We start from the raw sequence: 54766 nt of genomic DNA on the forward strand, positions 1-54766 counted from the left end.
AAATCACAAACAAGCCCTCACCGCCTGCGCACGGAAACTCCTCATCTACGCCAACACCGTCCTCGCCAGACAAGCCGAATGGATGCCCGCATCATAATGGTTGCTGAGCCTGTCGAAGGGCAGCGTTCCACACGGGCCGGGGCTTCGACAGGCTCAGCCCGAACGGACGAGACGATATTATTGCGAGTCGGTTTCGCTTTTCGCAACAAGCCACCTGCACTACATAGGGGTCCATGCCCCGCAAGATCGACCTCGAAGCCCTTTGCAACCAGAAGGGCCTGCGCATCACCGAACAGCGCCGCGTCATCGCGCGCGTGCTGTCCGAAGCCGAAGACCATCCCGACGTCGAGAAGGTCTACGAGCGCGCCTCGGCGATCGATCCGGGCATCTCGATCGCGACCGTCTATCGCACGGTGCGCCTGTTCGAGGAGGCGGGCATCCTCGACCGCCACGATTTCGGCGACGGCCGCGCGCGCTACGAACCCTCGCCCGAGGCGCATCACGACCATCTGATCGACGTCGAGACCGGCAAGGTCATCGAGTTCGTCGATCCCGAGCTGGAGCAGCTGCAGAAGGCGATCGCCGAGAAGCTCGGCTTCCGCCTCGTCGACCATCGCATGGAGCTGTACGGCGTCAGCCTCGACCGCAAGGGGTGAGCGGGCTGACCTTCATACTGCTGGGGACCGAGGTCTCGTGATCGGCGCGACGGCCTTCCTACCCACTCCGTCATCCCGGACGTGTTCCGGGGTCCACTCCGCGGCGAGGCAAACGGCTTGAGGAGAGACGTCGCGCCTGCGGCCCGGTGGACCCCGGAACAAGTCCGGGGTGACGAAGGGGTGGTGGCACCGACGATGCGTACATCGCGATGATCGCCAACCTCCGCCTATCGCTGCGTCTGTTGGCTTTGGTCGCCACCCTGCTCGCCGCGCTCGCGATCCACGGCCTGTGGCGGTTGTTTCGCCTGCCCTCGCCCTGGCCGCGGCTGTTCCTCGGTTCGGTCGCGCGGATCGTCGGGGCGCGGGTGCGGGTGGTCGGCACGCCGCTGAGGCGCGACGTGATGTTCCTTGCCAACCATTTGAGCTGGATCGACATTCTCGCCATCGCCGGCGCAACGGGGAGCGCGTTCGTTGCCAAGGGCGAGCTGGCGCGGGTGCCGCTGGTCGGCTGGTTGTGCACGCTCAACCGCACGATCTTCGTCGCGCGCGAGGACCGGTTGCAGGTGGCGGCGCAGATCGCCCGGCTGCGCGATGCGATCGGCGCGGGCTGGGGCGTCACCATCTTTCCCGAAGGGACGACAGGCGACGGCACCGCGTTGCTGCCGTTCAAGGCGTCATTGCTCGCCGCGCTCGATCCGCCGCCGCCGGGGCTGATGGTGCAGCCGATCCGCGTCGATTACGGCGCGGCGACCGGCGAGCTCGCCTGGGTCGGCGACGAACCGGGCCAGGCGCACGCGCTGCGTGTGCTGCGCCGGCGCAGGACGTTCCGGGTGACGCTGCACCTGCTCGAACCCTTCGATCCCGCCGTCATCGGCAACCGCAAGGCGATCGCCGCAGAGGCGCGCGCACGGATCGCCGCCGCCTGAGCGTCAATCGCGCCGTCGCGCGATCGGGTACCGCAACGGGCCGGTGATCGGATCGAGCGAGTCGACCCGCGCCTTGAAACAGGCCAGCGCGCTCGCGGTCGTGTCGTTCCCCTGCTTCACGCAGGCGCGCACGAGCACGTCCTGAACCGCTGGCTGTCGAACCCCGCCTGCTCGCCGATCAGCTGGTGCAGGATGCCGGGCGTGTCGCCGGCGCGGATGCAGCGGCGCCATTCCTCTCCGCGCCGCGGCGGCGGCATCGACCGGCCGGGCACCGTATCGACCAGACTATTCCGCGCCCGATCGCGGGCGACCATAGAGTTTTCCGCCATCCGACGCATGACGGAACAGCGGTGGCGACGCTTCGTTAGGGGCCCACGTCATTGGAGATTATCATGCGTAAATTCTTGATTTGCATCAGTTCTATTGCCCTCGCCGGCGTATCTGCCGGTGCGATGGCGCAGGATGGCGGCGCCATGGCGTCGTCTGGCATGACCATGCCGCCGATGATGGGCACGTCGTCGCAGAACTATGTCGCGATGGCCGCGGACAGCGACATGTACGAGGTCCAGTCGAGCAAGCTCGCGCTGACCAAGGCGAAGGCCAAGGCGACCAAGGACTTCGCGCGCGAGATGATCGCCGATCACATGAAGACCACCGCATCGCTGATGGCCGCGCTGCCCAAGACGCAGCCCAAGGTGATGAAGCCCGGCAAGATGCTGACCCCGGCCAACGCCGCCAAGATCGCCGCGCTGCGCAGCGCGTCCGCCGCCGATTTCGACGCGCTGTACATGCAGCAGCAGGCGGAGGCGCATCAGGCCGCCTGGGCGCTGCACAAGGGCTATGCCACCGACGGCCAGGACCCGGCGCTGCGCCAGGTCGCGATGGGCGCGGTGCCGATCATCGAGAAGCATATCGCGCACGCCAAAAGCGGCGCGATGAGCGGGATGTGATCCGGCCGACCGTCTTCCCCGGTGTGGGGGAGGACGGCCGCCTTCTTACCGTCGTCACCCCGGACTCGTTCCGGGGTCCACTCCGCGGCGAGGCGCACGGCTTGACGTGAAGACGTACGCTCGCGGCACGGTGGACCCCGGAACAAGTTCGGGGTGACGGCGGGTTTGGTACATGGGCATGTTTCATACCAAAGGGTTTGGCTGGCGACCGTCACCCACATCCTGTATGCGCGCGGCCATGACTCCCGCGGACAAACCCAAGACCTTCCACGTCAAATCGTTCGGTTGCCAGATGAACGTCTACGACGGCGAGCGCATGGCCGAACTGATGGCGGCGGACGGGATGACCGCGACCGCCGATCCCGATACCGCCGATCTGGTCGTGCTCAACACCTGCCACATCCGCGATCGCGCAACGGAAAAGGTCTATTCGGACATCGGGCGCTTACGCAAGAACGCGCGCGTCAACGAACGCGCCGCGCCGATGATCGCGGTTGCCGGCTGCGTCGCGCAGGCGGAGGGCGAGGAGATCGTTCGTCGCGCGAAGGTCGACGTGGTCGTCGGGCCGCAGGCGTATCACAACCTCCCCGCGTTGGTGGCGAGCGCCGCCGCCGGCACGCCCAGCCTCGACACCGACATGCCGTTGCTGTCGAAATTCGGCGCCCTCCCCGCGCGCCGCCGCGTCGGCCCTTCGGCGTTCCTGACCGTGCAGGAAGGGTGCGACAAATTCTGCACCTATTGCGTCGTGCCCTATACGCGCGGCGCCGAGGTCAGCCGGCCGTTCGCGGCGATCGTCGACGAGGCCAAGGCGCTGGTCGACGCCGGTGCGCGCGAGATCACGCTGCTCGGCCAGAACGTCAACGCGTGGGTCGATGGGACGCGCGGCCTGCACGACCTCATCCGCGTGCTCGACCGTATCCCCGGCCTCGCGCGCATCCGCTATACCACCAGCCATCCCAACGACATGGCGCAGGGCCTGATCGACGCACATGGCGACGTCGAGAGCCTGATGCCCTTCCTCCACCTGCCGGTGCAGGCGGGCAGCGACCGCGTGCTCAAGGCGATGAACCGCAGCCACGACACCGCCTCGTACCTGCGCCTGCTCGACCGCGTGCGCGCGGTGCGGCCCGATATCGCGCTGTCGGGCGACTTCATCGTCGGCTTTCCCGGCGAGACCGAGGCGGAATTCGCCGAGACGCTGCGCTTGGTCGAGGCAGTCGGCTACGCGCAGGCCTATTCGTTCAAATACAGCCCCCGCCCCGGCACCCCCGCCGCCGACATGGCGGGTGCGATCCCCGACGCGGTGATGGACGAGCGTCTGCAACGCCTGCAGGCGGCACTGGGCCGCGACCAGCAGGCGTTCAACCAGGCGAGCGTCGGCCGCAGCTGCGACGTGCTGATCGAGCGTCGCGGCAAATTGCCCGGCCAGATGCTCGGCAAGTCGCCGTGGCTGCAATCGGTGCATCTGATGACCGACGCGGCGATCGGCGACATGGTGTCGGTCGACCTGCTCTCCGCGGGGCCGGTGTCGCTGGCCGGTGCGGAGCGAGTGCGCGTCGCAGCCTGACGGCTACACGAAAGAAGGATGATTCACGCGGAGACGCGGAGGCGCGGAGAAGCAGAAGTGCTTGCGGTAACCGTCCGCGTAGCGGCTTTAGACGGCGCTGCCGGCAATTGGGATGGAAGGCGCTTCGCGCTGGGCAGGACACCTCCGCGTCTCCGCGCCTCCGCGTGAACCACCTTCTTCTTTCGGTCCTTGCGCGCCGCTTTTGCCGCTTCCCTTTCGCCCGCCCGCATCCCACATTCCCGTCATGCCATCACGGCATGAAAGGACCGCATGAGTCGCAAGCTCGTCCCCGCCCGCTCCGGTGAACGCAGCCGGGCGGAGGTTTTGTTCGACAAACCGCAATTGCTCGCCACGTTGTTCGGTCAGTACGACCAGAATCTGGTGGCCCTCGAAAACCGGTTGGGCGTCTATATCACCGCGCGCGGCAACCGCGTCGGGCTGGAGGGGAGCGCCGAGCATGTCGCGCTCGCCCGCGACGTGCTGCAGGACCTCTATCACCGGATGCAGCGCGGCGAGGAGATCGACACCGGCCTCGTCGACGCCTCGATCGCGATGGCGTCGGAGCCGACGCTGGACGGCATCGTCAGCACCGAGCGCGGCGCCATCCCCTCGGTGATGATCCGCACGCGCAAGAAGACGATCGTGCCGCGCACGCCGGCGCAGGCGCATTACATGCGCGAACTGACCAGCAACGACATGATCTTCGCACTGGGGCCGGCGGGCACCGGCAAGACCTATATCGCGGTCGCGCAGGCGGTGTCGCAGCTCATCACCGGCAGCGTCCAGCGCCTGATCCTGTCGCGCCCCGCGGTCGAGGCGGGCGAGAAGCTGGGCTTCCTGCCCGGCGACATGAAGGAGAAGGTCGATCCGTACCTGCGCCCGCTCTACGACGCGCTGCACGACTGCCTGCCCGCCGAGCAGGTCGAACGCCGCATCGCGAGCGGCGAGATCGAGATCGCACCGATCGCCTTCATGCGCGGACGCACGCTGGCGGATGCCTTCGTCATCCTCGACGAGGCGCAGAACACGACGCCGGCGCAGATGAAGATGTTCCTCACCCGCTTCGGCCAGAACAGCCGGATGGTGATCTGCGGCGATCCCAACCAGACCGACCTGCCCGGCGGCGTCGGCGCGTCGGGGCTGGCGGATGCGACGATGCGGCTGGACGGTGTCGAGGGCATCTCGATGACCCGCTTCACCGCCGCCGACGTGGTGCGGCATCCGATCGTCGGGCGGATCGTCGAGGCGTATGAGGGGCCGAATGCTTGACGGTCCCGTATATCCTTATTACCTGACGAGGATATACGGGAGGACGCATGGCATCCCTTTATATCAAGAACAGCGATACCGCCGATCTGGCAAGCGAGGTCGCGTCCCTGCTGGGCACCAGCAAGACCGCAGCGGTGCACGACGCCTTGCTGCACCGCAAGCGTGAACTCGAGCGGGCAGGCGCATTGACCATTCACGAGCGGATGGAGGCCTGGCGGCAGGCACATCCGCTGGGTGAACCGACCGGAATGGTGGCGGACAAGGCGTTCTACGATTCGCTGAACGACGAGGATGAGGATTGACCCTCTTCGTCGACGCGTCGGCCATGGTCGCGATGCTGGTCAAGGAACCGGAGCATTTCGAGCTGGAGGCACGGTTCGGGGCAGTCGATCGTCATCTCTACTCGGCCGTGTCGGCTTGGGAGGCGAGCCGCGCTCTCGCGAAGATCCGCTTCGTCACGATTATCGAGGCCTACGTGGAGGTCGAGGCGTTCGCGGCCGATTTTCGCATGGAGCTTGTATCGATTGGCGCGGCCGAGGCCGCCATAGCCGCCTCGGCCTATGATCGCTACGGCAAGGGCCGTCACCCCGCCCGCCTCAACATGGGCGACTGCTTCGCCTATGCCTGTGCCAAGACCCACGACGCACGCCTGCTCTACAAGGGCGACGATTTCTCGAAGACGGACCTCGCATGATCCACATCGAACTCGCCCGCGAAGAGCACTGGCCCCCCGACACCGACTGGGACGCGCTCGCGACCCGCGCGGTGCGCGCGGCGATCGAGGGGACGCCGCACGGCGACCTCCTCACCACCGCTGCCACGGTGGAGATCAGCGTGCGGCTGACCTCCGACGAGGAGGTGCGCACGCTCAACGCGCAATACCGGCACAAGGACAAGGCCACCAATGTCCTGTCCTTCCCGATGGTGCAGCCCGACCTGATCGACACGGTCAGCCAGAACAGCGACGATGGCGAGCTGCTGCTCGGCGACATCGTGCTGGCCTATGGTGTCTGCGCCGCGGAGGCGCTGGAAAAGGGCGTCACGGTGGAGGAACACGCCACGCACCTGCTGGTGCACGGCACGCTCCATCTGCTAGGCTACGACCATATGGGGGACGACGACGCCGAGGCGATGGAGGAGATCGAGCGCCAGGCGCTCGGCCGGCTCGGCATCGCGGACCCCTATCTGATACGCGAGGACTGACACCGCCGCCATGGCAGACGACCGAAGTAGCGCCGGCAACGGCGACTCCCACGATTCGAACATCTGGCGCGGGCTGCGCTCGCTGATCTTCGGCGGCGGTGCGGAGGAATCGCTCCGCGACCAGCTCGAGGAAGCGATCGACCGGCACGAGGACGATCCCGCCCCCGACGCCAAGGGCGACCTCACCCCGCTCGAGCGGCAGATGGTGCGCAACCTGCTCCATTTCGGCGAGCGCGACGCGGGCGACGTCGGCGTACCGCGTGCCGACATCGTCGCGGTCGAGGAGGCGACGACCTTCGCGCATCTGGTGCAGATCTTCGCCGAGGCGGGGCATAGCCGCCTGCCCGTCTATCGCGGCCAGCTCGATACGATCATCGGCATGGTCCATATCAAGGACGTCTTCAACATCCTGGCGACCGGCGCGGAGCATCCCGCCAGCATCGCCGGGCTGATCCGCGAGCCGCTGTACGTGCCGATGAGCCGCGGCGCGCTCGACCTGCTCGCCGACATGCGCCAGCGTCATGTCCATCTCGCGGTGGTGCTCGACGAATATTCGGGCACCGAAGGGCTGGTGACGATCGAGGATTTGATCGAAGAGATCGTCGGCGAGATCGAGGACGAGCATGACGAGGCGCCCGAGGCATTGCTGGTGCCGATCGACGGCGGCGCGTGGGAGGCCGACGCGCGCGCCGAGCTGGAGGATGCCGCCGAGCTGATCGACCCGCGGCTGGGCGAGGCGGACAGCGATGTCGATACGCTGGGTGGGCTCGCCGCGGTGCTCGCCGGCCATGTGCCGAAGGTCGGCGATTGCGTCGATCATCCCAGCGGCTGGAAGCTCGAGGTGCTCGACGCGGACGAACGCCGCATCCACCGGTTGCGGCTGCATCCGCCGGTCGCGCGCGAGGTCGAGGACGCCTGATCGGGAGCGTCATCCTCCGTTCGGCGAGCACGCCCATGCTGCGGGAAAACGGGAGGTGACGATGCGATCGGTGACGGGCCGAACCTCGGGGACGTTCCTGCTTGCCCTCACCCTTTCGGCGCTGCGCGCCGTTTTCCCTCTCCCATCGGGAGAGGGAAGAGACGGCGCAGCCGGCGATAGGGTGAGGGTGACACGGAATGCGCTGTTGTGCCTCGCCGCGTTGCTCCCCGCCCCGCGTCCGCGCAGGCATGGAGCACGATCCGGGCGACGCCTGCCTCGCCGGTCGATTATCAAGTCGCCAAGACGCGCGACGATATCCGCGATGGTCGCCGGGCCGGGCAGCTGAGCAAGGCCGAAGCGCGCGAGCTGCACCGCGAGAATGCGCGGGTCGGGGCGCTCGCCGGACGCTATGCCGAGGGCGGCACGACCGAGCCCGAACGTGCCTTCACGCAGGGCGCCGCGGAGGCGGTGCATGGGATCGTCGTAGCTAAGCGGTCGCGGTCGAAGCCCTGAAAATCCCTTCGTCACCCCGGACTTGTTCCGGGGTCCACCGGGCCGCAAACATACGGCAAGAGGCTCTGGCCGACCACTTCGCCGCGGAGTGGACCCCGGAACAAGTCCGGGGTGACGGAGGACGTGGAGACATGCAAAGCTCCCACCCCACTGATCGCCCCTGTCGATCACCGCCTTCGCGAATTCGCGTTTTCCCACTCTGTCCCGCTGCGGTAGCAATGGCGTCATACCAGCAGGGCGCGAGCCGTTGCGCACGCCCGCGATGATCGACCGAGGAGAGAAGCCATGGACGCCATTACCGAAGGCAGCCCGATCAACGATCCGCGCAAGCAGCCCGCCGCCAAGCGCCGCCTGCTCGGCCGCACCGCCAAAGACTGGTGGCCCGAATCGCTGTCGATCGACATCCTTCATCAGAAGGGCGTCAGCGGCAATCCGATGGGCGACGACTTCGACTATCGCAGCGAATTCCTCAGCCTCGACTACGACCAGCTGAAGGCCGATATCACCGCGCTGATGACCGACAGCCAGCCGTGGTGGCCGGCCGATTACGGGCATTACGGCCCCTTCTTCATCCGCATGGCGTGGCATAGCGCTGGCACCTATCGCACCGGCGACGGCCGCGGCGGCTCGTCCGCGGGCCAGCAACGGTTCGCGCCGCTCAACAGCTGGCCCGACAACGGCAACCTCGACAAGGCACGCCGCCTGCTCTGGCCGATCAAGCAGAAATACGGCCGCCAGCTGTCGTGGGCGGACCTGTTCATCCTCGCCGGCAACGTCGCGATCGAATCGATGGGCGGCCCGACCTTTGGCTTCTCCGGCGGCCGCGAGGACGTGTTCGAACCCGAGAAGGACGTCTATTGGGGCACCGAGGAGGAATGGCTCGGCCAGACCCGCATCGACGAGGAAGCCGGCCTCGCGCTCGAAAGCCCGCTCGCCGCGATCCAGCACGGCCTCATCTACGTGAACCCCGAAGGTCCGGGCGGCTGTCCGCATCCGCAGGGCTCGGCGCGCGACATGAAGGAGACCTTCGCGCGAATGGGAATGAACGACGAGGAAACGGTCGCGCTGACCGCCGGCGGCCATACTTTCGGCAAGGCGCATGGCGCGGGCGATCCCAAGCTCGTGGGTGTCGAGCCGGAGGGTTCGGACATCGCGTCGCAGGGCCTCGGCTGGACCTCCACCCACGAGAGCGGCATGGGCGATCACACGATCACCAGCGGCATCGAAGGCGCGTGGACGCCGACGCCGACGACGTGGGACATGAGCTATTTCGACATGCTCTTCGACCATGAATACGAACTGGTGAAGAGCCCGGCGGGCGCACACCAGTGGCAGCCGGTCGGCAATCCCGACGACACGCTCGCCCCCGCGGCGCACACCGCGGGCAAGCGCGTGCCGACGATGATGACGACCGCCGACATGGCGCTCAAGGTCGACCCGGCCTACAACGCGATCTGCCAGAAATTCCGCGCCGACCCGGCATACTTCGCCGATGCCTGGGCGCGCGCCTGGTACAAGCTGACGCACCGCGACATGGGGCCGAAGATCCGCCTGATCGGCCCGGAAGTGCCGGAGGAAGAGCTGATCTGGCAGGATCCGATCCCGGTCGCCGACTATCCGCAGATCGACGCCGGCGACGTCACCGACCTGAAGGCGGCGATCGCCAACGCCGACCTGTCGATCGAGGACCTCGTCACCACCGCGTGGGCCTCGGCCTCGACGTGGCGCGGATCGGACCATCGCGGCGGCGCCAATGGCGCGCGCATCCGCCTTGCCCCGCAAAAGGACTGGGAGGTCAACCAGCCCGAACAGCTCGCCCGCGTGCTCGGCGTCTATGAAGGCATCAAGGCGGACTTCGACGGTGCGCAGGAGAAAAACGGGGGCGTCAAGAAGGTGTCGATCGCCGACCTGATCGTGCTCGGCGGTTCGGTGGGGATCGAGGCGGCGGCGAAGGCGGCCGGTCATGCGATCGAGGTGCCCTTCACTCCCGGTCGCACCGACGCCTCGGCCGAACAGACCGATGCCGAGGGCTTCGACGTGCTCGAACCGCGCGTCGACGGCTTCCGCAACTATCTGCAGGTCCAGTTCAACGTGCCGACCGAGGAGCTGCTGGTCGATCGCGCCCAGCTGCTCGGCCTGTCGGCGCCGGAGATGACGGTGCTGGTCGGCGGCCTGCGCGTGCTGGGCGCCAACCATGCCAAGGCCAAGCAGCATGGCGTGTTCACCGACCGCCCGGGGCAGTTGACCAACGACTTCTTCGTCAACCTGCTCGACATGGGCACCGCATGGAAGCAGGTCAGCGACGAAAGCGACGAGGAATTCGTCGGCACCGACCGCGCGACGCACGAGCACCGCTGGACCGCGTCGCGCACCGATCTGGTGTTCGGCTCCAATTCGCAGCTGCGCGCGCTGGCAGAGGTCTATGCGACGAACGATGCGGGCGAGATGTTCGTCAGGCATTTCGTCCAGGCGTGGACGAAGGTGATGAACGCCGACCGCTACGACCTGCTGGCGGGGTAACCTGAGCGTGCTGTCGTTCAAGCGGCAGCACGCCATGTTGTCGAGTGAGGGAGGAGCGAAACCTCCCTCCACCCACCCGTCAGCCCGGACTTGTTCTGGGGTCTACTCTGCGGCCGGGCATAAAGCTGGAGCCGCTTGCCTCGCGCTTGCGGTTCGGTGGACCCCGGAACAAGTCCGGGGTGACGAGGTATTGCGAGAATAGGCCGCGACCCGGCGATCCGACACCGCCGATACCGGGAGCAGACCTTTTCCCTTCCGCGCGGGCCCCCGCCCTCCTATTGTCGTGCCATGCTGAAGCACGTCCTGCGCGTCGCCGCGCTCCTCGTCGTTATCGCCATCGGCGTCGTCGTCTATCTGGCGTGGCCCGACACCGCGCAGGTGCCGTTCGACCGGGTCACCGGCAAGCGCCCGTCGATCACCCAGCCGCGCATCCAGACGCTGCCGACCGTCAAGGTCGCCGACGTCGTCGGCTGGCAGGGCAACCAGACCCCCGTCCCCGCCGCCGGTTTAAGCGTGAAGGCGTTCGCCAAGGGTCTCGATCATCCGCGCTGGCTCTACCGCCTGCCCAACGGCGACGTGCTGGTCGCCGAGACCAACTCGCCCCCGCGCGAAGGCGGCGGCATCCAGGGCTGGGTGATGGGGCTGCTGATGGGCAAGGCGGGCGCGGGCGTGCCGTCGGCCAACCGCATCACGCTGCTGCGCGATGCGGACGGCGACGGCGTCGCCGAACAGCGCCACGTCTTCATGACGGGGCTCAACTCGCCGACCGGCATGGCGCTGCTCGGCGGCCAGCTCTACGTCGCCAACACCGATTCGGTGGTGCGCGTGCCCTATACCGAAGGCACGACGCGGATCGCGGCGAAGCCCGAACTGGTGGTCAAGCTCAATGGCGGCGGCAATCACTGGGCGCGCACGTTGGTCGCGGCGCCCGATGGCCGCACGCTGTTCGTCGGCGTCGGTTCGGCCTCGAACATCGCCGAAAACGGCCTTCCCGCCGAGAAATTCCGCGCCAACATCCTGCAGGTCTATCCCGAACAGAAGACGTTCCGCATCTACGCATCCGGCCTGCGCAATCCGCAGGGAATGGCGATCAGCCCGTTCAACCAGCAGCTGTGGACCGTCGTCAACGAACGCGACATGCTGGGGTCGGACCTCGCGCCCGATTATCTGACGCAGGTCGAACTGGGCGACCAGTTCGGCTGGCCGTGGTTCTACTGGGGCGGCTATCCCGACACGCGCGTCGATCCGCAGCGCCCGGAATTGCAGCAATATTCGAAGCGTCCCGATTACGCGCTCGGGCCGCACGTCGCGGCGCTTGGCCTGACCTTCGCCGGCGACGTGAAGCTGGGAGAACGGTTCGCGCAGGGAGCGTTCATCGGCGAACACGGCTCGTGGAACCGCAAGCCGGTGTCGGGCTACAAGGTGGTGTTCGTGCCGTTCGCTGCCCGCGGCTTCCCGGTCGAGGGCGCCAAGCCGGTCGACGTGCTGTCGGGCTTCCTCGACAAGGACGGCAAGGCGCAGGGCCGCCCGGTCGGCGTCATCGGCGACCGCACCGGCGCGTTGCTGGTGGCGGACGACGTCGGCAATACGATCTGGCGGGTGACGGCGGCGAAATAAGGAGCATCGCCCGCGTCGCCCCTGAAAACCGATGACGTCGCAAGCAACCGTTCGTGCTGAGCCTGTCGAAGCACAGGCGAGTCCCAATGCCCTTCGACAGGCTCAGGGCGAACGGTGAGGAATGTATCGGCCTGAAAGCATCATGCCTTAGGCATCACGCCCCCCAGACCGGGGTGGACGGGTTCGAAGGCTCCACTTTCGGCGGTGACCAGCGTTCCTACTTCGCCGCCCCGTCGGTGAATTTCACCGCGGTGCCAGTGGCGTTGGTCTTTCCCCAGCTGATCGCGGTGACGTGCGACCTGCCGTAGCTGGCGTGGATCACCGCATCCGCACCCATTTTGCGGGCACGCTCCCACAATTCGCGATAGACCTTCTGTTCGGATGCGGATTTGCTGAAGATCGTTGCCTTGCGCACGCCCGCCGACACGTCGCCGATCACGCGATAGGGCCGGTCGGTGATGTCGCCGGCGAAGACGGGGACGCCATCATAGGCATCGACGCTCACAGCTGGAGGCTTCGCCTCTTGCGCATATGCGCCAAAGGGCACTGCCGCTGCGAACAGCACGGCCAATCCGATCCGTTTCATACGCCCCTCCCCCCATGCATCCGCGCCATGCGGATATCGGGCAAAGGATGCATACCGACCGACGGCATGTCCAGCGATGTAAGGGATGGCGGTGGCCGCTATCGGCGGCCGCACAAGGGAACGAATGGTGGAGCCGAGGGGGATCGAACCCCTGACCTCTGCAATGCCATTGCAGCGCTCTCCCAGCTGAGCTACGGCCCCATCCGTTCCGGGAGGCGCCCCACTAGCGGGGGCGCCGGGGCATGGCAAGCGGTGATTTTCCGCCCGCCATGCCTTTTTATCGGATCAATGTTCGTCGTCTTCGGTGGGCGCTTCCACGCCCAGATCGTCGTCGCCGCCCAGATCGACCTCGTCGTCCGCCGAGGGCTCTTCCTCTTCGCCCAGCGCTTCCAGATCCTCGTCCTCACCTTCCAGGTCGCGATCGGCTTCCTTGGTGTCGGGCTTGGCCTGCTCGAAGGGGAGCGGCTGCTTGGATTTCAGGATCGGTTCGGGATTCCAGTGCGCCCCGCAATTGATGCAGGTGACGGGATCGTCCTTTTCGAGGTCGTAGAAGCGCGTCGCGCATTTCGGGCACGTACGCTTCGTGCCCCATTCCGGCTTAATCATGCCGTGTAATGCCTTTCGGAATTGGGTGTCGCAGGCTAAAGTCGCCCTTAGCCCGAGAGGTGGGCGGCGCCTTGCCATAGCGCAAGGTGGCTGTCAAAGCCCCCGCCCATGGCGCATCCCCTTCCCCAGACGCTGAGCATCGCCCCGCGCGGTGCGTTGACCGGCACGATCGCCGTGCCCGGCGACAAGTCGATCAGCCACCGCGCGCTGATGTTCGCCGCGCTCGCGGTCGGTACCAGCCGCATCGCCGGCCTGCTGGAGGGCGAGGACGTGCTCGCCACCGCCGCGGCGCTGCGCGCGATGGGCGCGACGATCGAGCGTACCGGCGAGGGGACATGGCAGGTGGACGGTGTCGGCGTCGGCGGGCTGCTCCAGCCCACCACCGCGCTGGAGATGGGCAACAGCGGCACCTCGACGCGGCTTCTGATGGGCCTCGTCGCCAGCCATCCGATCACCGCGACCTTCACCGGCGACGCCTCGCTGTCAGGACGCCCGATGGGCCGCGTTATCGATCCGCTGGCGCAGATGGGCGCGGACATCACCGCCAGCCCCGGCGGCAAGCTTCCGCTGATGGTTCGCGGCCTCTGCCCCGCGGTGCCGATCAGCTACACGCTCCCCGTCGCGTCGGCGCAGGTCAAGTCGGCGATCCTGCTCGCCGGGCTCAACACACCGGGGATCACCCGCGTCATCGAGCCGGTCGCGACGCGCGACCATAGCGAACGGATGTTGCGCGGCTTCGGCGCCGAGCTGACGATCGAGCGCACCAACGAAGGCCGCATCATCGCGATCCGCGGCGAAGCCGAGCTCAAGCCGCAGACGATCACCGTCCCCGGCGATCCGTCGTCCGCCGCCTTCTGGCTGGTCGCGGCGTCGATCGTCCCCGGCTCCGATATCGTCGTGCGCAACGTCGGGCTCAACGCCACGCGCACCGGCCTGATCGCCGCGCTGCGGCTGATGGGCGCCGACATCACCGAGCTCGACCCGCGTGACGTCGGCGGCGAGCCGGTCGCCGACCTGCGCGTCCGCCACACCCCCCTCACCGCGATCGACGTGCCGGAGACCCTCGCGCCGAGCATGATCGACGAATATCCGGTGCTGTTCGTCGCCGCCGCCTTTGCGCACGGCCGCACGCTCGCCCGCGGCGCACACGAACTGCGCGTCAAGGAATCGGATCGCATCGCCGCGATGAAGGCGGCGCTCGAAGCCTGCGGCGTCGCCATCGAGGAATTTGACGACGGCCTTGCCATCACCGGCACCGGCGGCGACCCCATCCCCGGCGGCGCGACCGTCGCCTCGCTGCTCGACCACCGCATCGCGATGAGCATGACCGTCGCCGGCCTCCACGCCGCACGCCCGATCACGATCGACGATGTGGCGCCCGTCGCGACCAGCTATCCCGCCTTCTATACATCGCTCGATGCGCTGACGGGGCGCGCATGATTATCGCGGTCGACGGTCCGGCGGCATCCGGCAAGGGCACGATCGCCAAGGCGCTCGCGCGCCATTACGGCCTGCCGCATCTCGATACCGGCCTGCTGTATCGCGCGGTGGCGCTGACCGTGCGGCGGCTGGAGCTGGACCCGGCGGTCGAGGCGGATGCGGTCGCCGCCTGCGACTTCGCCGAGGACCTGCTCGCCGACCCCGAACTGCGCGACGACGCGATCGGCCAGCTCGCCTCGATCGTCTCGGCGCATCCGCTGGTGCGCGCCGCGTTGCTCCAGCGCCAGAAGCGCTTCGCCCGCCAGCCCGGCGGCGCGGTGCTCGACGGCCGCGATATCGGCACGGTGATCGCGCCGGACGCCGATGCCAAATTGTTCGTCAAGGCGACGCCGCAGGTCCGCGCCCAGCGCCGCCACAAGGAGTTGCGGGGCCACGGCTCTGGCCTGAGCTTCGACAAGGTCCTCGCCGACATCCGCGCCCGCGACGCCCGCGACAGCAGCCGCTCCGCCGCTCCGCTGGTGATGGCGCAGGATGCCGCGTTGCTCGACACCAGCTTCCTGTCGATCGAGGCGAGCGTGCAGAAGGCGATCGCCCTGGTCGAAGCGCGCCGCGGCGCGACGCCCGCGACCTGAGCGACTGTCGTCAGGCGGGCAGCGCCGCGGCGATGCTGGCGGACAGCGGCGTGGTCGGCCGGCCGATCAGCGCGGACAAGGCACGCCCGTCGTCGAACAGCGCGCCACCGGCGGCGGCACGATCGTAGCTGGCGAGCGCCCCGGCGAACGGTTCAGGCAAACCGGCACCGACCAGCGCGGCGGCATAATCGGCCTCAGGCAGGTCGACATAGGGAATGGCTCGCCCCGCCTGCCGCGACAGTTCCGCGGCGAGATCGGCCAGCGTGAAGGCGGTGTCGCCGGCCAGTTCATAGGTGCGGCCGGCGTGGCCGCCATCGGCGAGGACCACCGCCGCCGCCTCGGCATAATCGGCGCGTGCCGCCGCTGCGATCCGCCCCTCGCCTGCGCTGCCGATGGACGCGCCGTGTGCCAGTGCCGGCGGCACCGACTGTGTGTAATTTTCGGTGTACCAGCCGTTGCGCAGGATGGTGTGGGCGACGCCCGACTTCGCCAGCATCGCCTCGGTCTTGCGATGTTCGCCGGCGAGCGACAGCGTCGACGTGTCGGCATGGAGCAGGCTGGTATAGACGATATGGCCGACGCCCGCCGCCTGCGCCGCGGTGACGACGTTGCGATGCTGCCGCTCGCGCTGGCCGACCGCGCTGCCCGACACGAACATCAGCGTGGTCACCCCCGCCAGCGCCGGCGCCAGCGTGGCGGGATCGTCATAGTCGAACCGCCGCACCTCGATGCGGAGGTCCGCCGCCTTCTCGGGCGAGCGGGCGAGGCCGATGATGGGGATGTGCGGCGCACGGGTGCGTAGCGCCTGCACGATGAGGCGGCCGAGCTGGCCCGGCAGACCGGTGATGGCGATCGTCATAGCATGCTCCATGTCGTTGCGGATGAGGCATCGCGCTGTAGACGCAGCACTTACGATCGGTAAGTACGCACATGTTTGTTAGTGCGGAACGACAGCCATGACCCAGCCCCCTTCCCTGTCCGACCGGTTGCGGCGTGGCGACGTGCTCGCCGCCGCCTGTCCCTCGCGCGAGGTGCTGCGCCATGTCACCGGCCGCTGGGCGGTGCTGATCCTGATCGTGCTGGAGGAGGGAACGCAGCGGTTCAGCGCGCTGCGCCGCCGCGTCGACGGGGTCAGCGAGCGCATGCTGGCGCAGACGCTCAAGCATCTGGAACACGACGGCCTCGTCGCGCGCGTATCACATGCGGTGGTGCCGCCGCACGTCGACTATACGCTGACGCCGCTGGGCGAGGAGGCGGCGGCGCACGTCCGGCGGCTGGCCGATTGGGTCGAGGCGAACGTGCCGCAGATCGTCGCCGCGCGCGGCTGAGCCCGCGGCTCCCGCTCACCTTGCCAAAACGCAGGTTTTCTCCTATGGCCCGCCCGTCCGGCGAGCAGGCGCTCGCGGAGGTAGGCGTGATCGGCTGGACCGGTCGCGCCCTTTTCGCATGACGCGCATCGCTTGCCTCCGTGTGTTCCCGCCCGATGGATGCCGCGATCGGCATGGGGTCGCCGCGGCGTTTTCAGCCAAGACCAGCGGAACCAACCGCTTGGCCGGAAACAGATAAACCCGAGGACACTCTAACCCTATGGCTACCCAGCCCACTCCTACGCGCGACGATTTCGCCGCGATGCTCGACGACATGTTCGGCGGTGCCGACAGCTTCGAGGGCCGTGTCGTTCACGGCACCGTCACCGCCATCGAAAACGACCTTGCCGTCATCGACGTCGGCCTGAAGTCCGAAGGCCGCGTGCCGCTGCGCGAATTCGCCGCACCGGGCCAGAAGGCCGACCTGAAGGTCGGCGACGAAGTCGAAGTGTACGTCGACCGCGTCGAGAACATGCATGGCGAAGCGATGCTCAGCCGCGACCGCGCCCGCCGCGAAGCCGCCTGGGACAAGCTGGAGCTGGAATTCAGCAAGACCGCGCGCGTCGAGGGCGTGATCTTCGGCCGCGTCAAAGGCGGCTTCACCGTCGATCTGTCGGGCGCCGTCGCGTTCCTGCCGGGCAGCCAGGTCGATATCCGCCCCGTCCGCGACGTCACGCCGCTGATGGACATTCCCCAGCCGTTCCAGATCCTGAAGATGGACCGCAAGCGCGGCAATATCGTCGTGTCGCGTCGCGCGGTGCTGGAAGAGACCCGCGCCGAGCAGCGTTCGGGCCTGATCCAGAGCCTGGCCGAGGGTCAGATCATCGACGGCGTCGTCAAGAACATCACCGATTACGGTGCGTTCGTCGACCTCGGCGGTATCGACGGCCTGCTGCACGTCACCGACCTCAGCTACAAGCGCGTCAATCATCCGTCCGAGATGATCGCGATCGGCGACACCGTGAAGGTGCAGATCATCCGCATCAACAAGGACACGCAGCGCATCAGCCTCGGCATGAAGCAGCTCGAGTCGGATCCGTGGGACGGCGCGAGCGCCAAGTATCCGATCGGCGCCAAGCTGTCGGGCCGCGTCACGAACATCACCGAATACGGTGCGTTCGTCGAGCTGGAAGCGGGCATCGAAGGCCTGGTCCACGTGTCGGAAATGTCTTGGACCAAGAAGAACGTCCATCCGGGCAAGATCGTCAGCACGTCGCAGGAAGTCGACGTGGTGGTGCTCGAGGTCGACGAGGACAAGCGTCGCATCAGCCTCGGCCTCAAGCAGGCGCAGAACAATCCTTGGGAGGCGTTCGCCGCCGCCCATCCGATCGGTTCGACCGTCGAGGGCGAAGTCAAGAACGCGACCGAATTCGGTCTGTTCATCGGCCTGGACAACGACGTCGACGGCATGGTCCACATGTCGGACATCGCCTGGGGCGTGTCGGGTGAGGATGCCCTCAACCTGCACCGCAAGGGCGAGACGGTTCAGGCGATCGTGCTCGACATCGACGCCGAGAAGGAGCGCATCAGCCTCGGCATGAAGCAGCTCGAGCGCGGCGGGCCTTCGGCCGGCGGCATCGCGGCGGCTGGCGACAAGCTGAACAAGAATGCGGTCGTCACCGTGACGGTGCTCGAAGTCCGCGACGCGGGTCTCGAAGTCCAGCAGGGCGACGATGGCGCGACCGGCTTCATCAAGCGCACCGACCTCGGTCGCGATCGCGACGAGCAGCGTCCGGAGCGTTTCCAGGTCGGCCAGAAGTTCGACGCGATGGTCACCGGTTTCGACCGGTCCAAGAAGCCGACCTTCTCGGTCAAGGCGATGCAGATCGCCGAAGAGAAGCAGGCGGTCGCCCAGTACGGTTCGTCCGATTCGGGCGCGACGCTCGGCAACATCCTGGGCGAGGCGCTGAAGGCCCGCTCGGACGCCGAAAAGAAGTAACTACGCTAGGGGCCGGCGCACGGATGCGTCGGCCCCATAGTTTTTATTGGATCGTATTCGAAACGGTTCTATAGGCGAGCGGACTTGATCTCTATCAACCTCGAAGCGATTCCGAGGGGGGCTTTGCGATGATCCGTTCTGAATTGGTCCAGAAGTTGTGCGACCATAATCCCGGCCTCGCCAGCCACGACGTCGAGACGATCGTGACGACGTTCTTCGACGAGATTTCCCACCGCCTTGCCGCCAACGGTCGCGTCGAACTGCGCGGGTTCGGGGCCTTTTCGACCCGCGCGCGCGATGCCCGCGTCGGTCGCAATCCGCGCACCGGCGAAACCGTCGACGTCGATGCCAAGCGCGTCCCCTATTTCAAGCCCGGCAAGGAAATGCGCGCGCGCCTCAACGTCTGACGCGCCGGTCGCTGCCCGTCTTCGGTCGGCGCACGCCGCATAGCGACTTGACGCCCGCGCCCGGCTGGGCTTGTCGTCACCCGGTGCGCGGACGTGGCGAAATCGGTAGACGCAGCCGACTTAAAATCGGCTTCCCCTGGAGTGCGGGTTCGAGTCCCGCCGTCCGCACCATCCTTCTCGCGCTGACGCTCGGCCTCGCCGGTTGCGGCCAGCGGCCCGATTCGGGGCCCGTCGTGGTCAGCGCGATCGGCGGGCCGCCGCGCCTCGCCGATCCCGCCCGCGGTCGCCCCGATACGCCCGCCCGCCTGCTGCTCGACGCGACTGCCGAGGGGCTGGTCCGCTTCGACGCGAGCGGGCAGATCGAACCCGGGCTCGCCGAACGCTGGATCGTGATCGACGCGGGGATGAGCTACATCTTCCGCCTGCGCGATGCACAATGGCGCGACGGCAGCCGCGTCACCGCCGATCAGGTCGTCGATCATCTGCGCCGCCAGATCGCGCCGGGATCGCGCAACCCGCTCGCCCCCTTCCTGACCGCGGTCGACGAGATCGTCACGATGACCCCGCAGGTGATCGAGGTGCGGCTGCGCCGGCCGCGCCCCGACCTGCTCAAGCTGTTCGCGCAGCCCGAACTCGCGCTGTGGCGCAGCGACGCGATCGGCGGCGCCGGCCCGATGCGCGTCGTCCATGCCGGCGGCAGCCTGTTGCTGCGCCCCGCCTTCGATCCCGGCCGCGCCGATCCCGAGGACCGGCGCGAGACCCGCCCGGAAGAAGACGTCCGCCTGATCGGCGAACGCGCCGCCCGCGCGATCGTCCGCTTCGCCGCGCACGATTCGGATCATGTCGCAGGGGGCACGTTCGGCGACTGGCCGCTCGTCGCACTGGGTGCGGTCGCCCCCGCCAACATCCGTATCGATCCCGCCGCCGGCCTGTTCGGCTTCGCGATCGTCAACCGCGACGGTTTCCTGGCCGAGGCGCCCAATCGCGCGGCGATCAGCGGCGCGATCGATCGCGCCGCGGTGACCAATGCGGTGATGCAGGGGTGGGAACCGGCCGAGCGCATCCTGCCCGACACGCTCGATTCGGCGGCGCCGCCGGCTCTGCCCGGCTGGACGCTGCTGTCCCCCGACGAGCGGCGCGAAAGCGCGCGCGCGCGGGTCGCCGGCTGGGGCGATCCGGTGCGGTTGCGGATCGCGCTGCCCGCGGGGCCGGGCGCGACGTTGCTCTATGCGCAGGTCGCTGCCTCGCTACTCGCGATCGGGGTGACGCCGGAGCGGGTCGCCCTTCAGGATCCCGCCGATCTGCGGCTGGTCGATCAGGTCGCGCCCTATGACAGCGCGCGCTGGTATCTCGCCAACGCCTGCTCATTGTGTGGCGACGAGGCGCGGACGGCGTTGATCGCGGCGCGCGATGCGCCGACGCTGGCCGAGCGGGCGCGGCTGATCGCCGCCGCCGATGCCGCGCTGGCGGTCGACACCGCGTTCGTCCCGATCGCACGGCCGCTGCGCTGGTCGCTGGTCGCGCTGCGGTTGCGCCAGTGGCGGCCCAATCCGCGGGCGTGGCACCCGTTGAACCAACTGCGCGGCGATACCAATTAGGAACGCATGACCATGCGTCCCCAATCCGCCCAGACCCGATCGGATCGCCCCCGCCCGATGCAGGTTCGCCCGTTGCTCGATTCGCTGCCGATCGGCCGCGATGCGGCGTCGGTGCGCATCCGGCTGGAGGCGATGGAGCGGGTGATGGAGGGGCTGTTCACCATCCCCGGCACCAGCCGCAAGGTCGGCATGGACGTGGTGCTCGACCTCGTCCCCGTCATCGGCACGACGGTCGCCGCGCTGATCGGGTCGTGGCTGGTCTGGGAAGCGCGCAACCTCGGCATGTCGAAGGTGCAGATGGCGCGGATGTTCGGCAACGTCGGGATCGACTGGGCGCTGGGCCTGATCCCCTTCGTCGGCGCGGTGCCCGATTTCTTCTTCCGCTCGAACACGCGCAACCTGAAGATCATCCGCAAGCACCTCGACCGGCATCACCCGGCGACGGCGACGATCATCGGTTAAGGGAATCTCGCGCTCTACCGTTCGCCCCGAGCCTGTCGAAGGGCCTCTATCCGCGAGTACGGGTGTTGCGGAAAGAGTGCTTCGACAGGCTCAGCACGAACGGGGTTAGGTTTAGGCGCAGATCTTCAGCGCACGCCGCGCCAAATCTTGACCGTCGCGGTCGGCGACAGCCCGCCCTGATGCGCCGGGCAGCGCTGGTAGCGGAAGCTCTTGTCGAGACACAGCCAGATTTCGTCGAGCCAGCCCTGCCGGTTGGCGGTGACGCGCATCATGTCGGCGGTCATCCCCGGATTGGCCTGCGCCACCGCTTCGGCCAGTCTACCCGTGGTCAGGGCCCCGCGCGACAATGCGTCCATGTCGGGGTAGCGCAGCTTCGCATAGAGGCCGGTCGACTGCGCGAAATAGCGGTCGGGGCGATAGCCCGCCATGCAGGTGCCGTGCTTCGCCCATTCGTGCTGCAATAGCTGCGCCGAGGGCGTGGCGCACAGGTTGCGCGCGATCACCTGGCGCGACAGCAACGGCGTCGCCTGGCAATATTGCGGCCAGTCCTTGCCGATCCCGTCGGGCCACAGCCCGTGGAGCGTGAAGCCGAAACGATTGCCGCTGCCGCACTGGAATCGCGCAGCGGCGTCACGGGCATGCTCGTGGCAATATTGCGGGGCCCAGGTGATCGCGAGCGTATAGCCACCGATCGGCAGCAATCGCTGCGGCTGGCGATCGTTGGGCAGATCGGGCCGCGGCCGCTCGATCGTCGCCGGCACCGAACAGCGATAGCTTTGCGCCTGCGCGATGGCCGGCACGGCCAGTGCCGCAACCGCGGCGATCAGCCGGACGATCATGGCCGCGGCGCGTCCAGATCGTCGTCCTCGCCCAGCCCCTCGCCGAACCACAGCCTAGCGTCCGGCCGGAACAGCATCACCGCGGCGGCGATGTACAGGATGTTGGCGAACAGCCCCAGGATCAGCTGCGTGCCGGTCGGCGCGCGGCCCGTCGCTAGCAGGAACAGCGCGGACAGCAGCCCGAACGCGCCGAACGCGGCGAACACGACCTGCACCCATTTCGCCACCACGCTGGGCCGGCGGACGATGAAGAACCACAGCAGCACGGCGATGGCAAGGCCGATCACCTGCGTCAGCGGCAGGAACCAGCCGGCGTTGGCGAACAGCGGGTTGGCCGCCAGCGTCGCCTGCGTCGTCCCCCAGTTGAGCGCGGCATTGATGAGCCCGATGATGACGGACGCCCAATAGAGTTGCTCGAAACGCGCGATCGACGGCGGCTTGGCCATGATGGTCCCCCGGATTGATACCGTCCGCCAACCTAGCTGCCCCGCCGCGCCGCGCAAGCCGTCCGCCGTCACACCAAAGCGAAATCCAGCCCGATATCGGCGGCCGGCGCGGACTGGGTCAGCCGCCCGACCGAGACATAGGTGACGCCAGTGTCGGCGATTCCGCGGATCGTGTCGAGCCGGACGCCGCCCGACGCCTCGGTCGGCACGCGGCCGTCGACCAGCGCCACCGCCTCGCGCAGCAGCGGCGGCGCCATATTGTCGAGCAGCAGATGCGTCGCGCCTGCGTCGAGCGCGGGTACGATCTGGTCGATCCGGTCGACCTCGACGATGATCCGCGCGATCCCCGCATCCACCGCGCGCTGGACGGCCGCGGCGACGCCGCCCGCCACCGCGACGTGGTTGTCCTTTATCATCGCCGCATCCCACAGGCCCATGCGATGGTTCTGCGCGCCGCCGGTGCGGGTCGCATATTTTTCCAGCACGCGCAGGCCGGGGATCGTCTTGCGCGTGTCGAGCAGGATCGCGCCGGTGCCGGCGATCGCATCGACATAGGCGCGGGTCAGCGTCGCGATCCCCGACAGATGCTGGATGGTGTTGAGCGCCGACCGTTCGGCGGTCAGCATCGCACGCGCATTCCCCTCGATGCGCAGCAATTCGGTGCCGGCGGGCACCGCATCGCCATCGGCGACCAGCCCGGTCACCACCGCCTGCGGATCGAGCGCATGGAAGAAGGCCTCGGCGAGGCCAAGCCCGGCGACGACGATCGCCTCGCGCGTGTCCATCACGCCCGCGAAACGCGCCTCCGCAGGGATCACCGCCGCGGAGGTGATATCGCCGCCGTCGCCCATATCCTCGGCCAGCGTCGCGCGTATGAAGCCGGCGGTATCGAAGCGGTCCAGAACGAAGCTCATTTCGTGTATACGATCCTGCTGCACTGCGGAACCAAATATGCTATCGGTGGTTTCGCGTCGGTACGGGGTGGGAATGGCACATGGATGATACGACGGCCACGACGGAGCTGCACGCGCTCCTGCAGACCGCGCTGGAACTGGCTGATCGGCTGGGCCTGACGATGGTCGGCATCCATATCGACGAAGCCAAGAACCTGCTCGTCGAACAGGGCACCACCACCGCACATTGACCGGCCCCACCGACCGCGCGCGCTGGCCAGTCAGTCGCCGGTGACGGGCACCGCCATCGCCGGCGCGGGGCCGAGATCCCCCTGCCCCAGCGTCGCCGACGCCATGGTCAGCATCGCATCCAGGCTCTTCTTGGCGCGGACCCGCAGGCCTTCCTCGATTTCGATCCGCGGCTCGAGGTCGCGCAACGCGACGTAGAGCTTTTCCATCGTGTTGAGCGCCATGTACGGGCAGATGTTGCAGTTGCAATTGCCGTCCGCGCCCGGCGCGCCGATGAACACCTTGTTCGGCATCGCCTTTTCCATCTGGTGGATGATGTGCGGCTCGGTCGCGACGATCAGCGTGGCGCCCGGCATCGCATTGGCGAACTCCAGAATACCACGCGTCGACCCGACGTAATCGGCATGGTCGAGGATCACCGCCGGGCATTCGGGATGCGCCGCCACCGGCGCGCCGGGGTATTGCGCCTTCAGCTTCAGCAGCTCGGTCTCGCTGAACGCCTCGTGCACGATGCACACGCCCGGCCATAGCAGCAGCTCGCGCCCGGTCTTGCGCTGGAGATAGCCGCCGAGGTTGCGGTCGGGGCCGAAGATGATCTTCTGGTCGCGCGGCAGTTGCGCGAGGATCGTCTCGGCGGACGAGGAGGTGACGATGACGTCGCTGAGCGCCTTCACCTCGGTCGAACAGTTGATGTAGGTCAGCGCGATATGATCGGGGTGCGCGGCGCGGAACGCGGCGAACTGGTCGGGCGGGCAGCTGTCTTCCAATGAACAACCGGCGTCCATGTCGGGCAGCACGACGATCTTGTCGGGGCTGAGGATCTTCGCCGTTTCCGCCATGAAGCGCACGCCGCAGAAGGCGATGACGTCGGCGTCGGTCGCCTGCGCCTTGCGACTGAGGTCGAGGCTGTCGCCAACGAAATCGGCAAGGTCCTGCAACTCGGGCTTCTGGTAGTAATGCGCCAGGATCACGGCGTTGCGCTCCTTGCGGAGGCGCTCGATCTCGGCGCGCAGGTCGATGCCGGCGAGGTTGGTGGGCTGTTTCATGCGACGCAGATGGCCCGGTCGCGGCATTCGATCAAGAGAGAGGCGGAAACGGAGGATAGGATAACGGCGCGACCGCCTCGCCCGGGGTCCCGGCGACCGCCGCGCGGTACAGCGCCAGCCCCGGCGCGCTCGTCGCCGCGACGTCCATCGCGACCTGTGTAACGGTGAGCGCGGCGATCCCCCACCACCAGCCGGGATGCACCCGCCCGCGAGTCCGCAGGTCCGCGACGACGCCGGCGATCGGGAACAGCATCACCGCAGCGAACACGCCCCAGCCGACCCAGGGGATCATGAACGGCGCGGGCAGCAACCGCCCCCAGGCCGGCCCGGTCAGCCCCGCCATCGCGCATGCCATCAGCCGGTTGTGCCACGCGGTCTGCCGCCGCAACCGGATCGCGGCCGCGACCAGCCCCCCGAAGCAGAGCACCGACAGCGAGTTCATGAACAGGAAATAGGACGGTACGAAGAAGAACGGCGCGCCGCCGCGCCGCACCATCATCACCGTCATGTAGATGCCGAGCACCACCACCGCGACCGCCCAGCCCGCGCCCAGCCAGCCGATTCGCCGGTGCAGCGCCACCGATCCGCTCGCCACCAGCCAGTTCTGCATCAGGTAGAGCGCGGTCCAGCCGAAGAAAACCGCGGCGTGGATGTGCAGCCTTACCGGCACGGCGAAGCTCGACCGCCCCATCGCCAGCTGCATCGAAAACCCCGCGACGATGACGACAGTCATCGCGACGGCGAGCCAGAAGAAGAACCGGTGATCGCGCAGGCGTACCTGCGTGGAGGTCGCCGTCATCGTTGTCGCCATGTCGATATCCCCCCGGATGTGACGACGAGGAACCTATCGCAACCGGCGGCGGCGATCAACGCGCGTTGCCGAGCACCTCCTGCAGCGATCGGCTGGAGTCCCAGCGCTCGGTCGATGCTACGGGATCGTCGGCGAAGCGGACCTTGACCTGCGCGTCGATCCCGGCGGCGCGCAGCGGCATCGCGAAGCTGCTTTCCACCGCACGCCGCGTCGCGTCCTTGGCGAGCTTCATCGGTGTCGCGTCGCGCGCCTGGCGGACCAGTTCGGCCTGCCCGGCGCGGCGGTTGGCCGAATCGAGCTGCGTCTCCGCATCGGTCAGCCGCGACAGGATGCCGCCGCTGCCATATTCGCGGATCGCGGTCAGATCGACCTGCGGCCCGTCGAGCTCGATTCCCGGCAGGCGCACCGACAGCGTGTTGGTGTCCGCATCCCAAGCGACGTCGGCCTGGGTCAGCTTGCCGAGATCGACCTCGTAGCGGACGAGGCCGGGCATGATGAGGGTCTTTTCGGTCGACAGGCCGAGCTGCGACTGGCGCGAGGTGCTGACCGCGACGAAGCGCGCCGCGAAGGCGGACAGGCGGTTCTGTTCGCGCAGCCCTTCCAGACTGGCGTTGGCGACGGTGGTGGGGTCGGGCGACAGGCGGCGCTCGACGTAGCGCTGCACGCCCCACAGGCCGACCAGCACGGCAAGCCCGAGCAGGATGATGATCCCCGCCGCCTTGCCCAGGAACGATCCGGTGGTCGAGGCCACGCGCACCGGTGCGGGATCGTTCACGTCGCGCTCCGCCATGCCGGGCCCTCCTCGCTTGCCAGTCCCCGCCGACGCAGGTCGTAGAGGTGCGCCAGCACCGATCGCTCCGCCGCGCCGAGCAACCGCGGGTCGAGGCCGACGTACATCCGCGCGGTCATCGCCGCGAGCGGCTGCGCGCCCTCGCCGAGCAGCCGCAGGATCTGCCCCTCGCGCTGCTTGCGGTGGCCGAGCATGCCGCGCACCAGCCGCCGCGGCGTCTCGACCGCCTCGCCGTGGCCGGGATAATAGATGCGGTCGTCGCGGGCGAGCAGCTTGTCGAGGCTCGCCATGTAATCGCCCATGTCGCCGTCGGGCGGCGACACGACGCTGGTCGCCCAGCCCATGACGTGATCGCCGGAGAACAAGGCGCCGCTCTCGCACAGCGCATAAGCGAGATGGTTCGAGGTATGGCCGGGCGTCGCGACCGCCTCCAGCGTCCAGCCGTCGCCGGCGACCGTATCGCCTTCGGCCAGTACGCGATCGGGTGCGTAATCCGCGTCGAAGGCGGCGTCGGCACGCGGGCCGTCATCGCCGACATGGAACGCGACCGGGCCGACGATCGGCGCACCGGTTGCGGCGGCGAGCGGGCGGCTGGCCGGGCTGTGGTCGCGATGATGATGCGTGATGACGATCGCGGCGACCGGTCGCCCGGCGATCGTAGCGAGCAGCGCGGCGAGATGCACAGGGTCGTCCGGGCCCGGGTCGATCACCGCCAGATCGGTCGTGCCGACGACGTGCGTCTGCGTCCCGCTGTAGGTGTAGGGCGAGGGATTGGGCGCGAGCACGCGGGTGACGAGCGGCTCGAGCTGGATCGGGATACCGGTCGGATGCGCGGCCATTGGGTCCGATGTGGCGTGCTGCGGCCGCGAACGCAAGGGGCGACCTCCCGCAAAGGGAGGCCGCCACCCCATCGTCAGTCCTTGTCGGGCGACGCCATTTCGGCGCGCAATTCGGCCAGCGCCTCGTCCATTTCGGCCAATGCCTTGCTGCGATCGGCCGCCGGCATGTCGCGGTTCGCGGCGATGTCGGCGCGCGAGGCGGTGACACTGGCGAGCGCGGTGGCCATCGCATCGCGGCGGATCTTCACGGTGTCGATCGACGTGACGGAGCGGTTGGCGACCGCCTCGATGCGGTTGGTGCAGATCACCATGATGCGCTTGCCGTCCTTGTCCGGCTTGTCGCCGCCGACGACGATCTGGCGCGGTCCGCCGTCCTTGCCATCGGCGCAGCGCCGCTCGCGGACCTCGGGCGCCGCGGCGAGCGAGCGGTCGACGAGCAACTGGATGTCGCGATCGTCGAACTGGCCGTCGGCGGACGAGGTATAGGTGCTGATCTTGCCGTCCTTGTCGACGCGCTTGATGACGACGCGATGGACCTTGTCGCCATGGACGCCCGGTGCGGCGGGGGCTGCCGGCGCCGCGGGGGGCTGCGGCGTGCCGACGGGCGTCACCGGCACGGGCGGCACCGGCGGAACGGGCGGCGCGGCCTGCAGGTCGATGCCGACGGTCTTGCCGACCGTATCGCTCAGCGCGGCGGCGGCGCTGGTGCCCGAGGCGGTGAGGCCGAGGCCGGCGAGGACCAGCGTCGAGACGAGCGCACCACCCGCGGCGAGGCGGCGGCGCGAGTGCGGCGAGGTGGACAGCATGCGGATTCTCCCTTTCAGATCGTCGATGGTGTGCAAGTGGCAGGCGGCCGACACCGCGCCGCCGTGCGCCGCCTTGACGATGGCGCAGGCATAAGCGTGGCGGTCGATCACCGATCGGCCGGCGAGGACGCGGGCGTCGTTGGCCAGCTCCTGATCGGCGCGGAAGGCGCGGAACGCGCGCCAGGCGACGGGATTGAACCAATGGACCGCCAGCACGGCGAGCGCGATCCAGTTGGCGATCAGGTCGCCGCGCTGGTGGTGGCCGATCTCGTGCGCCAGCGCGAGTTCGCGCTCGTCGGCGTCGTAGCGATCGGCGAAGTCGAGCGGAAAGGCGACGTAGCGGCGCAGCACGCCGAAGGCGAGCGGCCCGGGCGCCGCATCGCTGGCGATGACGCGCACGCCGCGCAGGTCCTCGATCCGCGCCGCGGTGCCGAGCAGGCGGCGACAGAAGCGCGTGTGGCTGGTCAGATGCCAGATCAGGAAACCGAGCGCGCCCGCGGCCCACAATGCGCCGACGATCAGCCCGATCGACGGCGCCGCCGCGACCGGCGCGGCGGCGTCGGCGACGCCAGCGTCGGACACGAAGATGGTGATCGTCTCGCTCGCCCTGGAGATCGGCGTCACCGCCACCTGCCGCCACGCATCGGGCAGCGGTGGCAGCAACAGGCGCAGCAGCGGCAGCGCCCACAGCAGATAGCCGACCTGCGCCCCGAACGCGTTGCGCACCGGCCGGCGGACGAGCAGCACCAGCGCCATCAGCAGCGTCGAGGCGATCAGCGCCTCGACCAGCCACCCGGCGGTGGCGCCCGACAGCGCCGCGCTCACTGTTTGAGGTCCTTCAGCAGCGCCTCGATCTCGGCGATGTCCTGCGCGGTCAGTTCGTCGCGCTCGGCGAGGTGCGCGACCAGCGGCGTCAGCTTGCCGCCGAACAGCCGGTCGATCAGCCGCTTCGATTCGCCCGACACGTAATCGTCGCGCGCGACGAGCGGGCGATAGAGGTAGCGCCGGCCGTCCTCTTCGTGCGCGATCGCCGTCTTGGCGAGCAGCCGCCCGAGCAGCGTCTTGACCGTGTTGGCGCTCCAGCCGCGGGTCGGGTCGACCCGCTCCGCCACGTCCTGCGCGGTGAGCGGCGCCTCGTCCCACAGCACCTCCATCACCGCATGTTCGGCATCGCTGATCCGTTCGGCCACGCTCGTGCTCCCTCTTCAACTACGCATGTAATCGCTCCGATTACGCGTGTAGTCAAGAGGTGGTTTTCCCGCCCCCGTCACCCCGGACTTGTTCCGTGGAGCGGGCCATAGAGATTGGCAGCAGCGCCGGTTCCCCAAACGCCTAGCCGGCACTCTCGAAACGGCATTTTTCCGCCGTTATGCCCTCATTTCGGTGCCTATCTGTGTCGCAAGCGGTTCCCCAATCAGGCGCACTCGTGAGCGCCACCTTTCAGCAAGTTGGAGAACCGATTGGGGAACTCGTTGGAGAACCCACCGCTATCGCACCAGCGCATACCTAAGCTGGTCCGCTTGCCGAAACTGACTCATTAGGGGAAGCATCAACGCCACCAGCCGCTCGCTTTCCCAACCAGCCCCCAAATCAACCAAGAACTGGGCCAAGGCGAGCAGTCCTCCAAGACCTAAGCCCGCAGCGATAGCGGCTGACGATCCTGCTCGAACGGGATCGCCTCGCGTCTCCGCAATAAGCAATACAACAGCCGCACGAGCTTCTAAGCTAACATCCGGCAAGGTGGTATTATAGGTCCCGATCTTCTCTACGAGAGTCGATCGGAACCATCCGCAATAGCTTTCAGGAACTGCCTTGCGCCGTCGCCAATTGGCAATGATGTGAGGGCGAACACCCATTGTCCTAGCAAGACCCGCATCAGAGGGAGCCCCGAGCGCACGAGCAGCAGCGTCAAGATAGGCGGGTACGCCTTCGGGATCGAACGGCGGCTGAATAAGCGACATTGATGATTGCAAATTGCTGTTTTTCATGTCATCTGCGGTCATCATTCGTGGACCGTAAATGAGATGCTGAAAATGGCCAACCACCCTTTGCCTATCCGGCCTGTCTCACCCCAGGACCATTCCGCAATCACGGCATCTGAATGCGGCGACGCGATCGTTCAGATGAAACGGCTCGCCCGCTGCGAAACCGATGCCGAGCTGGCTGCTTTCCTTGGCAAAGGAAAGACGGCCGTTGCGCAATGGCGTCGGCGCCGATTGGTCCCGGAAGGCGCCATATTGCGGCTCCTCAACCTCGTTGAGGGGAAGAACTTCGCGTGACGAACGGTCGTTGGCTGACGATGCCCGAGATGGCGCTGGCGGCAGGCATATCTCGCCGGGCCGCGTTGAAGGCGGCGGTGTCCTCTACGCGCGGCGTCGCATGGCGCGGCGCGGCACTGCATGTCCGTGTTATCGACGGGCGTGGAGGCAATGCCGGCAGACGATATGAAGTCCTTCTAAGCAGCCTTCCAGAGGCCATTCAGAAGACGCTTAGCAACACAAACGTCAGCCTAGCGGCGGGCGTGCCGGCGTGCATCGACATCACCCCTCGCCCCATGCCGCGCGCATCGCAAGGCGATCGGATCGAACTGCTGCTCGCCGCGATCACGCCGGCGCTGAAACATCCGCGCGGATCGGCGGCACGAGCGGTGGCGATAAAAGCCGCCGTGCGTCCTGGGCTGGCACTGCGCACGTTGCAGCGCTTCGTTTCAGAATACGAGGCGGCGGACTACGACCTGACCCGCCTAGGACGAAAGCGCCCGTCAGACGCCGGTGAGCGTCGCGTGTGGGTCAGTCGTGAATTCGATCGCGCCTACCTCGATGGCGGTCACGATCCGCGCCAGTTGCCCCACTGGGGCGAGCGCCGCGATCAACTGCTGATGGGATGGTGGGCGTCGGCGGCGCAACGCGCTGGGTGGAAGCGCGTGCGACTGGAGGTCCAGACGGCGCTTCGCATTGAACTCGCCGATGCCGGCATCCAGTTGCCCAAGTCCGCTGTCGTGCTCTCGCAACGCGCCGTGATGGCCGTGCAGCACTATCGCGAGGTCGACGAATATGCCCACAACCGCAAGGCCTGGGACGACGGCAAGACGCGCATCCGTCGCGACAACAGCCAGTGGCGACCGATGCAGGAAGTCGTCCTGGACGTGAAGCATCTCGACGTACTCGTCACCCGCCCTGACGGTAGTCAGGTTCATCCCAAGATGATTGCCTTCATGGACAGCGGAACGAAGCGCATGTTCGTCTACTTCGTGTTTCCGACGAAGGATGAACGCGGCGTCCGTCAGGAACACGTCATCCAAGCATTCATCGCGATGGTAGCGGACCCCGAATGGGGCCTGCCCGAGCGCATCTACATGGACAACGGATCGGAGAACTTCAAACTCGAAACCGTCAAGCCCCTGCTCGACATGATTACTTCATCGGGCCTCAAGACGGTCGTGAAGGCCAAGCCCTATTCAGGCGCGTCCAAGCCTATCGAAAGCCGATTCTCCGAATTGGACCGCGCGGTCTTTTCCCAGATGCTCGGCTATGTCGGCGGCGACCGGATGAAGGCGCGCCGCCCCGACCTCGGCAAGAAGACGAAACCCTACCCGCACGGCCACGACGAATTCGAAGCCGAGGTGCGCTTTCGTATCGCCGACTTCGAGGATCAGGCGATCGCATCCGGCCCTTTCGCCGGCCGTGCGCCACGGGAAATCTTCGCCGCCAGTGGCCATCGCGCCACGACGATCGACCTCCTGTCCCTGGACGCGCACTTCGCGGAATTCATGGAGCGCACCGTCGATCGCGGCGCGATCTCGATCAACGGCGTCCGCTACCGCCACCCGGAATTACCGAACGGTCGCCGCGTGTCCATCGCAGTGTCCTATCGGCGCGATGCGGACCCGTTGGTCAAGATTCCCGGCGGCGACTGGGCCTACCTCCAAGCGGAGCAATTCTACGCCCCCGGCATGCACGACGGCGCCATCTCGGCTGCCCGATCGCAGTCCCAGGACCGCCGCCGCGTCCGCGACATGCGTCAGGCGCTGCCCGCGATCGATCCTGCCCGCAACATGCGCGCGAGGGCCGGCGAACGCGTCGTGGCACTCCCGACCGCCGCCGCGCCCGCCCCGATCATGGACGTGATTGCCTCGTCCCAGGCGGAAGAAATGGGAACGGCATGGAAGGCCGGGGCCCAAGCAAAACTCTCGGGTCCGACCGAAGTTGAGAAACGTGTCGCGCGCCAGAATGCGCTGACTGAAGAATTGGAGAGCTGGTATGCGCCCAAGCGCGCCTGACGAGGCACGTCCTTTCGTCGAAACGTCGATCGCGCGCCTGATGCGATCACGTCTTGGGCTGACGCATGAAGAATGCGGTATCAGCGTTATTTCCGGCCCTTGGGGTGTCGGAAAAACGTGGGCCATCGACGCTTTCGTCAAAGAGATCGAATTCGGCGTCGCTGTCGTGAAGGTTGAACCAGCCTCGACGAAGAAGGGCGCCACATGCATCATGGTGATGCAGATGGTTCTTGAGTCACTGTCCACACTACTCAACTACCGTGAGGTAAATCACCCCAACTCGCATTGGATATTGCGTCGTAGCATATACAATATGCTTAATCACTATCGTTCGGTGACATGGGACCGGGACGATACAGCCCAATTCACGTTCATCTTCGACGAAGCGCAATACCTCTCCCGCGAAGCGATCGAGATGCTGCGGTTCTGGAACGACAGTGACCGCACCACTACGCCATTCCCCGTTGGACTAATATTCGTCGGGAACAATGAATTTGCACTTCAGGAGGATGCGTCTGGTGAAAGCGTGCTCTCGGGCGCGGTGAGAAGCCGCCTCCTGTTTCAAGAATTCCTTCAATATGCGAATCTCGGGGACAGCGATCTGTCGCTGTTTCTCCAATCTCGAGGAATAACCGACCCCGGCGCAATCGCGGAATTCCTGCGATATTTCTCGTCACCTGGCCGTCCCCGCGATCTGAGATATGCGGAGAGACAAGCCTCCTTCTTTCGCCGTCGCGCTGGCGACGGACCTGTCACCGGAGAGATGGTCCGCAACATCCTCAACGTCTGATCCGATGCGCCCGCCATCGTGGCGGTCGCATTCCTACGCGCTGGTAAATTCACCATGTTTGTTAGGGGTATTAATCATGGCATTCATTGATAAAGTTATCGATCATCGCCTTGGCCATAATTCTTCGATCGATATTGGCTTGGTCGCAGCGGACCTCGATTTGGGACTGCTGCACATCGGCAAGATGCTGGAAACCATTCACGACTTGGTCGTTCATCCTTCAAATGGAACAGTGAATGAAGACGGCGTGGCAGCTGCAACGTTGTCGCTTCTCGCTTACGTCGGCAAGCTGGGCGGGATCGTGGATGCCTTGGATGCGGCCGATAAGCACCGCTACGCCAGCAGCCACGGACAGGCATGATGACTGTTTCACTGCCGCGCTACAGCGCACGCCTCGCCCGCTTCCTTGCCGATCGTCCTTTACAGATGGCACGTTGGGTGCCGCCGCGCACGGTACGCGTCCCGCCCGTCGCTGCGCCGTTGGTCGATGCAACCGCCATCGTGGCGGATGCATCGCTTATCCTGGACGTGGCTGCGTGAAGCCGCCTCGCCGGGTCGCCGGGCAGGATGCCATGGACGAGATCGTCGGCGTGACCGGCGAGACTGCGGCCCGTGCCCTCGCCCGCCAATTCGGCGGCACCAGCCTCTACGTTCCCCGCGCGATCGGCGACCATCACCCCATCTGCTCTGCGATCGGCCGCGCTGCTGCCGATCAGCTCGCCGCCTGGGCAGGCGGCGGCACGCTCGCGATCCCCAAGCAACCCGAGCGACGGGCGCGCGTCCTCGACCTGAAATCGCGCTCATTGACAATCGTGCAGATCGCACGCGAAACAGCCTATTCGGAACGCCATGTCTATCGCCTGCTGCGCGAAGAGGACGATTACCGACAGCCCGACCTTTTTGCCGATGATCCGCGCACCTGACACGGGTCAGGGTCCGCCAACCTCGGTGCCGGCCTCATAGCTCCATCAACGCCATCTGGTTTGAATTCGGCTCCTCCAATTCGGGTCAGGCCTGTTGGCGCCAGCGCGCTTCCGTGGATCGGGTGAACAGCCATCGGAAGCGCGCGCTTTCCCCCGATGGAGCATGACATGTCCGTATCCGAAGCCACCGCCACCATCCGCAACCTTGTTGGCGGCATCCGCGCGCAGATTGCGGAAGTCGATAACCAGATCACCACGCTGGAGATCGAACGCAATCGGCTGCGTCAACTGGCCCCGCATACCGACGACATCATCGCGGTTTACAAGCGCGGCCTCGACGCCAGCACCGCTGCCTACCGGCATCAGCTTCGATCCCACCTAGCCGCCAAGTTCGGTGTCGCCACCGCTTTCGCGGAGGACAGGATGGTCGATCCCCGCGCGCAGATCGACGTGCTCACGATCCCGTCGAAGCAGCTCGACACCAGCGCGATGACGTCATGGGACGCGGCTGCCCGCGCGCGCAACCAGCCGATCGAGATCAACACGGCGGCGCTGAGCTATTTCCTGCACGATCGGATCGAGCAGGAAATCCCGGCGCTAGTGGACGAACTTCACCCGGAGGCCCGGCACGGCACGCACAGGGCTGACCGGGACGCAGCGCTGCGAAAGGTCGAGCAGGAGATCGCAGCGCTCAGGACCAAGCGCACGGAACTGAACGCCGCGCTGGGCGACACCCGCCGCGCCGTCGCCGGCGAGCTTTGATCCCGTGACATCGCCGCCGCTGGTGTGGCCGAACGGACAGCCCATGCGCCCGGACCTGCTGTCGCGTGAGATAGCAGGTCCAGATAGCATCGGCGTCCGCAACATCGTGTCAGGTCATCCCGCGCAAGGCCTGACTCCGCAGAGGCTTGCCAGCATCCTGCGCAGCGCAGAACAGGGCAACGCGGTCTCTTACCTCGAACTGGCGGAAGAGATGGAGGAAAAGGACCTCCATTATCTATCGGTGCTGGGCACCCGAAAGCGCCAGGTATCGCAGTTGCCGGTCGAAGTGATCGCAGCTGGCGAGGATGCCGAGGCGAAGGCGGACGCGCAGCTGGTCCGCGACTGGCTCGATCGCGACATGCTGCAACCGGAACTGTTCAACATCCTCGACGCCGTGGGCAAGGGCTTCAGCGCCACCGAGATCGTCTGGGAATTCACGGCAGACGCGTGGCTCCCGGCTCGCCTCAAATGGCGCGATCCCCGCTTCTTCGAATTCGATCGCGTCGATGGCCAGACGTTGATGCTACGTGATTTCGCGACGCCTGAACCGTTGCCGGCCGCCAAATTCATCGTTCACGTGCACCCCGCCAAGTCGGGCTTGCCCATTCGTGGCGGCTTGGCCCGCGCTGTGGCCTGGTCGTACATGTTCAAGAACTACGCGATCAAGGATTGGGTCGCCTTTCTTGAAACATACGGCATGCCGCTGCGGATCGGGAGGTATGACAATGGGGAGAGCGAGGCGAATATCGCCAAGCTCATGGCCGCGCTTGCCGACCTCGGATCGGATGCCGCCGCCGTCTTCCCCAAGACGATGCAGGTGGACTTCGTTGACGGCAAGGCAGGAACCGCACCCGCCGACTTGTGGCTCGCCAAGGCGAATTTCTGCGACAGCCAGGTATCGAAGGCCGTGCTGGGTCAGACCGGGACCACGGACACCAAGCCGGGCGGCATCGGCGATGGTGGCAACAAGGTGCATGACGGCGTCCGCAAGGACATCGAAACCGCCGACGCGGTTCTGATTGCCGCGACACTGAACGATCAGCTGGTCAAGCCGATCGTCATGCTCAACCGCGGCGTCCGCCGCCGCTATCCGCGCATCCGCATCGGCAGGCCCAATCCGATCGACGTGAAGGCGCTGACGGACGCCGTGACGGCGCTGGTGCCACTAGGTGCCGAGATCGACGCTGATGCGATCATTGACCGCGCCGGCTTGCCAAAGCCGAAGCCCGGTGGTCGCATCCTTCGTCCTGCCCCTGTGGGCGCCCCTGAGGCCCTTACAGGTAAAATCTCCCCTCGGCTCGCACCGACTGCCCTCTTAGCGCCTTCTCTGCCTTCTGAATCGGGCATGGGGCGCCGGAGCGAACGCGCGGCGACCGCCGACGCGGCCGATCGCGTCGATCGCGACGCCGTCGATGTCGCGGCGGACGATGCGCTGGACGATTGGGAGCGGCTGATGGCGCCGGTGCTCGATCCGGTTCGGGAGGTGTTCGATCGTGCAACCAGCCTGGAGGGCTTGCGCGATCAAATCGCCAGCGCGCTCGACGGGATGAGCGTCGATCAGATCGTCGAGCGGCTGTCACAGGCGGCGTTCGCCGCGCGCACCGCCGGTGACATCGCTGGGCGCGGTGTCGCGTGAGCTTCGCCACGACCTTCACCTTCGCCCGGCCGAATGCCGCCCCGTACCGCGCGGCGGACGGGCGGATGGCGATCGCTGCGATCGACGCGCCGCGGCTGGATCACCGGCCGGATGGATCGCCGATCGGCCTGCTGGTCGAGGCGGGCAGCGAGATGGGCCAGCATGACGCGATCCGCCTGCGCGACGGCATGATCTCGCTCGATGGCGGCGAGAAGGCGACCGTGCTGCATGAGGTGGCCGGCGCCGATGGCGCGATCGTCCGCCGTGCGCACTACACGCGGGCGGCGCAGGCCACCGTCAACGCTTGTCTCGCGCAACTCGGCCGGCACCGGCTGATCGCGGTCGTGCCGGGTTTCTTGCCGATCCGCTCGTCGACCGTCGCCTATCGCGGCCGACGCTGGACCCCGCCGGCGATCGTCACGCTGGCGGACGGTACTCCGATCAGCCTTCGCGTCGGTCTCCAGCTGCTCGCCAGTTGATGGCCGACGATCTCGATATCCCGGTCGCACCGCCGAAAGAGGCGCTCGACTATTTTCGGCGCAAGGGGTTCACCCCGTCGTTCTCCTGGCAAGATGTCTGGCAGGAGGAGCATGCGCGTGCCTTCACCGTTGCCAAGGCCATGACCCGCGACATCCTTGAAACCATCCGCGACGCCGTCGATCAGGCGATCGCCGACGGGACCACGCTAGACACCTTTCGCCGCGAGTTGACGCCGAAGCTCCAGGAACTGGGCTGGTGGGGTCGCAAGACGATGATCGACCCGCTCACGGCGGAAGCGAAGACGGTTCAACTGGGCAGCCCCAAGCGTCTCGAAACCATCTTCAACATCAACCTTCGAACCGCCTATCAGACGGGCCGATGGGAGCGCCTGGAACGTCAGAAGACAGCATTCCCGTTCCTGCGATACATTCACTCCGACGCGTCCCGGAACGCCCGGCCGGAGCATGTCGCTTGGGACGGAACAATCAAGCCGGTCGATGATCCATGGTGGGATACGCATTACGGCCCATGCGGGTGGGGCTGCAAATGCACGGCCGTCGCCTACAATCAACGCCAGCTCGACAAGAACGGTTGGCACATCACGGAAGAGCCGACGAGCTTCCCCAAGGTATCGTATCTGAACAAGCGCACGGGCGAGGTCAGTCAGATCGAGCGCGGCATCGATCCGGGATGGAGCTACAATGTCGGCAAGGCCCCGCTCGCCGGCATCACGCCCGCACGGCTGCTCGGCGATGATGGCGCAAGCGTCGCGTCCGCTGCCAGCGGCGGCTCCTCTGGCGCTCTGACCCCATTTTTCGCGAAGTTCGACATCTCGGCCGCCGATGCGCGAAGGGGCAAGGTCTTCATCGACAAGGATGGCTGGCCTTTGCCGGTATCGCTTGCTCTGTTCGAACAGGACGGCCGGCTGGTGCTGCCCAATCCCGCCGACCTTCGCCTCCTGGCAGCCGCCGCGACGGCGATCGTTTCACCCGCGCGAATCAGTTGGCAATGGACCACCGTCCGCAACGGCGCATCCGCCCTCGTCCGCCGCTACACCGGGGCGGGCATCACGGTAGAATTCGGCCGTTCAGGCTGGCGCTTTTTCGCGGATCGGCCGGCGACCGCCGCCGGTCTACCAATGGGCGTCAGTGCCATGCCGATAGATCGACGCGGCAAGCGTTTGGTGCAGCTCTTCCCTCCATACGGCGCCTGGACCGCTCGCAATGGGACCGGCACATTCACGATCCGCGATCGCGCGCAGGCCGACGCCATAGTTCGATCGACCTTCGCAGCTCTCGGCACGCGCGGGCTGACGATCGACTACGATCACCAGTCGGTTCGGGCGCCCAAGCGACCGTTCGTCCCCGCTGGCAATATCCTGACGATGGAAGTCCGCGACGACGGCATTTGGGCCGTGGTCAACTGGACATCCGATGCGACCATAGCCATCAATGCGCGCGAATATCGCTATCTCATCCCGCGTTTTCTGCATGATCCCTCTGGCGCGGTCACTCGCATCGTAGGCGCCGGCCTCGACAATAGCCCCACCCTCGACCTTCCGCCGATCGCGGCGGAGAGCCTGTCATGACACGCGTCAGGTGCCCGTGCGCGCGCGCGGCGGGCAATCAGCACGCATCTTTTCGAAAAGAGCGGCGGCATGGATGTTGGGGACGATGATGAGTGGGATGGCGAGTTCGGCTTGCTCGAAACGACAGAACGCCTCTTCGGGGCTGAATGCCGCGATCGGGTATGGGCGCGCTTCGGGGGGCTTTCGATTTATATCCCAGCCGCCGACACGCTTGGACCGGATCATCCGCTTTGCGACGCAATCGGCCTCGAACAGGCTCGCGCGGTGGCAGGGGAACTCCATGGGGTTTACATCAAATCGATCCCCCTGGGACCGAACAAGGGCTGGCGCCACAAAAATGAAATAGCCGCCTCCGACGCCCTTAACGGAGTTCTAGTCATAGAAACCGCTCGAAAGCTCGGCTGCACCGAACGGCGTGTCTATCAAATCCGATCTGAGTTGCGAAAGGCGGGAATTCTTCCTCCGCTAGACGATGACAATCCAGGCTATGATCGAACAGTTCTGTTGGAGCATGCTCTAGATGGGCTAAGCACCAAGGAAAGTGCTTCGATCCTCGGTGTGACATCGACCGAGGTATACAAGGCTCGCAACAAATTGCGATCCAAGGGACTGTTGCCGCCGCCGGAAGCCAAGCGGCAAAAACCTTTGGAGTGGAAATAAGCCCGATCAGAAGGACTGAACATGAGCGGTAATCGTACTCACATTCTCAAGTATCCCGTTACGATTGGTGACGAAACCGTGCGGGAGGTCACCCTGCGGCGTCCTACGGGTGCCGACCTTCTCATCCTCGACGAGTATCGTGATCGCCCGATGGCGTTGACGATCGAGATGATTGGGCGCCTGAGCACCAACCACCTGCTCCTGCCCGCAACGGTGAAAATGCTGGACGCGGAGGACATCGCCCCCCTGGGGGAGATTGCAATGAATGGGATCGGCAATGGCCCCTGAATTGGCAGGAATGCCTCAGTGAGCTGGCCCAGCAGTTCGGATGGCCTCCATCGGAATTACTGGGCCTGACATGGCCTGAGGCTCGAATGTGGCTCGATCAGCTCGATCGGATTCGAAAGCGTGATGCTGGTGAAGAATAGTCGATGAAACTTTCACTCGTTCTTCAGGCTGTCGATCGGTGGAGCGGGCCGACCAAGCAAGCCGCTCAGAGCACCGGCGAACTCGCGCGGGGTGTGGGGCGTCTCGACCATGCCGCGACGCCCGCCGCACAGGCCCTTGCTCGCGTTCACGGTAGCGCCGTCCGCCTGCCCAGCGCCTTCAATCGCACGACGATCGGTGCGGAAAGGGCCAGCGCCGCTATTGGATCGTTGGCGCGTAATGCGCTACGCTTCACTGCGATCGGCGCAGGCGCTCTTGGCGCTGGCGCGGTAGCGGGCATCTTCGCGTTCGGTCGCGGCTTGATCGAGAACGCGGCGAAATTCGAACAGTATCAGATCCAGTTCGAAACGCTGCTGGGATCGGCTCAGAAGGCGAAAGACGCCATGAAATTCGTCCAGAAGTTCGCCAAGGACACGCCCTACGAACTCGATCAGGTGACCGCGGCATTCATCGCCGCGAAGAATAACGGCATCGACCCCTTCCACGGTGCCATGACCAGCATCGGCGATGCCGCCAGCAGTATGAACAAGGACTTGCTCGATACCGTCCTTGCGGTGGGCGACGGGATGAACGGCCAGTGGGAGCGCCTGCTCGATCTGGGCATTAAAGGATCGACCAAGGGTGCAACGGCTTCACTGACTTATTTCGACAAGGCCGGAAAGTCGATCACGCGCACCGTTAAAAAGGATGCGTCCGCCATTCGGGATGCCTTGCTCGAGATCATGGACGATCGGGCCGGCGGTAGCATGGCCAAACAATCGAAGACGCTCGTCGGCATGTGGCGCAACCTCATGGATACGATCACCGGCTTCGAACTCAACGTCGCCGGTCGAGGCATCTTCGACCGACTGAAAAACAGTATCAGCGGCATACTCGACTGGACCAACAAGGTTGCCGACGACGGCCGGCTTGACCGATGGGCACAAGCCGCGTCGGATGCGCTGGTGAAGTTGTGGGACACGGCGGAAGGATTTATACGCAGCACCGATTGGGCCGCAGTGGCGCGGGGTATCGCCGCGATCGCCGACGGCTTCATCAACGTCGTCGGGTGGATTGGAAAAGCCGCTTCCGCCTGGTCCAATTGGCAGAACGATGTCACCCGACGCCAACTGAACATGATCGTTCAGAACAACGGCATTTGGGGGACAGGTATCGGAGCGTCTAGCGCGTCGGAGAAGGCCTCCGCTCGCCGCGACCTCGACCGCCTCGACCGCGCGCAATATGGGCATTCACAGGTGCAGAGACGGGGCAGTCAGGTTATCTGGCCAGTCGAGCAACGTAAGGCGCGGCCTATTCCGGTACCCTGGGGAAGACCGGGAGGACGCGACGGATCGTCTCAGCGACCGAGCGACCCCAAGCCGCAGAAGCTCACCTTGGATATCCAGTTGAAGGGTGACGGCGCGCGAAACGCTCGTGTGCAAGGTATGACGGCGCCGTCCGGGACAACGCTCAACGTAAATCGGGGTCGTGCCATGGGTGGTGCGGCCTGATGTTGGCAACCGCTCTAAACGACAGTATATCGCTTGGTGAGCCACGAGCCGTTGCGGACGTCCGGTCTAGGCTTTCGAGCACAAGACATCGTGGTGATACTCGCCACCAGAGCAATCCGAATGCCCATGCTGCCTGATAGCGCCTTGGACATTGGCTTTGATCTGACTACCCCGATCCGTGTCGTACTGAGCGGCGCGCACGGCGAACGCCGCGAAGACAGCATCAGCAGCATCGTTCTGCGGCAGCCGACGCCAGACCAGATGATGATACTCGATCGGTATCGGGGACAACCGGTCAAGTTGCTGGTGCAGGCGGTAGCGGCGCTATCCGGCCTGACGATCGCCCAAGTAAAGCGGCTCGATCTGTGCGATTTTGAAAGGGCGTCTCAGGCAGCTCTTAGGAGCCTCTCAAGGGCCAGCGATCGAATGGGGCTTCCGTCAGGCTGGTTCCTCGACCCAGCGCTATCACCAGCGCCTTAGTCCGTCCCACATTGTCCCACTTGGTCGCACCTAATCCCGCCTCACCAGCGCCAGTGCCAGTCTCTATGACTCACTCTATCCGGGGTCCACCGACCCGCACGCGCATCGCTACGAGCTCATGCTGTTCGCCTCGCCGCAGAGTGGACCCCGGAACAAGTCCGGGGTGACGGAGGAAATGGGCCATCGTCCGGCGCGTAGATTTGCACGCGAAAGAAACGACGGCGAAATCGTCGGATTACCTTACATATCTCATCGCGCGCCAACGGCCGTTAACCACCGAACCCCAGCATAACCGCGATACACCCGAAATGGCACGCGCGCTGCATCGTCGCCAAGCAGCCGAGCGTTCGACGCTTCAGCAGGGTGGGCCGGTCGCTTCCAAGTCTCGCGCAGGCCCACCCGCACCCGGCCAACCCACTGGAAGGCAGACGCAAAACGACCCCGGCTCCCGCAGGCCCCGAGGTCGTGATCCGTCCGGCGATGGCTGCGTATCAGCCGGCGGCGGCTTGACCCTTCAACAGCGTCGCTAGCTCGCCGCTCTCGTACATCTCCATCATGATGTCCGATCCGCCGACGAATTCGCCGCCGACGTACAGCTGCGGGATCGTCGGCCAGTCCGAATAGGCCTTGATGCCCTGGCGGATGCCCTGATCCTGCAGCACGTCGACGCTCTTATATTCGACCCCGAGATGGTCGAGGATCGCGATCGCACGGCTGGAAAAGCCGCATTGCGGGAACAGCGGGCTGCCCTTCATGAACAGGACGACGGGGTTGCTCTTCACGACCTCGTCGATGCGGGCGTTGGTATCGTCGGTCATCGGTATATCCTCAGGCGGCAGCGGTCTTGAGTTGCAAGGCGTGGAGTTCGCCGCCCATCCGGTCGCCGAGCGCCGCATAGACCGCCTGGTGCTGCTTGCGCAGCGGCAGTCCGGCAAAGCTCGCCGACACGACGCGGGCGGCATAATGATCGCCGTCCCCGGCGAGGTCGGTGATCTCGACCTCCGCATCGGGGATGGCGGCGCGGATCAGCGCGGCGATGTCGTCGGCGGCCATCGGCATCGCGGCTATTCCGACTGCAGCAGCTGACGACGCGCCTCGATCGCCTTTTCGGCGAGCGCGCGGCGCACGGTGCCGTCGTCGGTATCGACCCCGGCGGCGGTCAGGTCGCCGAACAGCTTACGGACGACGTCCTCGTCGCCGGCTTCCTCGAAATCGGCCTGGACGACCGCCTTCGCATAGGAATCGGTCTCTTCGGGGGTCAGGCCCATCTGCACCGCGGCCCATTGGCCGAGCAGGCGGTTGCGCCGCGCGGTGATGCGGAACGCCATCTCCTCCTCGCGCGCGAACTGTGCCTCATGGGCGCGTTCGCGATCGTCGAACATGGTCATCGCCGGCTGTCCCCCATCTGGTCTGGCATCCGCCATGACATAGGTGCCGCCCTGCCCCGGCGCAACGCATTGCCGCTTTGCGCCGCTCCGGGCTTCCCCTCATCGGCAAAGCGCCGTTTCGAGCATGCGTTCTATGGAAGCGCTTGACGGCCGTTGGGGAACAATTAACTCCGACATGCGATATTGAATATGCGGTACGACGCAACGATCGGCCGCTCGGAGAAGGATCATGATGAAAATGACCGCCACCGCCGGTTCTCCCCCCATCATCCGCGCCGCGCGCGCGACGCCGCTGACCGGCGTGATGATCGGCACGGCGATTTCGCTGCTGCTGTGGGCGATGATCCTGGCGGTGTTCTTCGCCGTCCGCTGACCGGCTGGAAGGGGCCGGCGTCAGCCGACCTCGACCACCAATTTCCCGATCGCGGCACGCGCCGCCATCTTGGCGATGGCATCCCCGCCGCGATCGAACGCGAAGGTCTCGGTGACGCGCGGCGCGATCCTTCCCTCCCGCCACAGGCGGAACAGTTCCTCGACATGCGCGGCATTGGCCTGTGGATCACGCGCGGCGAACGCACCCCAGAAGACTCCGCATACATCGCAACTCTTGAGAAGCGTCAGGTTGAGCGGAAGCTTCGGGATACCCGCGGGGAAACCGACGACCAGATAGCGCCCCTCCCACCCGATCGATCGCAGCGCCGGCTCGGCATAATCGCCGCCGACCGGATCGTAGATGACGTCGAACCCGCCGCGCCCGCCCGCCGCCTTGAACTGTTCGGCGAGCGCCTTCGACTGATCCTTGTCGAACGGCGCGCGGCCATAGATGATCGTCTCGTCGGCACCTGCAGTTTTCGCCGCCGCCGCTTTCTCTTCCGACGACACCGCCGCGACGACGCGCGCGCCATAGGCCTTGCCGAGCTCGATCGCGGCAAGGCCGACGCCGCCCGCCGCGCCGAGCACCAGCAGCGATTGCCCCGCCTTCAGATGCCCGCGGTCGAGCAGCGCGTGGATCGTCGTGCCATAGGTGAGGATCAGCGCCGCACCCTCGGCGAAGCTGCGCTCCTCGGGCAGGCGATAGAGCCGCGCGCCGTCGGTGACGATTCTGGTGGCGAGCCCGCCATGGCCGACAACACCCATCACGCGGTCGCCGACCTGCCAGTCGGTGACGCCTTCGCCGACGCCCTCGATCGTGCCGGCGATCTCGCCGCCCGGCGCGAAGGGCCGCGGCGGCTTGAACTGGTATTTATCCTCGATGATGAGGACGTCGGGATAGTTGATCGCGCACGCTTCGACGGCGATCAGCACCTGTCCCCTGGCGGGCGTCGGATCGGGCAGATCCGTCAGCTCCAGTGTTTCAGGTCCGCCCGGCGCCGTTGACAGCAATGCTCGCATATCCGCTCCTGCTCCCGATCCAGGGGCGGTGTTCGTCCACCGCGCCTTCGAATTTCGAAATCGCGGTATCCTTTGCCATCGTCAGCCCGATCTCGTCCAGCCCCTGCATCAGGCACTGGCGGCGAAACGGGTCGAGTTCGAAGGTGAAGCGGTCCTGATACGGGGTGGTCACCGTCATCGTTTCGAGATCGACGGTGACCGGCTGGTCCTTGGCGACCTCGACCAGCCGGTCGACCGCCTCCTGCGGCAGCACGACGGGGACGATGCCGTTCTTGAAGGCGTTCCCTGAGAAGATGTCGGAGAAGCTCGGCGCGATCACCGCCCTTACCCCCATGTCGGCGAGCGCCCAGGCGGCATGTTCGCGGCTCGACCCGCAACCGAAATTGTCGCCCGCGATCAGGATCGGCGCGCCGGCGTAGCGCGGATCGTCGAAGACGTTGCCGGCCTGCGCCCGCACCGTCTCGAACGCGCCGCGCCCCAGCCCGACGCGGGTGATCGTCTTCAGCCAATGCGCCGGGATGATGATGTCGGTGTCGATATTCTTGGCACCCCAGGGATAGGCGGTGCCGCTGACGCTGGTGACGGGCTGCATCGGATCAGCGTGGCGTCTTGGCCGACGTCTTCGCCGACTGGGCCAGCGTGCGCGCGCCCGCGACATAGGCCGCTACGCCGCTCATCATCGCGCCCGCGACCAGCAGGACCAGGACCTTCTTCACAGTTTCGCTCCCATCAGATCACGTACGTCGGCCAGTCGCCCGGTCACCGCCGCCGCCGCCGCCATCGCCGGCGACACCAGATGTGTGCGCGCGCCAGGTCCTTGTCGACCCACGAAATTCCGGTTCGACGTGGACGCGCACCGTTCCCCCGCAGGCACCTTGTCCGGGTTCATCGCGAGGCACATCGAACAGCCCGGCTCGCGCCATTCGAAGCCCGCGGAGACGAACACGCGGTCGAGCCCCTCGGCCTCCGCCTGCCGCTTGACGAGCCCCGATCCGGGCACGACCATCGCGCGCACGCCATCGGCGACGCGGCGCCCGTCGGCGACCGCCGCGGCGGCGCGCAGATCCTCGATCCGGCTGTTGGTGCAGCTGCCGATGAAGACGTGCTGGACCGCCACGTCCTGCATCGCGGTGCCGGGCGTCAGGCCCATGTAATCGAGGCTGCGCTGCGCGGCGGCGCGCTTGGCGGGATCGGCGAAGCTGTCGGGTTCGGGCACAACGCCGGTGATCGGCACGACGTCCTCGGGGCTGGTGCCCCAGGTCAGCGACGGCGCGATATCGGTCGCGTCGAGGCGCACGACTTTGTCGTACGTCGCGCCGGAATCGCTGGCGAGGCTGCGCCACCAAGCCACGGCCTTGTCCCAGGCCTCGCCCTGCGGCGCCATCGGCCGGCCCTTCAGATAGGCGAAGGTCGTCTCGTCGGGCGCGACGAGGCCCGATCGCGCGCCGCCCTCGATCGACATGTTGGCGAGCGTCATCCGCCCCTCGATCGACATGCCGCGCACCACCTCGCCGGTATATTCGAAGACATGGCCGGTGCCGCCCGCTGCGCCGACGCGACCCATGATCGCGAGAATCACGTCCTTGGGGCTGACGCCGAAGCCCAGCGTGCCGTCGACGCGGATCTCCATCGTCTTCGACTGGCTGAGCAGCAGCGTCTGCGTCGCGAGCACATGCTCGACCTCGCTGGTGCCGATGCCGAACGCGAGCGCACCCAATGCGCCATGCGTCGAGGTATGGCTGTCGCCGCACACCAATGTCGTGCCGGGCAGCGTGAAGCCGAGCTCGGGCCCGACGACATGGACGATCCCCTGCTCCGCCGCGGTCGCGTCGATATAATCGACGCCGAATTCCGCGGTGTTCCGCCGCAGCGCGTCGAGCTGCTGCGCGCTTTCGGGATCGGCGATCGGCAACAACCGCCCGGCGGCATCGACGCGGGGCGTCGTCGGCAGATTGTGATCGGGCACCGCGAGCGTCAGCTCGGGCCGGCGCACGCGGCGGCCGGCGACGCGCAGCCCCTCGAACGCCTGCGGGCTCGTCACCTCATGAACGAGGTGCCGGTCGATATAGATGAGGCAGGTACCGTCATCGCGCCGTTCGACGACGTGCGCGGTCCAGATCTTTTCGTACAGCGTTTGCGGTCGGGAAGCCATAATGATGCGCCTCTAGCGTAGTCGGACAGCAAACGGAACCGTCGCTTACGGCAGATACCATTCGCGCAAACCATCGACTGGACGAAACGGCGGAGCGGCGGCCAGATCGGCGGCATCGAACAGCGGTACGGCATCGCGCCGCACCTCGCGGGCGAAATCGTCGTCTTCGAGCAAGGAATAAGCGGCAACGTCCGCGAAGATGCCGAGATAGCTGTCGCTCAGCGCCGATGCGATCCGCCGCACTGTTTGCGCATCGATCCGCCCATCGACCACCAGATCGACGTCCGAACCTGGCCGCGCCGTCCCCCGCACGCGAGACCCGAACACATCGACGCGCTCGACGGGCGGGGCGAAACAACCCAGCACCTCGAGCAACCGACGGCGTTGCACGGCGGTAAGGTCGATGCTCCGGCTCATCGATCCGCCATGTCCCGCAGCATCGTGCGGAGCCGCGCCATCAGCGGCAGAAACATCACGCCGATATCAGCGACCAACAGGCGAAAGGCGGCCGGATCGTAGGTGTGCGACATCAGATTGCGCCGTTCGACGGCCGCCATCCAGTCATCGGGTCGATCGACATAGCCGAGCCGCGCCGCCTCGCGAAAGACCGGCACGGGGGCCATAGCCGGCAGCGAGACGCCATCGTGTCGCATCAGCAATGCCAGCGTCTTCCAGGCCAGTTCGACCGACATCTCGAAAAACTGGACCATTCCGGCCTCTTCAGCTTCGGTCAGCTCGCGATCCCGCCGGATCGCATCGGTGCGTTCCAGCAGATCGACCATCCGGCCGAACTCGTCGCGCCGCCTAGTCCAACGCGGGATGTCGCCGTCGGCCGCCATTCAGCTATCGTAGGCGGCGGTGGTCTTCGCCGCGACCTCGTCCGCGGTGACGCCGGGGGCGAGCTCGATCAGCTTGAAACGCGAGCCGTGATCGGGCCGGCGGAACACGGCGAGATCGGTGACGATCATGTCGACGACGTTCTTCCCGGTCAGCGGCAGCGTGCAGGTCGGGATGAACTTGGGGCTGCCGTCCTTGGCGTTGTGGTCCATCACGACGATGATCTGCTTGACCCCGGCGACGAGGTCCATCGCGCCGCCCATGCCCTTGATCATCTTGCCCGGGATCATCCAGTTGGCGATGTCGCCGCCCTCGCTGACCTCCATCGCACCCAATACCGTCAGGTCGATATGCCCGCCGCGGATCATCGCGAAGCTCTGTTCGCTGCCGAAATACGCGCTTTGCGGCAGTTCACTGATCGTCTGCTTGCCGGCGTTGATGAGGTCGGCATCCTCCTCGCCCGCATAGGGAAACGGCCCGATGCCGAGCATGCCGTTCTCCGACTGCAGCGTCACCGTCATCCCCGCCGGGATGTTGTTGGCGACCAGCGTCGGGATGCCGATGCCGAGGTTGACGTAATAGCCGTCGCGCAGCTCCTGCGCGGCGCGCGCGGCCATCTGGTTGCGGTCCCAGCCCTTGATCTGCGTGGCCATCAGTTCAGTCCTCCGGGATGATTGGCGATCCGCGCGATCGCATCGGGATCAGGTTCGGGGCGGGCGCCGTCGAGACCGCGCCAGATGAGCGCCGCCGCATCCGCTTCCGGAATGCCCAGCGCCTGCGCATGCGCCTTGGCGGCGTGCTGGATCGTGTCGGCCATCAGCACGCCGAACATCTCTGCATCCGCCAGCACGCCCGCGTCGATGACGACGGTCGAGCCGGAGCGATCGGTGATCCAGATGCGCGCGACCTCCGCCGATTTGGCGCCGAGATTGGGGATGGCGGACAGCGGGATGGCACGCGGCTTCGACAGCTTCATGGCGCATCGCTCCAGCGTTTGTCGGCGGGGAAGACCTCGTCGAACCCGCCCTTGAGACCGGTGCCGTAGACGGGGTTGGGCAACACGAACCAGCCGTTGCCCCACAGCTGCGCCACCGCACCGGCGTCGGCGGCCCGGCGACGCTCGGCGGGCGAGGTGATCGCATTGAACAGATCGCTGAAATCGCCGAGCTGGTCGCCCGCCATCGCGACGACGCAATATCGCGCGGCGATCGCGGTGCGGCGCGCGTCCTTGCCGCTTGGCCCGTCGCGCAGGAACAGGTCGGTGCCGGGCGTGAAATCGCCCAGCCCCGCCGCTTTCAGCCCGGCGATCGTACCCGGAGCGGTGGCGGCGCTGCGGTTGGAATTGATGATGACGGCGATGTTGGCGGCACGCAGCGCGGCGAACGCCTCGACCGCTCCGGGCACGGGCGCGACCGCCCTGGCGCCGGAGCGTTCCCAACGCGCCCATTGCGCCGGATCGAACGGCGCGGCGGGATTGCGCGCTGCCAGCGCCTCGATGCCGAGGTTGAGCACGACCGTCTCGTCGGCGTCGAACACCGCGGCGCGCTGCTTGCCCACGCACGGCTGCCATTGCGGTGCGGCCAGCGTCGCACCGGGCTTGAGGACGACGCTGTCTCCGGCATTGCGGCGATAGGTGGCGTAGGACACCAGGGCGCGGAACGCCTGCCGGCTGAGCGCCGCGGCCTCCGCCGAGCCATACAGATACTGGAATTGCGGCGGCACCGGCGTCGCCCCCGCGATCGCGACGCCATCGCCCGGCGCGGGCAGCGCCTTCAGCCCGGTGATCCGCACGACCTTGCCGTCGGCGGTGTAGGTCCGCCCCGGCGCAGGCAAACCCGCGACGTGCTGGCGCTGGGCGCCGCACCCCGCGAGCAGCGCCGCCGCGGTCAGCATCAGGACCGCGCGCCGCATCACGCCGCCTCGCGCGTCCGCACGGTGCGGAACTCGATCTTCTTGTCGTACGGGCTACCGACGATCAGCCGCTTCACATAGATGCCGGGCAAGTGGATGTGATCGGGATCGAGGCTGCCGACCGGTACCACTTCCTCGACCTCGGCGACGCAGACCTTGCCCGCGGTCGCCATCGGCTGGTTGAAGTTGCGCGCGGTCTTGCGGAAGATGAGGTTACCGCTTTCGTCCGCCTTCCAGCCCTTGATGATCGACAGGTCGGCGCGGATGCCGCGTTCGAGGATATAATCCTCGCCGTCGAAGCTCTTCACTTCCTTGCCCTCGGCCACCAACGTGCCGACGCCGGTCCTGGTGTAGAAGCCGGGGATGCCCGCGCCGCCCGCACGACAGCGTTCGGCGAGCGTCCCCTGCGGGCAGAATTCCACCTCCAGCTCGCCGCTGAGATACTGGCGCTCGAACTCCTTGTTCTCGCCGACGTAGCTGGAGATCATCTTGCGAACTTGGCGGCTGCGCAGCAGCTTGCCGAGCCCCTCGCCGTCGATGCCGGCATTGTTGCTGGCGATCGTCAGGTCCTTCGTCCCCGCCGCAGCGATCGCGTCGATCAGCCGTTCGGGAATGCCCGACAGGCCGAACCCGCCCGCACAGATCGTCATGCCGTCGTGCAGCAGGCCGTCGAGCGCCGCGGCTGCATCGGGATAGAGCTTGTTCATCGCCCGCTTCTCCTAAGGTCGTAAGCGCGATAGCGGGGCCATCGCCGTAGCGTCAATCGTGACCGGCTGGCACCGCCGGCCCGCCAAACATCCTCCGTCACGCCGGACTTGTTCCGGGGTCCACCGGGCCGCAGGCGGAACGCCCACCACTCGAGCCGGACGCCCAGCCGCAGAATGGACCCCGGAACAAGTCCGGGGTGACGAGTTGAAGGGGGAGACGTGCCCCCCCGCTCTTACTTCAGCGCCGCCTGCGCCGCCGCCAGCCGCGCGATCGGAACACGGTACGGGCTCGCCGACACGTAATCCAATCCCACCTTCTCGCAGAAGGCGATGCTCGCCGGATCGCCGCCATGCTCGCCACAGATGCCGAGCTTGATGTCGGGCCGGGTCGCGCGCCCGCGATCCGCCGCCATCTGCACCAATTCGCCGACGCCCTCGATATCGAGGCTGACGAACGGGTCCTTGGCGTAGATGCCCTGTTCGACATAGGCGCCGAGGAAGCGCGCGGCATCGTCGCGGCTGACGCCCAGCGTCGTCTGCGTCAGGTCGTTGGTGCCGAACGAGAAGAACTCGCCGGTCTCTGCGATCTCGCCCGCCTTCAGCGCCGCGCGCGGCAATTCGATCATCGTACCAACCAGATATTCGATGGTCTTGCCACGCTCCGCGAACACGGCCTGTGCCGCCTTGTCGACCACCGTTTTCATCAGGTCGAGCTCGCGCTTGGTGGCGACCAGCGGGATCATTACCTCGGGGATCGGCGCCTTGCCCGATTTCTCCGCGACGTCGAGCGCCGCCTCGAAGATCGCGCGCGCCTGCGTTTCGTAGATTTCGGGATAGGTCACGCCGAGGCGGCAGCCGCGGTGGCCGAGCATCGGGTTGAATTCGTGCAGCTCGGTGGCGCGGCGCTTGAGGACCTCGACATCGACACCCGCCGCCACCGCGACCTCGGCGAACTCATTCTCCTCGTGCGGCAGGAATTCGTGCAGCGGCGGATCGAGCAGGCGCACCGTCACCGGCAGGCCGGCCATCACCTCGAAGATCGCGGTGAAGTCGCTGCGCTGCGCCGGCAGCAGTTTTTCCAGCGCGGCGCGTCGGCCCTTCTCGTCGCTCGCCAGGATCATCTGGCGTACCGCGGTGATGCGGTCGGCGTCAAAGAACATATGCTCCGTCCGGCACAGGCCGACGCCCTCCGCGCCGAAATCGCGCGCGGTCTGGCAGTCGAGCGGCGTTTCCGCATTGGCGCGAACCTTCAGCCGGCGCACGCCGTCGGCCCATTCCATCAGCGTTCCGAAATCGCCGGCGAGTTCGGGCTGGACGGTCGCGACCTCGCCGAACATCACCTCGCCGCTGGCGCCGTCGATCGTGATCGTGTCGCCCTCGCGGATTTCGCGTCCGGCGACCTTCATCACCTTGTCCTTGGCGGAGATCGACAGCGATCCGGCGCCCGACACGCACGGCCGGCCCATGCCGCGCGCCACCACGGCGGCGTGGCTGGTCATGCCGCCGCGCGCGGTCAGGATGCCCTGCGCCGCGTGCATGCCGTGGATATCCTCGGGGCTGGTCTCGACGCGGACGAGGATGACCTTGTCGCCTGCCGCCTTGCGCTTCTCGGCGGTATCGGCATCGAACACGACCGTGCCCGAGGCCGCGCCGGGGCTCGCGGGCAGGCCCTTGGCGATCACGTCGCGCGGCGCATTGGGGTCGAGCGTCGGGTGGAGCAGCTGGTCGAGCGCCATCGGATCGACGCGCAGGATCGCCTCGTTCCGGGTGATGAGTCCCTCGCTCGCCATGTCGACCGCGATCTTGAGCGCCGCCTTGGCGGTGCGCTTGCCCGAGCGGGTCTGCAGCATCCACAGCTTGCCCTGTTCGACGGTGAACTCGATGTCCTGCATGTCGCGGTAATGCGTCTCGAGCCGGTCGAACACCGCCGCCAGCTCGGCATAGACCTCGGGCATCGCCTCTTCCATCGACGCGGGCTTGGCGCCGGCCTCTTCGCGCGCGGTCCTGGTCAGATATTGCGGCGTGCGGATGCCGGCGACGACGTCCTCGCCCTGCGCGTTGATGAGGAATTCGCCGTAATAAGCGCGGTCGCCCTTGGCGGGATCGCGGGTGAAGGCGACGCCGGTCGCCGACGTCTCGCCCATGTTGCCGAAGACCATGGCCTGGACGTTGACCGCGGTGCCCCAGTCGGCGGGGATGTCGTTGAGGCGGCGATAGACCTTGGCGCGCTCCGACTGCCACGATCCGAACACCGCGCCGACCGCACCCCAGAGCTGGTCGTGGACGTCCTGCGGGAAGGGCTTGCCCCATTCCTTTTCGACCAATGTCTTATATTCGGCGACCAACGCCTTGAGATCCTTGGCTGTCAGCTCGGTATCGAGCGTGAAGCCATTGTCCTCCTTGGCGATCTCCAACGCTTCCTCGAACGCGCCGTGGTCGAGTTCGAGCACCACGTCGGCGTACATCTGGATGAAGCGGCGATAGCTGTCCCAGGCGAAACGCTCGTCGCCCGACCTGGCGCTGAGCCCCTCGACCGTCGCATCGTTGAGGCCAAGGTTGAGGACGGTATCCATCATTCCCGGCATCGAGACGCGCGCGCCCGAACGCACCGACACCAGCAGCGGATTTGACGCATCGCCGAAGGTCTTGCCCGTAATCCCTTCGATATGCGCGATTCCCTGTGCGACCTCGTCGCGCAGGCTTTGCGGGAATTGCTCGCCCTCGTCGTAATAGGTCGTGCACATCGCGGTGCTGATCGTGAACCCTGGCGGCACCGGCAGGCCGATCGACGCCATTTCGGCCAGGTTCGACCCCTTGCCGCCGAGCAGATTCTTGTCGCCCTTTCCGCCGTCCGAAACGCCGCCACCGAAACGGTACACGTATTGGGTCATCGCTGGTCCTTGAGCTACGTTTGAATGCCTGTCCCGGGGAGGGTGATAAGCATAACGGGGGCGTGGAATAGGTGGCGCTATCCCTCGATCTTGGCGAAATCAGCGACGCCGTGCACCGCGGCGCGCACCCGGGCGAGCAGCGCCAGCCGGGCGGCGCGCTTGGCCGGATCGGCATCGTTGACGGTGACGTCGTCGAAGAAGGCGTCGATCGGCGCGCGCAGCGAGGCGAGCGCCGCCATCGCACGCTCGAAATCCTCCGCCGCGACCGCCGCGGTGGCGGCCGGCTCGGCGGCGTCGAGCGCGGCGATCAGCGCGGCTTCTGCGGGTTCGGGCGTGTAGGTCAATGCGCTATCCGTCGCCCCAGCGAAAGCTGGGGCCTCCCGCGGCTCCTGTCCAGCGCCCTCGCCGGAGACCCCAGCGTTCGCTGGGGTGACGATTTGGGTCACGCCCTCCTTCTTCAGGATATTCGCCGCCCGCTTGTAGCCGGCAAGCAGATTGGCACCGTCTTCGGTCGTCACGAACGCCTGCAACGCGCGCACGCGGGCGAGCAGGCGGACGAGGTCGTCCTCCCCGCCGAGCGCGAACACCGCGTCGATCAAATCGTGGCGGACGCCCGCCTCGCGCTGCTGCACCTTGAGCCGGTCGGCGAAGAAGTCGCGCAAGGCCGCCGCCGCCGGCAGCGCGTTCTTCATGATCGCCGGCGCATCATCGGTGAATTTGCCGAACAGCTCCTTGATGAAAGGCTGCAGGTCCGGCTGTTCCGCCATGAGCGCGGCACCCCGGCTGGCGATCGAATCGTCGTCGGGATGATCGGGAAATTCGGGCCAGATGCGCTGCATGAGCGTGTTGAAGGCCACGTCGCTCTGCATGCGATCGCGATACGGCTTGAGCCCCAGGTCCCAGACGATCCGAAGCGCCGCCTCATCGAGCGAGAGCCGCAGGCCGTTCTCCAGCACGAGCGCGATCACCGCCAACGCCGCCCGACGCAGCGCGAACGGGTCCTTCGACCCCGTCGGGGGCAGATTGGCGACGAAGAACGCCGCCAGCGTATCGAGCTTGTCGGCAAGGCTCACCGCCACCGTCACCGGCGCGGTCGGCACGTCGTCGCCCTGCCCGACCGGCTTGTAATGGTCGCGGATCGCGTCGGCGACGGCCTGCGCCTCGCCCTGTGCGGCGGCGTAATAGCCGCCCATCAGGCCCTGCAGTTCGGGGAATTCGCCGACCATGCCGGTGACGAGGTCCGCTTTGGCGAGCCGCGCGGCGCGTTCGGCCATGTCGGCCAATTCCTCCCCGGTACGGGGAGGGGGACCGTCAGCCGAAGGCTGATGGTGGAGGGGGGCCTCCGCGGGGGGCACCGCTTGTGGCGCCCCCCCTCCACCAGCTTCGCTGGTCCCCCTCCCCGTACCGGGGAGGATTATCCCCTCCTCGACCAGCCACCGCGCCAGCTTGGCGACGCGGTCGACCTTGTCCGCCACCGTGCCGAGCTTCTCGTGGAAGACGATGTTCGACAGCTTCGCCGCCTGCTCTTCGAGCGGCGTCTTGAGGTCCGTGTCGTAGAAGAAGCGCGCGTCGCTCAATCGCGCGGCGAGCACCTTGCGGTTGCCCTCGACGATCTTGGCGCCGCCGTCGCTCGCCTCGATATTCGCGGTGCAGATGAAGGCGTTGGCGAGCGCGCCTGACGCATCGCGGCAGACGAAATACTTCTGGTTCACGCGCGCGGTGAGCTGGATCACCTCGGGCGGGACGGTGAGGAATTCCGCGTCGAAGCGGCCGAGCAGCGGCACCGGCCATTCGGTGAGCCCGGCGTTCTCGGCGACCAGCCCCTCGTCCTCGACGAGGCTGAGCCCCGCCTCGGCGGCGAGTACGCCCGCGCGATTACGGATCAGCGTGCGGCGCTCGTCCTGATCGACGATGACGTGGCAGGCGCGCAGCTTCTCGACGTAATCCGCCGCCGATCCGATCGTGATCTGGCCGGGATGGTGGAAGCGATGGCCGAAGGCCGCATAGCCCGAACGGATGCCGGCGATCTCGACCTCGACCAGTTCCTCGCCGAACAG

Annotated in this window: 63 protein-coding genes and 2 tRNA genes (1 of these 65 cut by a window edge); 36 read left to right on the forward strand and 29 right to left on the reverse strand. The window is 66.7% G+C overall.

Going from position 1 to position 54766, the window contains the following annotated elements:
* The first annotated feature begins 233 nt into the window (after positions 1 to 233).
* Positions 234 to 656: a Fur family transcriptional regulator gene (locus M9979_RS13745; RefSeq protein ID WP_179509007.1), complete on the forward strand. Its 423-nt coding sequence runs from the start codon at positions 234 to 236 to the stop codon at positions 654 to 656.
* Between the two features lie 242 nt (positions 657 to 898).
* Positions 899 to 1582: a lysophospholipid acyltransferase family protein gene (locus M9979_RS13750; RefSeq protein WP_254289931.1), complete on the forward strand. Its 684-nt coding sequence runs from the start codon at positions 899 to 901 to the stop codon at positions 1580 to 1582.
* Positions 1583 to 1698: 116 nt separating this feature from the next.
* On the opposite strand, the gene M9979_RS13755 is transcribed toward M9979_RS13750, so the two are convergent.
* Complete coding sequence (locus M9979_RS13755) at positions 1699 to 1896, reverse strand: hypothetical protein (protein ID WP_254289932.1); 198 nt, start codon at positions 1894 to 1896, stop codon at positions 1699 to 1701.
* A 78-nt stretch (positions 1897 to 1974) separates the two neighbouring features.
* Between M9979_RS13755 and M9979_RS13760 the strand changes: the two genes are divergently transcribed.
* The 10 genes from M9979_RS13760 to M9979_RS13805 all read left to right on the forward strand — a co-directional run bounded on the left by M9979_RS13760 (position 1975) and on the right by M9979_RS13805 (position 12140).
* The gene (locus M9979_RS13760; RefSeq protein ID WP_254289933.1) at positions 1975 to 2532 is read left to right on the forward strand and encodes a DUF4142 domain-containing protein; all 558 of its coding nucleotides are present in this window, start codon (positions 1975 to 1977) and stop codon (positions 2530 to 2532) included.
* Between the two features lie 238 nt (positions 2533 to 2770).
* Positions 2771 to 4099, forward strand: coding sequence for a tRNA (N6-isopentenyl adenosine(37)-C2)-methylthiotransferase MiaB (gene miaB, locus M9979_RS13765; RefSeq protein ID WP_254289934.1), 1329 nt, complete (start codon positions 2771 to 2773; stop codon positions 4097 to 4099).
* A gap of 270 nt (positions 4100 to 4369) precedes the next feature.
* Positions 4370 to 5368 carry a PhoH family protein gene (locus tag M9979_RS13770; RefSeq protein ID WP_254289935.1) on the forward strand — a complete coding sequence of 333 codons (999 nt, stop codon included), beginning with the start codon at positions 4370 to 4372 and terminating at the stop codon, positions 5366 to 5368.
* A 47-nt stretch (positions 5369 to 5415) separates the two neighbouring features.
* Positions 5416 to 5670, forward strand: coding sequence for a type II toxin-antitoxin system VapB family antitoxin (locus M9979_RS13775; RefSeq protein ID WP_254289936.1), 255 nt, complete (start codon positions 5416 to 5418; stop codon positions 5668 to 5670).
* Positions 5667 to 6062 (forward strand): type II toxin-antitoxin system VapC family toxin, encoded by a 396-nt coding sequence (locus M9979_RS13780; protein WP_254289937.1) that lies wholly within the window; start codon positions 5667 to 5669, stop codon positions 6060 to 6062. The genes M9979_RS13775 and M9979_RS13780 overlap by 4 nt, the downstream gene beginning before the upstream one ends.
* On the forward strand, positions 6059 to 6571 hold the full coding sequence (gene ybeY, locus M9979_RS13785; protein WP_254289938.1) for an rRNA maturation RNase YbeY: 513 nt from the start codon (positions 6059 to 6061) through the stop codon (positions 6569 to 6571). Before M9979_RS13780 ends, ybeY begins: the two co-directional genes overlap by 4 nt.
* Positions 6572 to 6581: 10 nt before the next feature.
* A complete protein-coding gene (locus M9979_RS13790; protein ID WP_254289939.1) occupies positions 6582 to 7490 on the forward strand; it encodes a hemolysin family protein in 909 nt (302 codons plus the stop codon).
* A 207-nt stretch (positions 7491 to 7697) separates the two neighbouring features.
* Positions 7698 to 8003 (forward strand): hypothetical protein, encoded by a 306-nt coding sequence (locus M9979_RS13795; protein ID WP_254289940.1) that lies wholly within the window; start codon positions 7698 to 7700, stop codon positions 8001 to 8003.
* Positions 8004 to 8288: 285 nt separating this feature from the next.
* Positions 8289 to 10523 (forward strand): catalase/peroxidase HPI, encoded by a 2235-nt coding sequence (katG, locus tag M9979_RS13800; protein ID WP_254289941.1) that lies wholly within the window; start codon positions 8289 to 8291, stop codon positions 10521 to 10523.
* A gap of 288 nt (positions 10524 to 10811) precedes the next feature.
* Complete coding sequence (locus M9979_RS13805; protein ID WP_254289942.1) at positions 10812 to 12140, forward strand: PQQ-dependent sugar dehydrogenase; 1329 nt, start codon at positions 10812 to 10814, stop codon at positions 12138 to 12140.
* A 217-nt stretch (positions 12141 to 12357) separates the two neighbouring features.
* Here the strand turns inward: M9979_RS13805 and M9979_RS13810 are convergent, their stop codons facing one another.
* From M9979_RS13810 to M9979_RS13820, 3 genes are all read right to left on the reverse strand, one after another.
* The gene (locus M9979_RS13810) at positions 12358 to 12645 is read right to left on the reverse strand and encodes a heavy metal-binding domain-containing protein (RefSeq protein ID WP_254289943.1); all 288 of its coding nucleotides are present in this window, start codon (positions 12643 to 12645) and stop codon (positions 12358 to 12360) included.
* A gap of 206 nt (positions 12646 to 12851) precedes the next feature.
* Positions 12852 to 12927: transfer RNA gene (locus tag M9979_RS13815), tRNA-Ala, on the reverse strand.
* An 84-nt stretch (positions 12928 to 13011) separates the two neighbouring features.
* On the reverse strand, positions 13012 to 13332 hold the full coding sequence (locus M9979_RS13820; RefSeq protein ID WP_254289944.1) for a TIGR02300 family protein: 321 nt from the start codon (positions 13330 to 13332) through the stop codon (positions 13012 to 13014).
* A gap of 108 nt (positions 13333 to 13440) precedes the next feature.
* On the opposite strand from M9979_RS13820, the gene aroA reads away from it, so the two are divergent.
* Both aroA and cmk read left to right on the forward strand, forming a co-directional pair.
* Positions 13441 to 14772, forward strand: coding sequence for a 3-phosphoshikimate 1-carboxyvinyltransferase (aroA, locus tag M9979_RS13825; protein WP_254289945.1), 1332 nt, complete (start codon positions 13441 to 13443; stop codon positions 14770 to 14772).
* Complete coding sequence (gene cmk, locus M9979_RS13830) at positions 14769 to 15404, forward strand: (d)CMP kinase (protein ID WP_254289946.1); 636 nt, start codon at positions 14769 to 14771, stop codon at positions 15402 to 15404. The genes aroA and cmk overlap by 4 nt, the downstream gene beginning before the upstream one ends.
* Before the next feature lie 10 nt (positions 15405 to 15414).
* Here cmk and M9979_RS13835 read toward each other — a convergent pair whose 3' ends face one another.
* Positions 15415 to 16263 (reverse strand): SDR family oxidoreductase, encoded by an 849-nt coding sequence (locus tag M9979_RS13835; protein WP_254289947.1) that lies wholly within the window; start codon positions 16261 to 16263, stop codon positions 15415 to 15417.
* Between the two features lie 97 nt (positions 16264 to 16360).
* Between M9979_RS13835 and M9979_RS13840 the strand changes: the two genes are divergently transcribed.
* From M9979_RS13840 to M9979_RS13865, 6 genes are all read left to right on the forward strand, one after another.
* A complete protein-coding gene (locus tag M9979_RS13840) occupies positions 16361 to 16732 on the forward strand; it encodes a winged helix-turn-helix transcriptional regulator (protein ID WP_254289948.1) in 372 nt (123 codons plus the stop codon).
* A gap of 259 nt (positions 16733 to 16991) precedes the next feature.
* A complete protein-coding gene (rpsA, locus tag M9979_RS13845; RefSeq protein ID WP_254289949.1) occupies positions 16992 to 18710 on the forward strand; it encodes a 30S ribosomal protein S1 in 1719 nt (572 codons plus the stop codon).
* Between the two features lie 128 nt (positions 18711 to 18838).
* Positions 18839 to 19117, forward strand: coding sequence for an integration host factor subunit beta (locus tag M9979_RS13850; RefSeq protein WP_254289950.1), 279 nt, complete (start codon positions 18839 to 18841; stop codon positions 19115 to 19117).
* 87 nt (positions 19118 to 19204) lie between these two features.
* Positions 19205 to 19288 (forward strand) — tRNA-Leu (locus M9979_RS13855).
* A gap of 62 nt (positions 19289 to 19350) precedes the next feature.
* A complete protein-coding gene (locus tag M9979_RS13860; RefSeq protein WP_254289951.1) occupies positions 19351 to 20715 on the forward strand; it encodes an ABC transporter substrate-binding protein in 1365 nt (454 codons plus the stop codon).
* A 57-nt stretch (positions 20716 to 20772) separates the two neighbouring features.
* Positions 20773 to 21177, forward strand: coding sequence for a DUF4112 domain-containing protein (locus M9979_RS13865; RefSeq protein ID WP_254290019.1), 405 nt, complete (start codon positions 20773 to 20775; stop codon positions 21175 to 21177).
* Between the two features lie 125 nt (positions 21178 to 21302).
* On the opposite strand, the gene M9979_RS13870 is transcribed toward M9979_RS13865, so the two are convergent.
* The 3 genes from M9979_RS13870 to nadC all read right to left on the reverse strand — a co-directional run bounded on the left by M9979_RS13870 (position 21303) and on the right by nadC (position 23376).
* Positions 21303 to 22016, reverse strand: coding sequence for a ribonuclease T2 family protein (locus tag M9979_RS13870; RefSeq protein WP_254289952.1), 714 nt, complete (start codon positions 22014 to 22016; stop codon positions 21303 to 21305).
* Positions 22013 to 22462 carry a hypothetical protein gene (locus M9979_RS13875; RefSeq protein ID WP_254289953.1) on the reverse strand — a complete coding sequence of 150 codons (450 nt, stop codon included), beginning with the start codon at positions 22460 to 22462 and terminating at the stop codon, positions 22013 to 22015. The genes M9979_RS13870 and M9979_RS13875 overlap by 4 nt, the downstream gene beginning before the upstream one ends.
* Positions 22463 to 22530: 68 nt before the next feature.
* Complete coding sequence (gene nadC, locus M9979_RS13880; RefSeq protein ID WP_254289954.1) at positions 22531 to 23376, reverse strand: carboxylating nicotinate-nucleotide diphosphorylase; 846 nt, start codon at positions 23374 to 23376, stop codon at positions 22531 to 22533.
* Positions 23377 to 23456: 80 nt separating this feature from the next.
* On the opposite strand from nadC, the gene M9979_RS13885 reads away from it, so the two are divergent.
* Positions 23457 to 23606: a hypothetical protein gene (locus M9979_RS13885; RefSeq protein ID WP_254289955.1), complete on the forward strand. Its 150-nt coding sequence runs from the start codon at positions 23457 to 23459 to the stop codon at positions 23604 to 23606.
* 30 nt (positions 23607 to 23636) lie between these two features.
* Here M9979_RS13885 and nadA read toward each other — a convergent pair whose 3' ends face one another.
* The 7 genes from nadA to M9979_RS13920 form a co-directional block, all read right to left on the reverse strand.
* The gene (nadA, locus tag M9979_RS13890; RefSeq protein ID WP_254289956.1) at positions 23637 to 24650 is read right to left on the reverse strand and encodes a quinolinate synthase NadA; all 1014 of its coding nucleotides are present in this window, start codon (positions 24648 to 24650) and stop codon (positions 23637 to 23639) included.
* 31 nt (positions 24651 to 24681) lie between these two features.
* Complete coding sequence (locus M9979_RS13895; RefSeq protein WP_254289957.1) at positions 24682 to 25449, reverse strand: hypothetical protein; 768 nt, start codon at positions 25447 to 25449, stop codon at positions 24682 to 24684.
* A 67-nt stretch (positions 25450 to 25516) separates the two neighbouring features.
* The gene (locus tag M9979_RS13900) at positions 25517 to 26251 is read right to left on the reverse strand and encodes a DUF4230 domain-containing protein (protein WP_254289958.1); all 735 of its coding nucleotides are present in this window, start codon (positions 26249 to 26251) and stop codon (positions 25517 to 25519) included.
* Complete coding sequence (locus M9979_RS13905; RefSeq protein WP_254289959.1) at positions 26233 to 27090, reverse strand: MBL fold metallo-hydrolase; 858 nt, start codon at positions 27088 to 27090, stop codon at positions 26233 to 26235. Before M9979_RS13905 ends, M9979_RS13900 begins: the two co-directional genes overlap by 19 nt.
* A 74-nt stretch (positions 27091 to 27164) precedes the next feature.
* Complete coding sequence (locus M9979_RS13910; RefSeq protein WP_254289960.1) at positions 27165 to 28721, reverse strand: M56 family metallopeptidase; 1557 nt, start codon at positions 28719 to 28721, stop codon at positions 27165 to 27167.
* Positions 28718 to 29086 (reverse strand): BlaI/MecI/CopY family transcriptional regulator, encoded by a 369-nt coding sequence (locus M9979_RS13915; protein ID WP_254289961.1) that lies wholly within the window; start codon positions 29084 to 29086, stop codon positions 28718 to 28720. Before M9979_RS13915 ends, M9979_RS13910 begins: the two co-directional genes overlap by 4 nt.
* A 297-nt stretch (positions 29087 to 29383) precedes the next feature.
* Positions 29384 to 29902, reverse strand: a complete 519-nt coding sequence (locus M9979_RS13920) for a hypothetical protein (protein ID WP_254289962.1) — start codon at positions 29900 to 29902, stop codon at positions 29384 to 29386.
* An 18-nt stretch (positions 29903 to 29920) separates the two neighbouring features.
* Between M9979_RS13920 and M9979_RS13925 the strand changes: the two genes are divergently transcribed.
* The 14 genes from M9979_RS13925 (at position 29921) to M9979_RS13990 (ending at position 41431) form a co-directional block, all read left to right on the forward strand.
* Complete coding sequence (locus M9979_RS13925) at positions 29921 to 30175, forward strand: hypothetical protein (protein WP_254289963.1); 255 nt, start codon at positions 29921 to 29923, stop codon at positions 30173 to 30175.
* Positions 30172 to 32175 (forward strand): Mu transposase C-terminal domain-containing protein, encoded by a 2004-nt coding sequence (locus tag M9979_RS13930; RefSeq protein ID WP_254289964.1) that lies wholly within the window; start codon positions 30172 to 30174, stop codon positions 32173 to 32175. The genes M9979_RS13925 and M9979_RS13930 overlap by 4 nt, the downstream gene beginning before the upstream one ends.
* Complete coding sequence (locus M9979_RS13935; RefSeq protein WP_254289965.1) at positions 32156 to 32965, forward strand: AAA family ATPase; 810 nt, start codon at positions 32156 to 32158, stop codon at positions 32963 to 32965. The genes M9979_RS13930 and M9979_RS13935 overlap by 20 nt, the downstream gene beginning before the upstream one ends.
* A 76-nt stretch (positions 32966 to 33041) precedes the next feature.
* Positions 33042 to 33326, forward strand: coding sequence for a hypothetical protein (locus tag M9979_RS13940; RefSeq protein ID WP_254289966.1), 285 nt, complete (start codon positions 33042 to 33044; stop codon positions 33324 to 33326).
* Complete coding sequence (locus M9979_RS13945) at positions 33323 to 33505, forward strand: hypothetical protein (protein WP_254289967.1); 183 nt, start codon at positions 33323 to 33325, stop codon at positions 33503 to 33505. Before M9979_RS13940 ends, M9979_RS13945 begins: the two co-directional genes overlap by 4 nt.
* A complete protein-coding gene (locus M9979_RS13950) occupies positions 33502 to 33888 on the forward strand; it encodes a hypothetical protein (protein ID WP_254289968.1) in 387 nt (128 codons plus the stop codon). Before M9979_RS13945 ends, M9979_RS13950 begins: the two co-directional genes overlap by 4 nt.
* Before the next feature lie 168 nt (positions 33889 to 34056).
* Complete coding sequence (locus M9979_RS13955; protein ID WP_254289969.1) at positions 34057 to 34650, forward strand: hypothetical protein; 594 nt, start codon at positions 34057 to 34059, stop codon at positions 34648 to 34650.
* Between the two features lie 43 nt (positions 34651 to 34693).
* Positions 34694 to 36286 (forward strand): DUF935 domain-containing protein, encoded by a 1593-nt coding sequence (locus M9979_RS13960; RefSeq protein WP_254289970.1) that lies wholly within the window; start codon positions 34694 to 34696, stop codon positions 36284 to 36286.
* Positions 36283 to 36765: a hypothetical protein gene (locus M9979_RS13965; RefSeq protein WP_254289971.1), complete on the forward strand. Its 483-nt coding sequence runs from the start codon at positions 36283 to 36285 to the stop codon at positions 36763 to 36765. The genes M9979_RS13960 and M9979_RS13965 overlap by 4 nt, the downstream gene beginning before the upstream one ends.
* Entirely contained in the window at positions 36765 to 38354 is a 1590-nt protein-coding gene (locus M9979_RS13970; protein WP_254289972.1) for a phage protease, read from the forward strand. The genes M9979_RS13965 and M9979_RS13970 overlap by 1 nt, the downstream gene beginning before the upstream one ends.
* 69 nt (positions 38355 to 38423) lie before the next feature.
* Positions 38424 to 39014, forward strand: a complete 591-nt coding sequence (locus M9979_RS13975; RefSeq protein ID WP_254289973.1) for a hypothetical protein — start codon at positions 38424 to 38426, stop codon at positions 39012 to 39014.
* Positions 39015 to 39035: 21 nt separating this feature from the next.
* Positions 39036 to 39302 carry a phage tail assembly protein gene (locus M9979_RS13980; RefSeq protein WP_254289974.1) on the forward strand — a complete coding sequence of 89 codons (267 nt, stop codon included), beginning with the start codon at positions 39036 to 39038 and terminating at the stop codon, positions 39300 to 39302.
* Positions 39303 to 39445: 143 nt separating this feature from the next.
* The gene (locus tag M9979_RS13985; protein ID WP_254289975.1) at positions 39446 to 40951 is read left to right on the forward strand and encodes a tape measure protein; all 1506 of its coding nucleotides are present in this window, start codon (positions 39446 to 39448) and stop codon (positions 40949 to 40951) included.
* 36 nt (positions 40952 to 40987) lie between these two features.
* Positions 40988 to 41431: a phage tail assembly protein gene (locus M9979_RS13990; protein ID WP_254289976.1), complete on the forward strand. Its 444-nt coding sequence runs from the start codon at positions 40988 to 40990 to the stop codon at positions 41429 to 41431.
* Positions 41432 to 41922: 491 nt separating this feature from the next.
* Here M9979_RS13990 and grxD read toward each other — a convergent pair whose 3' ends face one another.
* Genes grxD through M9979_RS14005 form a run of 3 tightly spaced genes read right to left on the reverse strand, consistent with a single transcriptional unit; the run spans position 41923 to position 42819 of the window.
* Positions 41923 to 42249, reverse strand: coding sequence for a Grx4 family monothiol glutaredoxin (gene grxD, locus M9979_RS13995; RefSeq protein ID WP_254289977.1), 327 nt, complete (start codon positions 42247 to 42249; stop codon positions 41923 to 41925).
* Between the two features lie 10 nt (positions 42250 to 42259).
* Positions 42260 to 42490: a BolA family protein gene (locus tag M9979_RS14000; protein ID WP_254289978.1), complete on the reverse strand. Its 231-nt coding sequence runs from the start codon at positions 42488 to 42490 to the stop codon at positions 42260 to 42262.
* Between the two features lie 5 nt (positions 42491 to 42495).
* On the reverse strand, positions 42496 to 42819 hold the full coding sequence (locus M9979_RS14005) for a DUF1476 domain-containing protein (RefSeq protein ID WP_254289979.1): 324 nt from the start codon (positions 42817 to 42819) through the stop codon (positions 42496 to 42498).
* 238 nt (positions 42820 to 43057) lie between these two features.
* Here M9979_RS14005 and M9979_RS17265 point away from each other — a divergent pair, with 238 nt between their 5' ends.
* A complete protein-coding gene (locus tag M9979_RS17265) occupies positions 43058 to 43192 on the forward strand; it encodes a hypothetical protein (RefSeq protein ID WP_277998572.1) in 135 nt (44 codons plus the stop codon).
* 20 nt (positions 43193 to 43212) lie between these two features.
* Here M9979_RS17265 and M9979_RS14010 read toward each other — a convergent pair whose 3' ends face one another.
* From M9979_RS14010 to glyS, 11 genes are all read right to left on the reverse strand, one after another.
* On the reverse strand, positions 43213 to 44211 hold the full coding sequence (locus M9979_RS14010) for an NADPH:quinone oxidoreductase family protein (RefSeq protein WP_254289980.1): 999 nt from the start codon (positions 44209 to 44211) through the stop codon (positions 43213 to 43215).
* Complete coding sequence (leuD, locus tag M9979_RS14015) at positions 44174 to 44803, reverse strand: 3-isopropylmalate dehydratase small subunit (RefSeq protein ID WP_254289981.1); 630 nt, start codon at positions 44801 to 44803, stop codon at positions 44174 to 44176. The genes M9979_RS14010 and leuD overlap by 38 nt, the downstream gene beginning before the upstream one ends.
* A gap of 120 nt (positions 44804 to 44923) precedes the next feature.
* The gene (leuC, locus tag M9979_RS14020; protein WP_254289982.1) at positions 44924 to 46363 is read right to left on the reverse strand and encodes a 3-isopropylmalate dehydratase large subunit; all 1440 of its coding nucleotides are present in this window, start codon (positions 46361 to 46363) and stop codon (positions 44924 to 44926) included.
* 45 nt (positions 46364 to 46408) lie between these two features.
* Positions 46409 to 46780 (reverse strand): nucleotidyltransferase family protein, encoded by a 372-nt coding sequence (locus M9979_RS14025; protein WP_254289983.1) that lies wholly within the window; start codon positions 46778 to 46780, stop codon positions 46409 to 46411.
* Positions 46777 to 47202, reverse strand: coding sequence for a nucleotidyltransferase substrate binding protein (locus tag M9979_RS14030; protein ID WP_254289984.1), 426 nt, complete (start codon positions 47200 to 47202; stop codon positions 46777 to 46779). Before M9979_RS14030 ends, M9979_RS14025 begins: the two co-directional genes overlap by 4 nt.
* Positions 47203 to 47853, reverse strand: coding sequence for a CoA transferase subunit B (locus M9979_RS14035; RefSeq protein ID WP_254289985.1), 651 nt, complete (start codon positions 47851 to 47853; stop codon positions 47203 to 47205). It lies immediately after the preceding gene.
* The gene (locus tag M9979_RS14040) at positions 47853 to 48176 is read right to left on the reverse strand and encodes a DUF5076 domain-containing protein (protein WP_254289986.1); all 324 of its coding nucleotides are present in this window, start codon (positions 48174 to 48176) and stop codon (positions 47853 to 47855) included. Before M9979_RS14040 ends, M9979_RS14035 begins: the two co-directional genes overlap by 1 nt.
* Positions 48173 to 49111 (reverse strand): HAD family acid phosphatase, encoded by a 939-nt coding sequence (locus M9979_RS14045; protein ID WP_254289987.1) that lies wholly within the window; start codon positions 49109 to 49111, stop codon positions 48173 to 48175. Before M9979_RS14045 ends, M9979_RS14040 begins: the two co-directional genes overlap by 4 nt.
* A complete protein-coding gene (locus M9979_RS14050) occupies positions 49111 to 49818 on the reverse strand; it encodes a CoA transferase subunit A (RefSeq protein ID WP_254289988.1) in 708 nt (235 codons plus the stop codon). Before M9979_RS14050 ends, M9979_RS14045 begins: the two co-directional genes overlap by 1 nt.
* A 233-nt stretch (positions 49819 to 50051) precedes the next feature.
* The gene (ppdK, locus tag M9979_RS14055) at positions 50052 to 52709 is read right to left on the reverse strand and encodes a pyruvate, phosphate dikinase (protein ID WP_254289989.1); all 2658 of its coding nucleotides are present in this window, start codon (positions 52707 to 52709) and stop codon (positions 50052 to 50054) included.
* 77 nt (positions 52710 to 52786) lie between these two features.
* Positions 52787 to 54766, reverse strand: the 3' portion of a protein-coding gene (glyS, locus tag M9979_RS14060) for a glycine--tRNA ligase subunit beta (protein ID WP_254289990.1). The gene runs 474 nt beyond the window's last position; only the last 1980 of its 2454 coding nucleotides appear in the window; its start codon lies beyond the right edge, outside the window; its stop codon occupies positions 52787 to 52789.

Origin of the sequence: Sphingomonas liriopis (assembly GCF_024211255.1) — a bacterium.
Lineage (GTDB): Bacteria > Pseudomonadota > Alphaproteobacteria > Sphingomonadales > Sphingomonadaceae > Sphingomonas > Sphingomonas liriopis.

What these genes read in the sequence shown, in the direction of transcription:
- M9979_RS13745 (WP_179509007.1), top strand. Translation starts at nt 234, where the DNA reads ATGCCCCGCAAGATCGACCTCGAAGCCCTTTGCAACCAGAAGGGCCTG.
- M9979_RS13900 (WP_254289958.1), bottom strand. Translation starts at nt 26,251, where the DNA reads ATGGCGGAGCGCGACGTGAACGATCCCGCACCGGTGCGCGTGGCCTCG.
- grxD (WP_254289977.1), bottom strand. Translation starts at nt 42,249, where the DNA reads ATGACCGACGATACCAACGCCCGCATCGACGAGGTCGTGAAGAGCAAC.
- M9979_RS14000 (WP_254289978.1), bottom strand. Translation starts at nt 42,490, where the DNA reads ATGCCGATGGCCGCCGACGACATCGCCGCGCTGATCCGCGCCGCCATC.
- M9979_RS13970 (WP_254289972.1), top strand. Translation starts at nt 36,765, where the DNA reads ATGGCCGACGATCTCGATATCCCGGTCGCACCGCCGAAAGAGGCGCTC.
- M9979_RS13935 (WP_254289965.1), top strand. Translation starts at nt 32,156, where the DNA reads ATGCGCCCAAGCGCGCCTGACGAGGCACGTCCTTTCGTCGAAACGTCG.
- aroA (WP_254289945.1), top strand. Translation starts at nt 13,441, where the DNA reads ATGGCGCATCCCCTTCCCCAGACGCTGAGCATCGCCCCGCGCGGTGCG.
- M9979_RS13865 (WP_254290019.1), top strand. Translation starts at nt 20,773, where the DNA reads ATGCAGGTTCGCCCGTTGCTCGATTCGCTGCCGATCGGCCGCGATGCG.
- M9979_RS13790 (WP_254289939.1), top strand. Translation starts at nt 6,582, where the DNA reads ATGGCAGACGACCGAAGTAGCGCCGGCAACGGCGACTCCCACGATTCG.
- ybeY (WP_254289938.1), top strand. Translation starts at nt 6,059, where the DNA reads ATGATCCACATCGAACTCGCCCGCGAAGAGCACTGGCCCCCCGACACC.
- miaB (WP_254289934.1), top strand. Translation starts at nt 2,771, where the DNA reads ATGACTCCCGCGGACAAACCCAAGACCTTCCACGTCAAATCGTTCGGT.
- M9979_RS13940 (WP_254289966.1), top strand. Translation starts at nt 33,042, where the DNA reads ATGGCATTCATTGATAAAGTTATCGATCATCGCCTTGGCCATAATTCT.
- M9979_RS13985 (WP_254289975.1), top strand. Translation starts at nt 39,446, where the DNA reads ATGAAACTTTCACTCGTTCTTCAGGCTGTCGATCGGTGGAGCGGGCCG.
- M9979_RS14045 (WP_254289987.1), bottom strand. Translation starts at nt 49,111, where the DNA reads ATGCGGCGCGCGGTCCTGATGCTGACCGCGGCGGCGCTGCTCGCGGGG.
- M9979_RS13905 (WP_254289959.1), bottom strand. Translation starts at nt 27,090, where the DNA reads ATGGCCGCGCATCCGACCGGTATCCCGATCCAGCTCGAGCCGCTCGTC.
- M9979_RS13955 (WP_254289969.1), top strand. Translation starts at nt 34,057, where the DNA reads ATGTCCGTATCCGAAGCCACCGCCACCATCCGCAACCTTGTTGGCGGC.
- M9979_RS13770 (WP_254289935.1), top strand. Translation starts at nt 4,370, where the DNA reads ATGAGTCGCAAGCTCGTCCCCGCCCGCTCCGGTGAACGCAGCCGGGCG.
- M9979_RS14040 (WP_254289986.1), bottom strand. Translation starts at nt 48,176, where the DNA reads ATGAAGCTGTCGAAGCCGCGTGCCATCCCGCTGTCCGCCATCCCCAAT.
- M9979_RS14035 (WP_254289985.1), bottom strand. Translation starts at nt 47,853, where the DNA reads ATGGCCACGCAGATCAAGGGCTGGGACCGCAACCAGATGGCCGCGCGC.
- M9979_RS14005 (WP_254289979.1), bottom strand. Translation starts at nt 42,819, where the DNA reads ATGACCATGTTCGACGATCGCGAACGCGCCCATGAGGCACAGTTCGCG.
- M9979_RS13925 (WP_254289963.1), top strand. Translation starts at nt 29,921, where the DNA reads ATGCTGAAAATGGCCAACCACCCTTTGCCTATCCGGCCTGTCTCACCC.
- rpsA (WP_254289949.1), top strand. Translation starts at nt 16,992, where the DNA reads ATGGCTACCCAGCCCACTCCTACGCGCGACGATTTCGCCGCGATGCTC.
- M9979_RS13980 (WP_254289974.1), top strand. Translation starts at nt 39,036, where the DNA reads ATGAGCGGTAATCGTACTCACATTCTCAAGTATCCCGTTACGATTGGT.
- M9979_RS13840 (WP_254289948.1), top strand. Translation starts at nt 16,361, where the DNA reads ATGACCCAGCCCCCTTCCCTGTCCGACCGGTTGCGGCGTGGCGACGTG.
- M9979_RS17265 (WP_277998572.1), top strand. Translation starts at nt 43,058, where the DNA reads ATGACCGCCACCGCCGGTTCTCCCCCCATCATCCGCGCCGCGCGCGCG.
- M9979_RS13920 (WP_254289962.1), bottom strand. Translation starts at nt 29,902, where the DNA reads ATGATGACCGCAGATGACATGAAAAACAGCAATTTGCAATCATCAATG.
- M9979_RS13835 (WP_254289947.1), bottom strand. Translation starts at nt 16,263, where the DNA reads ATGACGATCGCCATCACCGGTCTGCCGGGCCAGCTCGGCCGCCTCATC.
- M9979_RS13775 (WP_254289936.1), top strand. Translation starts at nt 5,416, where the DNA reads ATGGCATCCCTTTATATCAAGAACAGCGATACCGCCGATCTGGCAAGC.
- M9979_RS13945 (WP_254289967.1), top strand. Translation starts at nt 33,323, where the DNA reads ATGATGACTGTTTCACTGCCGCGCTACAGCGCACGCCTCGCCCGCTTC.
- M9979_RS13850 (WP_254289950.1), top strand. Translation starts at nt 18,839, where the DNA reads ATGATCCGTTCTGAATTGGTCCAGAAGTTGTGCGACCATAATCCCGGC.
- M9979_RS13975 (WP_254289973.1), top strand. Translation starts at nt 38,424, where the DNA reads ATGGATGTTGGGGACGATGATGAGTGGGATGGCGAGTTCGGCTTGCTC.
- nadA (WP_254289956.1), bottom strand. Translation starts at nt 24,650, where the DNA reads ATGAAACAGCCCACCAACCTCGCCGGCATCGACCTGCGCGCCGAGATC.
- ppdK (WP_254289989.1), bottom strand. Translation starts at nt 52,709, where the DNA reads ATGACCCAATACGTGTACCGTTTCGGTGGCGGCGTTTCGGACGGCGGA.
- leuD (WP_254289981.1), bottom strand. Translation starts at nt 44,803, where the DNA reads ATGCAGCCCGTCACCAGCGTCAGCGGCACCGCCTATCCCTGGGGTGCC.
- M9979_RS13885 (WP_254289955.1), top strand. Translation starts at nt 23,457, where the DNA reads ATGGATGATACGACGGCCACGACGGAGCTGCACGCGCTCCTGCAGACC.
- M9979_RS13875 (WP_254289953.1), bottom strand. Translation starts at nt 22,462, where the DNA reads ATGGCCAAGCCGCCGTCGATCGCGCGTTTCGAGCAACTCTATTGGGCG.
- M9979_RS13960 (WP_254289970.1), top strand. Translation starts at nt 34,694, where the DNA reads ATGCGCCCGGACCTGCTGTCGCGTGAGATAGCAGGTCCAGATAGCATC.
- M9979_RS13760 (WP_254289933.1), top strand. Translation starts at nt 1,975, where the DNA reads ATGCGTAAATTCTTGATTTGCATCAGTTCTATTGCCCTCGCCGGCGTA.
- M9979_RS13895 (WP_254289957.1), bottom strand. Translation starts at nt 25,449, where the DNA reads ATGACGGCGACCTCCACGCAGGTACGCCTGCGCGATCACCGGTTCTTC.
- leuC (WP_254289982.1), bottom strand. Translation starts at nt 46,363, where the DNA reads ATGGCTTCCCGACCGCAAACGCTGTACGAAAAGATCTGGACCGCGCAC.
- M9979_RS13870 (WP_254289952.1), bottom strand. Translation starts at nt 22,016, where the DNA reads ATGATCGTCCGGCTGATCGCCGCGGTTGCGGCACTGGCCGTGCCGGCC.
- nadC (WP_254289954.1), bottom strand. Translation starts at nt 23,376, where the DNA reads ATGAGCTTCGTTCTGGACCGCTTCGATACCGCCGGCTTCATACGCGCG.
- M9979_RS14010 (WP_254289980.1), bottom strand. Translation starts at nt 44,211, where the DNA reads ATGCGAGCATTGCTGTCAACGGCGCCGGGCGGACCTGAAACACTGGAG.
- M9979_RS14025 (WP_254289983.1), bottom strand. Translation starts at nt 46,780, where the DNA reads ATGAGCCGGAGCATCGACCTTACCGCCGTGCAACGCCGTCGGTTGCTC.
- M9979_RS14030 (WP_254289984.1), bottom strand. Translation starts at nt 47,202, where the DNA reads ATGGCGGCCGACGGCGACATCCCGCGTTGGACTAGGCGGCGCGACGAG.
- M9979_RS14050 (WP_254289988.1), bottom strand. Translation starts at nt 49,818, where the DNA reads ATGAACAAGCTCTATCCCGATGCAGCCGCGGCGCTCGACGGCCTGCTG.
- cmk (WP_254289946.1), top strand. Translation starts at nt 14,769, where the DNA reads ATGATTATCGCGGTCGACGGTCCGGCGGCATCCGGCAAGGGCACGATC.
- katG (WP_254289941.1), top strand. Translation starts at nt 8,289, where the DNA reads ATGGACGCCATTACCGAAGGCAGCCCGATCAACGATCCGCGCAAGCAG.
- M9979_RS13755 (WP_254289932.1), bottom strand. Translation starts at nt 1,896, where the DNA reads ATGGTCGCCCGCGATCGGGCGCGGAATAGTCTGGTCGATACGGTGCCC.
- M9979_RS13805 (WP_254289942.1), top strand. Translation starts at nt 10,812, where the DNA reads ATGCTGAAGCACGTCCTGCGCGTCGCCGCGCTCCTCGTCGTTATCGCC.
- M9979_RS13820 (WP_254289944.1), bottom strand. Translation starts at nt 13,332, where the DNA reads ATGATTAAGCCGGAATGGGGCACGAAGCGTACGTGCCCGAAATGCGCG.